This window comes from Geothrix sp. SG200 (assembly GCF_022808935.1).
Classification (GTDB): domain Bacteria; phylum Acidobacteriota; class Holophagae; order Holophagales; family Holophagaceae; genus Geothrix; species Geothrix alkalitolerans.
Window position 1 is genome coordinate 1 of the sequence record NZ_JAKZFR010000008.1, and the last position, 55281, is coordinate 55281.

General features: G+C 68.1%; 53 protein-coding genes and 2 tRNA genes (1 of these 55 only partly in view). 27 read left to right on the forward strand and 28 right to left on the reverse strand.

Going from position 1 to position 55281, the window contains the following annotated elements; genetic code table 11:
- Positions 1 to 269: 269 nt before the first annotated feature.
- Together ML539_RS14395 and ML539_RS14400 are read right to left on the reverse strand one after the other, a co-directional pair.
- Complete coding sequence (locus ML539_RS14395) at positions 270 to 1862, reverse strand: M28 family peptidase (RefSeq protein ID WP_243325008.1); 1593 nt, start codon at positions 1860 to 1862, stop codon at positions 270 to 272.
- Positions 1863 to 1887: 25 nt separating this feature from the next.
- Positions 1888 to 2631 carry an RsmE family RNA methyltransferase gene (locus ML539_RS14400; RefSeq protein ID WP_243325010.1) on the reverse strand — a complete coding sequence of 248 codons (744 nt, stop codon included), beginning with the start codon at positions 2629 to 2631 and terminating at the stop codon, positions 1888 to 1890.
- Positions 2632 to 2646: 15 nt separating this feature from the next.
- Between ML539_RS14400 and ML539_RS14405 the strand changes: the two genes are divergently transcribed.
- Positions 2647 to 3669, forward strand: a complete 1023-nt coding sequence (locus tag ML539_RS14405; protein ID WP_243325012.1) for a TerC family protein — start codon at positions 2647 to 2649, stop codon at positions 3667 to 3669.
- Positions 3666 to 4616: a bifunctional riboflavin kinase/FAD synthetase gene (locus tag ML539_RS14410; RefSeq protein WP_243325014.1), complete on the forward strand. Its 951-nt coding sequence runs from the start codon at positions 3666 to 3668 to the stop codon at positions 4614 to 4616. Before ML539_RS14405 ends, ML539_RS14410 begins: the two co-directional genes overlap by 4 nt.
- A gap of 1 nt (position 4617) precedes the next feature.
- Here the strand turns inward: ML539_RS14410 and ML539_RS14415 are convergent, their stop codons facing one another.
- The 3 genes from ML539_RS14415 to ML539_RS14425 form a co-directional block, all read right to left on the reverse strand.
- A complete protein-coding gene (locus ML539_RS14415) occupies positions 4618 to 4818 on the reverse strand; it encodes a hypothetical protein (protein ID WP_243288494.1) in 201 nt (66 codons plus the stop codon).
- Positions 4819 to 4978: 160 nt separating this feature from the next.
- On the reverse strand, positions 4979 to 5281 hold the full coding sequence (locus ML539_RS14420) for a hypothetical protein (protein ID WP_243325016.1): 303 nt from the start codon (positions 5279 to 5281) through the stop codon (positions 4979 to 4981).
- A gap of 165 nt (positions 5282 to 5446) precedes the next feature.
- The gene (locus tag ML539_RS14425; RefSeq protein ID WP_243325018.1) at positions 5447 to 6061 is read right to left on the reverse strand and encodes an acyltransferase; all 615 of its coding nucleotides are present in this window, start codon (positions 6059 to 6061) and stop codon (positions 5447 to 5449) included.
- 28 nt (positions 6062 to 6089) lie between these two features.
- Between ML539_RS14425 and ML539_RS14430 the strand changes: the two genes are divergently transcribed.
- Entirely contained in the window at positions 6090 to 6776 is a 687-nt protein-coding gene (locus ML539_RS14430; protein WP_243325020.1) for a MarC family protein, read from the forward strand.
- Here ML539_RS14430 and ML539_RS14435 read toward each other — a convergent pair whose 3' ends face one another.
- Positions 6777 to 7307: a glutathione peroxidase gene (locus tag ML539_RS14435; RefSeq protein ID WP_243325022.1), complete on the reverse strand. Its 531-nt coding sequence runs from the start codon at positions 7305 to 7307 to the stop codon at positions 6777 to 6779.
- Between the two features lie 126 nt (positions 7308 to 7433).
- Here ML539_RS14435 and ML539_RS15610 point away from each other — a divergent pair, with 126 nt between their 5' ends.
- Positions 7434 to 8861, forward strand: a complete 1428-nt coding sequence (locus ML539_RS15610; RefSeq protein WP_279341676.1) for a PAS domain-containing sensor histidine kinase — start codon at positions 7434 to 7436, stop codon at positions 8859 to 8861.
- Here ML539_RS15610 and ML539_RS14450 read toward each other — a convergent pair.
- The 4 genes from ML539_RS14450 to uppS are packed head-to-tail and all read right to left on the reverse strand — an operon-like array spanning position 8815 to position 12692.
- Positions 8815 to 9951 carry a M50 family metallopeptidase gene (locus tag ML539_RS14450; RefSeq protein WP_243325023.1) on the reverse strand — a complete coding sequence of 379 codons (1137 nt, stop codon included), beginning with the start codon at positions 9949 to 9951 and terminating at the stop codon, positions 8815 to 8817. The two genes, ML539_RS15610 and ML539_RS14450, sit on opposite strands and share 47 nt — an antisense overlap.
- Before the next feature lie 14 nt (positions 9952 to 9965).
- The gene (gene dxr / locus ML539_RS14455) at positions 9966 to 11120 is read right to left on the reverse strand and encodes a 1-deoxy-D-xylulose-5-phosphate reductoisomerase (RefSeq protein ID WP_243325026.1); all 1155 of its coding nucleotides are present in this window, start codon (positions 11118 to 11120) and stop codon (positions 9966 to 9968) included.
- A gap of 1 nt (position 11121) precedes the next feature.
- Entirely contained in the window at positions 11122 to 12006 is an 885-nt protein-coding gene (locus tag ML539_RS14460) for a phosphatidate cytidylyltransferase (protein WP_243325027.1), read from the reverse strand.
- Positions 12006 to 12692: a polyprenyl diphosphate synthase gene (gene uppS / locus ML539_RS14465; protein WP_243325029.1), complete on the reverse strand. Its 687-nt coding sequence runs from the start codon at positions 12690 to 12692 to the stop codon at positions 12006 to 12008. Before uppS ends, ML539_RS14460 begins: the two co-directional genes overlap by 1 nt.
- 339 nt (positions 12693 to 13031) lie before the next feature.
- On the opposite strand from uppS, the gene ML539_RS14470 reads away from it, so the two are divergent.
- Both ML539_RS14470 and ML539_RS14475 read left to right on the forward strand, forming a co-directional pair.
- Positions 13032 to 15425, forward strand: a complete 2394-nt coding sequence (locus ML539_RS14470) for a PAS domain S-box protein (protein WP_243325031.1) — start codon at positions 13032 to 13034, stop codon at positions 15423 to 15425.
- A gap of 57 nt (positions 15426 to 15482) precedes the next feature.
- Entirely contained in the window at positions 15483 to 16673 is a 1191-nt protein-coding gene (locus ML539_RS14475) for a hypothetical protein (RefSeq protein ID WP_243325298.1), read from the forward strand.
- A gap of 85 nt (positions 16674 to 16758) precedes the next feature.
- On the opposite strand, the gene ML539_RS14480 is transcribed toward ML539_RS14475, so the two are convergent.
- Together ML539_RS14480 and ML539_RS14485 are read right to left on the reverse strand one after the other, a co-directional pair.
- Positions 16759 to 17331 (reverse strand): outer membrane beta-barrel protein, encoded by a 573-nt coding sequence (locus ML539_RS14480; protein WP_243325033.1) that lies wholly within the window; start codon positions 17329 to 17331, stop codon positions 16759 to 16761.
- 103 nt (positions 17332 to 17434) lie between these two features.
- Positions 17435 to 18154, reverse strand: a complete 720-nt coding sequence (locus ML539_RS14485; protein ID WP_243325035.1) for a response regulator transcription factor — start codon at positions 18152 to 18154, stop codon at positions 17435 to 17437.
- Between the two features lie 52 nt (positions 18155 to 18206).
- Between ML539_RS14485 and ML539_RS14490 the strand changes: the two genes are divergently transcribed.
- Positions 18207 to 19157, forward strand: coding sequence for a glycosyltransferase (locus ML539_RS14490; protein ID WP_243325037.1), 951 nt, complete (start codon positions 18207 to 18209; stop codon positions 19155 to 19157).
- A gap of 3 nt (positions 19158 to 19160) precedes the next feature.
- Positions 19161 to 19937 (forward strand): methyltransferase domain-containing protein, encoded by a 777-nt coding sequence (locus ML539_RS14495; protein ID WP_243325039.1) that lies wholly within the window; start codon positions 19161 to 19163, stop codon positions 19935 to 19937.
- Here the strand turns inward: ML539_RS14495 and yacG are convergent.
- Complete coding sequence (gene yacG / locus ML539_RS14500) at positions 19934 to 20125, reverse strand: DNA gyrase inhibitor YacG (protein ID WP_243325041.1); 192 nt, start codon at positions 20123 to 20125, stop codon at positions 19934 to 19936. The two genes, ML539_RS14495 and yacG, sit on opposite strands and share 4 nt — an antisense overlap.
- Before the next feature lie 163 nt (positions 20126 to 20288).
- On the opposite strand from yacG, the gene dnaK reads away from it, so the two are divergent.
- The 7 genes from dnaK (at position 20289) to ML539_RS14535 (ending at position 29296) form a co-directional block, all read left to right on the forward strand.
- A complete protein-coding gene (dnaK, locus tag ML539_RS14505) occupies positions 20289 to 22190 on the forward strand; it encodes a molecular chaperone DnaK (RefSeq protein WP_243325043.1) in 1902 nt (633 codons plus the stop codon).
- A 78-nt stretch (positions 22191 to 22268) separates the two neighbouring features.
- Positions 22269 to 23348 (forward strand): J domain-containing protein, encoded by a 1080-nt coding sequence (locus ML539_RS14510; protein ID WP_243325045.1) that lies wholly within the window; start codon positions 22269 to 22271, stop codon positions 23346 to 23348.
- Complete coding sequence (locus tag ML539_RS15615; RefSeq protein WP_243295331.1) at positions 23341 to 23715, forward strand: helix-turn-helix transcriptional regulator; 375 nt, start codon at positions 23341 to 23343, stop codon at positions 23713 to 23715. Before ML539_RS14510 ends, ML539_RS15615 begins: the two co-directional genes overlap by 8 nt.
- 66 nt (positions 23716 to 23781) lie before the next feature.
- Entirely contained in the window at positions 23782 to 24648 is an 867-nt protein-coding gene (locus tag ML539_RS14520) for an RNA polymerase sigma factor RpoD/SigA (RefSeq protein ID WP_243318676.1), read from the forward strand.
- Between the two features lie 13 nt (positions 24649 to 24661).
- On the forward strand, positions 24662 to 25555 hold the full coding sequence (locus tag ML539_RS14525) for a hypothetical protein (RefSeq protein WP_243325046.1): 894 nt from the start codon (positions 24662 to 24664) through the stop codon (positions 25553 to 25555).
- Positions 25525 to 28116 (forward strand): MMPL family transporter, encoded by a 2592-nt coding sequence (locus tag ML539_RS14530; RefSeq protein WP_243325048.1) that lies wholly within the window; start codon positions 25525 to 25527, stop codon positions 28114 to 28116. The genes ML539_RS14525 and ML539_RS14530 overlap by 31 nt, the downstream gene beginning before the upstream one ends.
- 106 nt (positions 28117 to 28222) lie before the next feature.
- Positions 28223 to 29296 (forward strand): SAM-dependent methyltransferase, encoded by a 1074-nt coding sequence (locus tag ML539_RS14535; RefSeq protein WP_243325050.1) that lies wholly within the window; start codon positions 28223 to 28225, stop codon positions 29294 to 29296.
- A gap of 199 nt (positions 29297 to 29495) precedes the next feature.
- Here ML539_RS14535 and ML539_RS14540 read toward each other — a convergent pair whose 3' ends face one another.
- The 4 genes from ML539_RS14540 to ML539_RS14550 form a co-directional block, all read right to left on the reverse strand.
- Positions 29496 to 31292 (reverse strand): DUF2326 domain-containing protein, encoded by a 1797-nt coding sequence (locus ML539_RS14540; RefSeq protein WP_243325053.1) that lies wholly within the window; start codon positions 31290 to 31292, stop codon positions 29496 to 29498.
- Positions 31279 to 31527: an ABC-three component system middle component 8 gene (locus ML539_RS15735; protein WP_347710771.1), complete on the reverse strand. Its 249-nt coding sequence runs from the start codon at positions 31525 to 31527 to the stop codon at positions 31279 to 31281. The genes ML539_RS14540 and ML539_RS15735 overlap by 14 nt, the downstream gene beginning before the upstream one ends.
- On the reverse strand, positions 31514 to 32470 hold the full coding sequence (locus ML539_RS14545; protein ID WP_243325054.1) for an ABC-three component system protein: 957 nt from the start codon (positions 32468 to 32470) through the stop codon (positions 31514 to 31516). Before ML539_RS14545 ends, ML539_RS15735 begins: the two co-directional genes overlap by 14 nt.
- 272 nt (positions 32471 to 32742) lie before the next feature.
- Positions 32743 to 34569, reverse strand: coding sequence for a CocE/NonD family hydrolase (locus ML539_RS14550; protein ID WP_243325056.1), 1827 nt, complete (start codon positions 34567 to 34569; stop codon positions 32743 to 32745).
- 319 nt (positions 34570 to 34888) lie between these two features.
- Here ML539_RS14550 and ML539_RS14555 point away from each other — a divergent pair, with 319 nt between their 5' ends.
- Both ML539_RS14555 and aguB read left to right on the forward strand, forming a co-directional pair.
- Positions 34889 to 35914 (forward strand): agmatine deiminase family protein, encoded by a 1026-nt coding sequence (locus tag ML539_RS14555; protein ID WP_243325058.1) that lies wholly within the window; start codon positions 34889 to 34891, stop codon positions 35912 to 35914.
- Complete coding sequence (gene aguB, locus ML539_RS14560) at positions 35911 to 36780, forward strand: N-carbamoylputrescine amidase (RefSeq protein WP_243325060.1); 870 nt, start codon at positions 35911 to 35913, stop codon at positions 36778 to 36780. Before ML539_RS14555 ends, aguB begins: the two co-directional genes overlap by 4 nt.
- Before the next feature lie 6 nt (positions 36781 to 36786).
- On the opposite strand, the gene meaB is transcribed toward aguB, so the two are convergent.
- Positions 36787 to 37725, reverse strand: coding sequence for a methylmalonyl Co-A mutase-associated GTPase MeaB (gene meaB, locus ML539_RS14565; RefSeq protein ID WP_243325062.1), 939 nt, complete (start codon positions 37723 to 37725; stop codon positions 36787 to 36789).
- A 103-nt stretch (positions 37726 to 37828) separates the two neighbouring features.
- Here meaB and ML539_RS14570 point away from each other — a divergent pair, with 103 nt between their 5' ends.
- From ML539_RS14570 to ML539_RS14580, 3 genes are all read left to right on the forward strand, one after another.
- Entirely contained in the window at positions 37829 to 38239 is a 411-nt protein-coding gene (locus ML539_RS14570) for a hypothetical protein (RefSeq protein WP_243325064.1), read from the forward strand.
- A gap of 13 nt (positions 38240 to 38252) precedes the next feature.
- On the forward strand, positions 38253 to 39383 hold the full coding sequence (locus ML539_RS14575) for a hypothetical protein (RefSeq protein WP_243325068.1): 1131 nt from the start codon (positions 38253 to 38255) through the stop codon (positions 39381 to 39383).
- Positions 39384 to 39398: 15 nt separating this feature from the next.
- Positions 39399 to 39475: transfer RNA gene (locus tag ML539_RS14580), tRNA-Pro, on the forward strand.
- Between the two features lie 254 nt (positions 39476 to 39729).
- Here the strand turns inward: ML539_RS14580 and ML539_RS14585 are convergent.
- On the reverse strand, positions 39730 to 40302 hold the full coding sequence (locus tag ML539_RS14585) for an acyltransferase (RefSeq protein WP_243325069.1): 573 nt from the start codon (positions 40300 to 40302) through the stop codon (positions 39730 to 39732).
- Positions 40303 to 40556: 254 nt separating this feature from the next.
- On the opposite strand from ML539_RS14585, the gene ML539_RS14590 reads away from it, so the two are divergent.
- From ML539_RS14590 to ML539_RS14615, 6 genes are read left to right on the forward strand one after another with little or no spacing between them, the layout of a single operon-like run.
- Positions 40557 to 40826, forward strand: a complete 270-nt coding sequence (locus ML539_RS14590; protein ID WP_243295342.1) for an acyl carrier protein — start codon at positions 40557 to 40559, stop codon at positions 40824 to 40826.
- A gap of 10 nt (positions 40827 to 40836) precedes the next feature.
- Complete coding sequence (locus tag ML539_RS14595) at positions 40837 to 42342, forward strand: AMP-binding protein (RefSeq protein WP_243325071.1); 1506 nt, start codon at positions 40837 to 40839, stop codon at positions 42340 to 42342.
- 8 nt (positions 42343 to 42350) lie between these two features.
- The gene (asnB, locus tag ML539_RS14600; protein ID WP_243325073.1) at positions 42351 to 44339 is read left to right on the forward strand and encodes an asparagine synthase (glutamine-hydrolyzing); all 1989 of its coding nucleotides are present in this window, start codon (positions 42351 to 42353) and stop codon (positions 44337 to 44339) included.
- Between the two features lie 9 nt (positions 44340 to 44348).
- Entirely contained in the window at positions 44349 to 45347 is a 999-nt protein-coding gene (nadE, locus tag ML539_RS14605) for an NAD(+) synthase (protein WP_243325076.1), read from the forward strand.
- A 30-nt stretch (positions 45348 to 45377) separates the two neighbouring features.
- The gene (locus tag ML539_RS14610; protein ID WP_243325078.1) at positions 45378 to 46307 is read left to right on the forward strand and encodes a hypothetical protein; all 930 of its coding nucleotides are present in this window, start codon (positions 45378 to 45380) and stop codon (positions 46305 to 46307) included.
- A gap of 52 nt (positions 46308 to 46359) precedes the next feature.
- Positions 46360 to 47094 carry a HemK family protein methyltransferase gene (locus ML539_RS14615; protein ID WP_243325081.1) on the forward strand — a complete coding sequence of 245 codons (735 nt, stop codon included), beginning with the start codon at positions 46360 to 46362 and terminating at the stop codon, positions 47092 to 47094.
- A gap of 3 nt (positions 47095 to 47097) precedes the next feature.
- Here the strand turns inward: ML539_RS14615 and ML539_RS14620 are convergent, their stop codons facing one another.
- The 6 genes from ML539_RS14620 to ML539_RS14645 form a co-directional block, all read right to left on the reverse strand.
- A complete protein-coding gene (locus ML539_RS14620) occupies positions 47098 to 48081 on the reverse strand; it encodes a pyruvate dehydrogenase complex E1 component subunit beta (RefSeq protein ID WP_347710772.1) in 984 nt (327 codons plus the stop codon).
- A gap of 20 nt (positions 48082 to 48101) precedes the next feature.
- Complete coding sequence (locus ML539_RS14625) at positions 48102 to 49076, reverse strand: thiamine pyrophosphate-dependent dehydrogenase E1 component subunit alpha (protein ID WP_243325086.1); 975 nt, start codon at positions 49074 to 49076, stop codon at positions 48102 to 48104.
- Positions 49077 to 49107: 31 nt separating this feature from the next.
- Positions 49108 to 50088, reverse strand: a complete 981-nt coding sequence (locus ML539_RS14630; RefSeq protein ID WP_243325087.1) for a c-type cytochrome domain-containing protein — start codon at positions 50086 to 50088, stop codon at positions 49108 to 49110.
- A gap of 13 nt (positions 50089 to 50101) precedes the next feature.
- Positions 50102 to 50659, reverse strand: coding sequence for a hypothetical protein (locus ML539_RS14635; protein WP_243325088.1), 558 nt, complete (start codon positions 50657 to 50659; stop codon positions 50102 to 50104).
- A gap of 142 nt (positions 50660 to 50801) precedes the next feature.
- The gene (locus ML539_RS14640) at positions 50802 to 52148 is read right to left on the reverse strand and encodes a GAF domain-containing protein (RefSeq protein WP_243325089.1); all 1347 of its coding nucleotides are present in this window, start codon (positions 52146 to 52148) and stop codon (positions 50802 to 50804) included.
- Positions 52145 to 52669: a hypothetical protein gene (locus tag ML539_RS14645; protein ID WP_243325091.1), complete on the reverse strand. Its 525-nt coding sequence runs from the start codon at positions 52667 to 52669 to the stop codon at positions 52145 to 52147. Before ML539_RS14645 ends, ML539_RS14640 begins: the two co-directional genes overlap by 4 nt.
- A 105-nt stretch (positions 52670 to 52774) precedes the next feature.
- Here ML539_RS14645 and ML539_RS14650 point away from each other — a divergent pair, with 105 nt between their 5' ends.
- Positions 52775 to 53209 carry a hemerythrin family protein gene (locus ML539_RS14650; RefSeq protein ID WP_243325092.1) on the forward strand — a complete coding sequence of 145 codons (435 nt, stop codon included), beginning with the start codon at positions 52775 to 52777 and terminating at the stop codon, positions 53207 to 53209.
- 164 nt (positions 53210 to 53373) lie between these two features.
- Here the strand turns inward: ML539_RS14650 and ML539_RS14655 are convergent.
- The 3 genes from ML539_RS14655 to ML539_RS14665 all read right to left on the reverse strand — a co-directional run.
- Positions 53374 to 53450: transfer RNA gene (locus ML539_RS14655), tRNA-Arg, on the reverse strand.
- 21 nt (positions 53451 to 53471) lie between these two features.
- Positions 53472 to 54305, reverse strand: coding sequence for a hypothetical protein (locus ML539_RS14660; RefSeq protein WP_243325093.1), 834 nt, complete (start codon positions 54303 to 54305; stop codon positions 53472 to 53474).
- Positions 54306 to 54331: 26 nt separating this feature from the next.
- Positions 54332 to 55281 carry the 3' portion of an NCS2 family permease gene (locus ML539_RS14665; protein WP_243325094.1) on the reverse strand. Its footprint extends 469 nt past the window's final position, so the window shows 950 of its 1419 coding nt (coding positions 470-1419); its start codon lies off the right edge, out of view — the gene reads right to left on this strand; it ends in the stop codon at positions 54332 to 54334.

Consider the following 55281-nt stretch of genomic DNA (forward strand, 5'->3'; position numbering starts at 1 on the left):
GCGGACGAACGGAAAGCCAGGACCAGCGGGAAGTGACGGTGATTGAATAACCCACTTTAGCGCGACGGGACCTTGGTGAAGTCATACCAGAAGCAGATTTGGCCGAGCCCGCCCACGTCGGCCTAACTTTGAATTGGACGATGAGGGGGGATGGGGTTGAGGTTCGTCTAGTCCTGGGGGTGGGGGTGGTAAGTGTTGAAAATCCCGCGGGACTACAGAGGCAGGGTGACTGATTAGGCAGACTAAAAAAAGGCGGATGGGGGTGGGGGCTAGCGGGCGGCTTTGAAGGTGGGTTTGGTGGGGGCGTTGGCGACGGCTTGGCCGAGGTCGAAGGTGAACTGGGCCTGCTGGAGCATGCCGCGCAGGTCCCAGGTGGGGTCGTATTCGTCGGTGACCTGGTGGTAGCGCTTGCCATAGGCTGCGGCTTTGGCTTTGAGGGTGGCTGGGTCGGCGCCCAGGTAGTCGCGGCCGCCGCCCACGGAAAGCGCAGGCACGCCCGCCTGGACGAAGCTGAAGTGGTCGGAGCGGAAGTAGCCGCCGGCGGTGTCGGGTCGGCTGGAGGCGACGGCGAGGCCCGAGGCCTTGGCCACGGCGGCGCCCAGGTCGCCGAGGGTGCTGCGGTTGCCGAAGGGCAGGCCGATGTCCCGCGCGGGGGCCACGAAGTTGAGGCTGTCCAGGTTCAGGTCCGCGGCGGTCTTCGCCAGGGGCCAGAGGGGGCTGGCGGCGTAAGCCTTGGAACCCAGCAGCCCCTGCTCCTCCCCGCAGACGAAGAGGAACATCTGGCTGCGCCGGGCGGGGGTGTGGACGGCGGCCTGGGCCATGGCGAGCAGGGCCGCGCAGCCCGAGGCGTTGTCCACGGCGCCGTTGTAGATGCCGTCGCCCTCGTGGCCTGGGTGGCTGTCCGGGGCCGGGGCGGAGCCCTTGCCCAGGTGGTCCCAGTGGGCGGAATAGATGACGACCTCTTCCTTCAGGGCCGGGTCGGAGCCGGGGATCACGCCGGCCACGTTGAACTGGTCGAGGGTGCGCACCGCGCTGGCGAGGGTGCCCTTGAGGCGCAGGTCCAGGGGCACGGGACGGAAGTCGCGGCGCTGGGCGGCGACCCGGAGGGCGTCGAGGTCCCCTCCCCCCTGCTTCACCAGGGCCCGGGCCACGTCCTCGGTGACCCAGCCCTCGAGCGGCGCCCCCTCGGGGCCCTTGGCCAGCCGGAAGCGCTCCGCGTCCCAGCCGTTGCGCACCACGGGCCAGCCATAGCTGGCGGAGGGGGTGGTATGGACCAGCAGGATGCCGACGGCGCCCTGGCGGGCGGCCTCCTCGAACTTGTAGGTCCAGCGGCCGAAGTAGCTGAGGTCTGGGCCCTCGAACCGTCCCGGCTCCTCGGGGGTGGGGGCGGGTTCGTTCACGAGCACCAGCAGGACCTTGCCCTTCAGATCCATGCCCTTGAAGTCATCCCAGCGGTCCGCGGGCGAATGGATGCCGAAGCCGGCGAAGACCACGGGCGCATCGAAGGCCTGCTCGGCCCTGGCGACGCCGGAACCGTAGACGATGGCCGGGCCGAAGGCGGGCGTGGCGCAGGCCCCGCCGCCCATGAAGCTGAGGACGCTGCGCTCGGGGAGGGTGCGGAGCCCCAGCAGGGGGACGGCCTGCCGGTATGACGTTCCCTGGGCGGGCTTCAGGCCCAGGGCCTGCAGCTGGGTCTCCAGGTAGCGCACGGTCAGCTCGGCCCCCCGCTGCCCGGTGCCGCGGCCCTCCAGCAGGTCGTCCGCCAGGAAGGCCAGGTGGGCGCGAAGGGGCGCCTCCGGCACGGGGGGCGCCGCCTGGGCAAGAAGAGAAACCGTGGCCAGGAGGAACGGCAGCACGCGCATGAAGACTCCGGAGGGAGCCTTCAGCTTACCTCGCAAGATGGGGTTTGTCGGGGGACCTTCCCAGCTCGAACTGCACGGCCCCCAGCAGGGCCACGGGGGCGGTGACGGCGCGGAGGATGCTGCGGCCCAGGCTCACGGGGCACCAGCCGGCGGCGGACAGGGCCGCATACTCGGCCTCCGTGATGCCCCCTTCGGGCCCGCAGGTGAAGGCCAGGGCCTCCCGGCGCAGGTCCGGGTTGGCCTGGTCCGTGGCCAGCTCGTAGGCCACCCACTTCTGGGGCGCGTCCCAGGCCGGTAGCGCCGGGAAGGGGATGGTCGGGCGGAGCTCGGGCAGACGGCTGCGGTGGCTCTGCTCGCAGGCGGACTGGAGGATCCGCGCCCAGCGCTCGGCGCGGGCGGCGGTCTTGGCGGCATCGAACTCGCTGCGGGCGTAGGCCACGGGCTGGATGAGCGTGACGCCGAGCTCCACCAGCGGCGCCAGCCAGTCGTCGAAGAGGCTGAGCTGCGCGGGGATCGGCAGGCAGGCCTGAAGGGGGATGGGCGGCTCGCGGTCCTCGTGCAGGGGGGCCACCAGGCGGGCCACCGCCCGGCCCCGGTCCAGCTCGGCCAGGTCCGCCTTCCAGGGCTGATCCCCCAGGACCAGCTCCAGGGCATCGCCGGGCTGGAGGCGCAGGGCGCGCAGGTGACGCGCGGCCTCGGCGCCCAAGGGCAGGGTGAGGTTCTCGGCGGCGTCAGACGGGGGGGCGAGGAAGAGTCGGGGGAGGCTCACGGGCATCATCATCCCATGGGCATCCCCTGGGAGAGCGCCCCCTCTGACTGGGGGCTTCCGGCATTCGATAAGCTGGATGTCCTGGAGGACTCCTTGGTCGACGCCCTGCTGCAAGCCGCTCCCTGGTGGGCCTGGGGGGGCTTCCACGCCTTCGTGTTCCTGATGCTCACGTTGGATCTGGGCGTGTTCAACCGGAAGATCCACGCGCCCAGCATGCGGGAGGCCGGGATCTGGAGCGCGGTCTGGATCACGCTGGCCCTCATCTTCAACGCGGTGATCTTCCAGACGGAGGGCACCCAGAAGGGGCTGGAGTGGTTCACAGGCTACGTGCTGGAGAAGTCCCTCAGTGTCGACAACCTCTTCGTGTTCGTCCTGGTGTTCCAGAGCTTCCAGGTGGACCTGCGGCACCAGCACCGGGTGCTGTTCTGGGGTGTGCTGGGGGCCCTGCTCATGCGGGCCGCGATGATCCTCGCGGGCACGGCCCTGCTGAACCGCTTCGAGTGGATGATGTATGTCTTCGGGGGCTTCCTCCTCTACACCGGCGTGAAGATGCTGCTGGTGAAGGGCGAGGATCCCGATCCCACCCAGAATCCCATGGTGCGGGCCTTCCGCCGCTTCGTGCCCTACGACGAGCGGGGCGGCCACGAGCACTTCTGGTCGTACAGAGAAGGCCGTCGCTTCGCCACGCCCATGCTGCTGGTGCTCATCACCATCGAGGTGACGGACCTGGTCTTCGCGGTGGATTCCATCCCGGCGGTGCTGGCGGTGAGCCGCGATCCCTTCGTGGTCTACACCTCGAACATCTTCGCCATCCTGGGCCTGCGGAGCCTCTACTTCCTGCTGGCCAAGATGATGGACCGCTTCCACCGCCTGAAGACCGGGTTGGCCATGGTGCTGGCCTTCGTGGGCGTGAAGATGTGCGTCGCCAACTGGGTGCACATCCCCGTGCAGTACAGCCTGCTGATCATCGCCGCGATCCTGGCCGGCAGCGTGGTGGCCAGCCTGGCCTGGCCCGCGGAGCAGGACGGCGCCGAATGATGCAGGTCTGGCGCCACACCCTGGAGGCGGCCCCCGCCGCGGGGCCCTCCATCGTCACCCTGGGGACCTTCGATGGCGTCCACGCGGGCCACCGGGAGCTGCTGCGCATCGCCGCCAGCCGGGCGCGGTCCGCGGGCCTGCGCGCGGCCGTGGTCACCTTCGACCCGCACCCCGCGGTGGTGGTGGCGCCCCAGCGCAAGCCGAAGCTGCTGATGACCTTGGAGCAGCGCCTGGAGGCCTTCGAATCCGAAGGGATGGATCTGGCCTGGGTGATCCCCTTCAGCCGCGCCTTCTCGGAGCTGAGTCCCGCTGCCTTCCTGGGCGGCGTGCGCCGGGCCCTCTCGCCCGTGGAGCTGCACGTGGGGCGGGCCTTCTGCTTCGGGCGGGACCGCAGTGGCAATGTCGACACCCTGGAGGCCTGGGGCGCCGAGCACGGCTGCGCCGTGCACACCCTGGCCCTACGCGCCCCGGATGGCGGGCGCCTCTCCAGCACCCGCATCCGGGAGGCCCTGGATCGGGGCGAGGTGGAGGCCGCCACGGAGCTGCTCGGGCATCCCTACACCCTCACGGGCGTGGTGGTGGAGGGCGACCGCCGGGGCCGCCACCTGGGCTTCCCCACGGCGAACCTGGCCTGGGACCAGGAGCAGCTGCCGGCCTACGGCGTCTACGTGACCGAAGCCTTCCTGCCGCACCACCATCCTTCGTTGGGGGGGCCTCACCTGGGGCTCACCAACGTGGGCGAGAAGCCCACCTTCGAGGGCCGCCGTCTCACCGTGGAAACCCACCTGCCGGGCTTCGAGGGCGACCTCTACGGCGCCCGCCTCCACCTGCGCTTCCTCCACCGCCTCCGCGGTGAGGCCCGGTTCGCCTCCGTGGACGAGCTCCGGGCCCAGATCACGCAGGACGTGGCCGAAGGCACCGCCTGGTGGAAGGCCCGTCGGGCCTGAATCAGCTGGCGGCGGCCACCCGCCAGCGGGTGAGGGGGCGCTCGGAGAGGTCCCAGACCTGGAAGCCCAGGGGGAGGCGGCTCACGCCCAGGCGCTGGCGGATCTGGGCCTTGGCCGCCTCGAGGCTTTCGGCCTCGATGGGGCCGTACTCCATGAAGTAGCCGCTGAACTTGTAGCCGAAACTGCGAAAAGAGGTCCGCATGGGGGCTCCGTCAATCCCGTTTCCAAAATGTTCGTCTTTTATTCGCTTTCGTCAAGGCGGAATCACGAAAAAAGTTTGGAAGAGGGGGAGGAACCCTTCCAGCTTGGGCCCACCCATGGGACAAGGACTGTCGAATCCGCGGGCGGCTGGATCACCCGGCTCAGCGGAACCAGAGCTCCACACGGGCCTGGAAGGGGGCGGCCAGGGGGCGAGGCAGAGGCCGGGGCAGCGGCCGGAGGACCACGCGGCCCTCATCGCAGTCCTCGTCGCGATAGGGCCGGACGTAGGTTTCGGGGCAGTCGCCCCGGCGTTCCCAACGGTCGTCGTCCCAGCGGCGGTAGGAATCCCGGCAGGCATCCCGTTCCACGATCACCACGCGGCGGGAGGGGCGGCGCCAGGGGCTGTGGGCCGAGAGGGGGAAGGCGGCGAGGGTGGCGAGGGCGAGCAGGGCCAGACGGCGCATGGGACCTCCTTGCGGGGACGGGGCGGGTTGCCCGCGACGAAGGAGGTTCACGACCCGTGCCAGATGGGGAAGTGGAGCGATCAGGGTGGTTGGCGGCCTGCAGTTGCCGGGGCGCAGCGCGAAATGCAACATCGGAACCCACGGGCGTGGCAGGGGACGACGCAATCAGCGCTGGCGGCGATCCCCCACCACCACCGCGGGCACCCCGGCGACGATGGCCCATTCGGGCACGTCCTTCGTGACCACGGCCCCCATGGCCACCACGGCGTGGTCGCCGATGGTGACGCCATCCGTGACGCCGGCGTTGGCGCCGATCCAGACATCGCGACCGAGGCGGATGCCGCGGGAGCGCACGGGCTGGTCCTTGAGGTCGCGGTCCGGCTTCATCCCGTGATCGAAGGCGTAGATCGCCGCCCCGCTGGCGATGCGCGTGCCATCGCCGATGGTGATGCCCTTGCGGCCGCCGTCCAGCCGCGCCCCGGCGTTCACGCTGACATCGGTTCCCAGGGTGAGGGGGCCGTGCAGGAAGGCCTGGGCGGCGATGGCGCAGCGGTCGCCCATCACGATGCCGCGCCCGGGCTCGCCGAAGATGGCGGCATCGGGCGCGATGAAGCAGCCCGCGCCGAGGGTCACGGTCTCCTGGGCCACGAGGCGCGCCTGCACGTCGGCCTGCCAGGCCTCGGCCCAGGCCCGGTGCCGGGGCTTGAGGGCGAAGTACAGCCAGGGCATCCAGGCCAGGCGGCGCTGGTGCTGCTCCCGCAGGGCCTCGAGGTCGCGCATGGGGTCATGGTAGCGGGTACAGTGGGCCATGCCCCACCTCGGCCCCCTGCCCACCTTGTCCTTCGCCCTCGGCGTGGCCACGTCGCTGTTCTCGGTGCTGAACCCCATCAGCGCCGCGGCCATCTTCGCCAGCGCCACCACGGGCATGGAGCAGCCGGCCCTGCGCCGCAGCGCGAAGAAGGCCGCCCTCACGGCGGGCGCGGCCATGCTGGCCTTCGCCCTGGTGGGCCAGTTCATCTTCAGCCTCTTCGGCTTCACGGCCCTGGCCATGCGCTTCGTGGGCGGGGTGCTGGTGCTCTACCGCGCCATCGCCATGCTCTACGGCGAGGATCCCCGCGAGCGCAGCACCGAGGACGAGAAGGCCGAGGCCAGCCGCAAGCTGCCGGAGGACTTCGCCATCATCCCCTTCGGCATCCCGCTGGTGGCGGGCCCCGGCACGCTGTCCACCGTGATGGGCATGATCGCGGGCATCGGCTGGCTGGAGTACGGCGTGGTGCTGCTGGCCATCCTGCTGAACACCTGGATCGTCTACCTCTTCCTGCGCAAGGCGCCGGCCGTCTTCGCCCGCCTGGGCGCCATCGGCACCAAGGTGGTGAACAAGCTCATGGGCCTCATCCTGGCCGCCGTGGCCATGCAGTTCCTCATCAACGGCGTGAAGGCCCTCTACGTCGAGATGCGCGAGACGCCGCCGGCGGCCGTCATCTCGACGAAGTAGCTACTTCAGGGCCGCCTCGATGGCGGCGCGAAGGTCGGGGCTGTCGGGGGCGACCTTGCTGGGGAAGGCCTGGAGCACCTGGCCATCCTTGCCCACGAGGTACTTGTGGAAGTTCCAGGCGGGCTCGCCGTGCTTGGCCGTGAGGAACTGGTACACGGGGGCCTGGTGCGCGCCCTTCACGTCCAGCTTCTCGAAGAGGGGGAAGGTCACGCCGTAGTTCTTCTGGCAGAAGCTCTCGATCTGGGCCGCGGTGCCGGGCTCCTGGGCGCCGAACTGGTTGCAGGGGAAGCCGAGCACCACCAGGCCGCGGTCCTTGTAGTCCGCGTAGAGCTTCTGCAGCCCCGCGTACTGGGGCGTGAACCCGCACTCGCTGGCCACGTTCACGGCCAGCACGACCTTGTCTTGGTAGGCGGCCAGGGACTGGGGCTTTCCGTCCAGGGTGCGGAGGGTGATCTCGTGCAGGGACATGGGGACCTTCCTTTCGGCGGCGGGCAGGGTCAGGGCGAGGAAGAGGGCGAGGGCGGCGCGCAAGGAACCTCCGGGGACACCGGTTGGATGCCCCCGCGGGAGACGCCGTGCCGGGCTGGGGAAAAAGATTGAAGAGCCACGGTCTCCGGCGAGGATCTGCGTTAGCCTTTGAACCGACTGGACCTTCCCATGCCCGAATCCAGCCCGTTCCGCCCGACACCACCGGAGGCCGCCGTCACCGGCGCAGCCCGGATTGCGCTGACCTACGCGATCCTCTCGGCCGCCTGGATCCTGTTCTCGGACCGCCTGGTGCAGGCCCTCACGGCGGATCCGGCCTGGATGACCGTCCTGAGCATCCTCAAGGGCTGGGCCTTCGTGGCCGTCACCGCCACGATGCTGTTCCTCATGGTGCGGCGCCTGGTGGCCCGCGTGGCCCACCGGGAGGCCCAGTTCCGCACGCTGATCCACGCCATTCCCGACATGGTGTGGCTGAAGGATCCGCAAGGCGTCTACCTCGCCTGCAACCCGGCCTTCGAGCGGTTCTTCGGGGTCCCGGAGGCCGCCATCCAGGGGAGGACCGACCATGACTTCCTCCCCAAGGAGGAGGCGGACTTCTTCCGGCAGAAGGACCGGGAGGCCATGGACGCGGGGGGCCCCCGGGCCAACGAGGAGTGGGTCACCCTGGCGGACGGCGGCGGCCGCATCCTGCTCGAGACCCTGAAGACGCCCATGCGGGACCGCTCCGGCGCCCTCATCGGCGTGCTGGGCATCGCGCGGGACATCACGGAGCAGGACAGCCACACCCGGGAGCGGGCGAAGCTCCAGGCCCAGCTCTTCGAGGCGCAGAAGCTGGAATCCATCGGGCGCTTCGCGGGGGGCGTGGCCCACGACTACAACAACATGCTGGGGGTGATCCTCGCGAACGCCGACCTGGCCCTGGACCGGATGGGGACGGACCGGCCCGAGCGGAGGTACCTGGAGGAGATCATCAAGGCGGCCCGCCACTCGGCGGACCTCACCTCCCGGATGCTGGGCTTCGCCCGGCGGCGGGCGCTGGAGGCGAAGGAGGTGGATCTCAACCGGGCCGTGGCGGAGCTCCTGCCCGTCCTGGGCCGGCTGGCGGGCGAGCGCATCCGGATCGACTGGGAGCCGGCCGCGAACCTGTGGCCCGCGCTGGCGGACTCCACCCAGCTCGAGCAGGTGCTGACGAACCTGGTGGCCAACGCCCGGGATGCCATCGAGGGGACGGGCCGGATCCGGCTCGAGACCGCCAACTGGACGCTGGTGGATGGGGATTGCGCGGCCTGGATCGAGGCGGAGCCGGGCGAGTACGTGGGCATCCACGTGGCGGACACCGGCGCCGGCATGGCGCCCGGCCTGGTACCCGACATCTTCGAGCCCTTCTTCACCACCAAGGCTTCGGGCCACGGCACCGGCCTGGGCCTGGCCATGGTCCACAACATCGTCCGGCAGCACCGGGGAACCCTGCAGGTGGACACGGCCCCCGGGCGGGGCACCACCTTCCGCGTGCTGCTGCCGCGGGCCGGGGGCGCGCGGGGCGAGGCTTCCGCTACTTCCGCAGCTTCATCAGGTCCAGGAAGATCACCAGCGCCATGAGGGAGGCCAGGAGGATGAAGCCGCCCGTGAGGATCTTCTCCTTCAGCTCGATGGTGAGATCCTTGCGCCGCGCCCGCTCGAAGGCCAGCAGGGCCATGTGGCCGCCGTCCAGGGCCGGGATGGGCAGGGCGTTGAGGATGGCGAGCTGGAGGCTGATGGCCCCGCACATGAAGAGGAAGGTCTCCCAGCCATGCTGGGCGGCCTTGCTGCCCTGCTTGATGATGCCGATGGGACCGGCAACCTCGGCGCTCTTGGCCTGGAAGGTGACCAGGCGCTTGAGGAAGCCGAAGACCTGGCCCGTGAGGCGCCATGAGGTCTCCACGGCATAGCGGCTGCCGGTCCACAGGTCGCCCGCCTGGAAGGGGCGGAATTCCAGGGGGGTGGCCACGGGCAGGGGCATGAAGCCCAGGCGGCCCTTGCCGCCCTCGGCCCTGGGCGTGAGCGGGAATTCCATGGGCTTGCCGTCCCGGGTGAGGCGGAAGGGCACGGGCTGGTCCGGGTGGGCCTGGATGTAGGCCACGGCCGCCTCCCACTGGGCGCCGGGGAAGCTCAGGTCGCCGATGCCGCGCAGCTCGTCGCCCACCTTGAGGCCGCCCTGCTCCGCGGCGCTGCCGGGCACCACCTCCACCACGGTCCAGGTCTCCTGCACCTTGGTGACGCGGGCCTGGTGGACGCCCACGAGGCCGAAGAGCACCAGCGTGGTGGCCAGGTTGGCCAGGATGCCCCCGCTGTAGAAGAGCATGCGCTTGCCGAAGGGCTGCTGGAGGAAGCCGTAGGGGTCCTCGGCGCCAGGTTCCTCGGGGTTGAAGCCGGCCAGCTTCACGTAGCCCCCCAGGGGCAGCAGGGAGAGGCGCACATCGGTCTCCCGCCACTTGAAGCCGATCAGGCGGGGGCCGAAGCCCAGGGAGAAGACTTCGACCGGCATGCCCATCCACTTGGCCGCCAGGAAGTGGCCGCCCTCGTGGAGGAAGATGAGGCCGCCCAGCATGAGCACGGGGCCCCAGAACCCGGCTCCGGGCAGCTTGAAGGCGAAGAGGAAGGCGGCAACGAAAGCGAAGCTGAACGACAAGGGCAGGCGGAAACGGTTCATGGACGTCCGAAAGGTCAGGCCCGGGCTTGGACCCATCCTTCAGCATGACGCCTCGCGGCCCGATCCGCATCCAGCACCTGGCCCAGGGAGGCCAGGGGCGCGGCGGGAATCCGGGCCAGGGTGTCCCGGTTGCAGGCCTGGATGTCCCAGAACCCCAGCTGACCTTGGAGGAAAGCGGCCACGGCCACCTCGTTGGCGGCATTCAGCAGGGCCGGGGCCGTGCCGCCCTCCCGCAGGGCCTCGAAGGCCAGGCCCAGGCAGGGGAAGCGCGCAAGATCCGGGGCCTCGAAGGTCCAGGCGCGGGCTTCTTCCCAAGGGTACGGGGCCACGGGACCGGGCTGCTTCTCCGGGTAGAGCAGGCAGTACTGGATGGGCAGCTTCATGTCGTTGGCGCAGACCTGGAGCTGGTAGCTGCCGTCGTGGAAGCCCACCATGGCGTGGACCTGGCTCTGGGGATGCACAGTGACGGCCACCTGGTCCGCCGTGAGGCCGAACAGCACCGAGGCCTCGATGACTTCCAGGCCCTTGTTCATGAGCGTGGCGCTGTCGATGGTGATCTTGGGGCCCATCTTCCAGGTGGGATGGTTGAGGGCCTCCTGGATGGTGGCGGCCTGAATGCGGGCCAGGGGCCAATCGCGGAAGGGCCCGCCGCTGGCGGTGATGCGCACCTCGCGGATGGAGGCCCGGTCGCGGCCGTCGAGCAGCTGGTGCAGGGCCGCGTGCTCGCTGTCCACAGGCAGCAGCTCGCCGCCGCCGGCGCGCGCCGCCTCGTGCATGAGGGCACCGCCCACCACCAGGGACTCCTTGTTGGCCACGCAGACCCGGCGGCCCGCGCGCAGGGCGGCCTCGGTGCTGGCCAGCCCGGCGCTGCCCACGATGGCGGCCACCACCGTGTCGGCGTCGGCATGGAGGGCGCAGGCCAGGAGGCCGTCGTCCCCCCAGTGGACCTCGGGCCGGTAGGCCAGGTTCGCCCGCAGCCACTCCGCATCCTCCCGCGAGCCCACGGACACGCACCGGGGCCGGAAGGTGTCGCACTGCTCCTTCAGCAGCTCCCGGTTCCGTCCCCCGGCCAAGGCCACCACGGACAGCCGCTCCGGGTGGGCTCGCACCACATCGAGCGTGGAGGTGCCGATGCTCCCCGTGGAGCCGAGGAGGGCGAGGTGTCTCACGTCAGTTGAACCCATGGACGAAGTGGACATAAGCGAACAGCACCGGGGCCGCGAACACCAGGCTGTCCACGCGGTCCAGCACGCCGCCGTGGCCGGGGATGCTCACGCCCACGCAGGAGTCCTTCACGCCAGCGCTGCGCTTCCAGGTGCTCTCCACCAGGTCGCCCAGCTGCCCGACGAGGCCCAGCAGGAGGCCCAGGGCCACGGCGTCCACCACGGACCATTCGGAGCAGACCGTGGCCTTCATGAGGAAGGCGCCGAGCAGGTTGCCGCCCAGGTTGCCGAGGGCTCCCTCCCAGCTCTTCTTGGGGCTCACCCGGGGGGCGAGCTTGTGCTTGCCGAGGAAGGTGCCCACGAAGTAGGCGGCGCTGTCGCCGAACCAGGTGATGATGAACAGGGCGAGGATGAGGCGGCTGCCGGTCCTGGGCAGGGTGCCCTCCAGCATGAACAGCTTCTGCTGGAAGCCCAGGCCGAAGCCCATGTAGAGCGCCCCGAGCCAGGTGATGGCCTGGCTGGGCAGGGCCTCCTCCAGCTTCCGGTCGAAGAACAGGGCGCCGAAGTGGATCACCAGGCCCCCGATCGTGAGGACCAGCCAGAGCGGCAGGGGATCCTGGCCCCCCGTGGCCAGGAAGAAATGGGCGAGAATGCCCCAGCCCAGCAGGGTTCCCGCGGCCAGGGAGGGGTTGAAGCCCCGCACCCGGGCCATGAGGGTCATCTCGCGGACGCCCCCGAGGATGGCGAGGGCCATGAGGGCCAGGTAGGTCCAGGGGGCCCAGGGCTGGTCGCCGAACCAGAGGAGGCTGAAGAAGAAGACTCCGAAGACCAGGGCCGTGGTGATGCGCACGGTCATGTTCTTCCTGTCGACCTTGGGCGTGGTCCGTTCCATCAGATCCCCCCGAAGCGCCGTTCGCGTTGGGCGTAGTCCTCAAGCGCTTCCTTCAGCTCCGCGGGGCCGAAGTCCGGCCACAGGAGGTCGGTCATGTAGAGTTCTGCATAGGCGGACTGCCAGAGCAGGAAGTTCGAGATGCGATGCTCGCCGCTGGTGCGGATGAGCAGGTCCACGTCCGGCACGCCGGCGGTCCAGAGGCGGGCGTCCAGGGCGGTCTCGTCCACCTGGTCGGGCCGGAGGCCGTCCTCCACGCAGCGCCGGGCGGCCTGGGCCAGTTCCAGGCGGGACCCGTAGTTCACGGCCAGGTGGAAGGTCATGCCCGGATTCCCGGCGGTGGCCTTCTCCAGGGACCGCATGTCCGCCTGGATGCCGTCGGGCATTCCCTCGAGGGCGCCCAGGTGATGGAAGCGGATGCCCTTGCGGGCCAGCTGGTGGACGAACATGCGGAGGTACATGCGCAGGAGGGCCATGAGGGCGGCCACCTCCTGGGGGGGGCGCTTCCAGTTCTCCGTGGAGAAGGCATAGAGGCTCAGGTGCCGGATGCCCGCGTCCGAGGCGGCCTCCAGGATCCGCTCCACCGCCTGCACCCCGGCCTTGTGGCCCTTGATGCGGGGCCAGCCCCGCTGCGCCGCCCAACGGCCGTTGCCGTCCATGATGATCGCCACATGGGTCGGGACGGTCATCGTGGGCCCCCGGTTGGGTGGAGGCCCGCCCCTTCCGCGTGGCCGGCCTCGCGTATGCCCAAAGGGCATACCGAGAAGATGATCGCCACATGGGTCGGGACGGTCATCGTGGGCCCCCGGTTGGGTGGAAGCCCGCCCCTTCCGCCTGGCCGGCCTCGCGCATCCCCAGCGGGGATGCCGGGATGATCACGGCGACATAGGTCGGGACGGTCATCGCGCCGGAAACCTCGGAAAGGTGAAAAAGGTCATGCTATCACGGGGCCTGCCGTAAAGCTGGGGAGCGGCTTGTCTTCCGAAGGCCCGTGTTAGGCTTGACTCCACTTTTTCCCTGGCGAACCCATGGTTCAGTTCAATACCCGCGCCAATGAGATCCTGCTCAAGCTGGTCTATTACGGGCCGGGCCTCTCGGGCAAGACGACCAACCTGCAGTCCCTGCACGCCATGTGTTCGGACCGCCAGCGCGGCGAGCTCTTTTCCGTCAACACGCAGGAAGACCGCACCCTCTTCTTCGACCTGCTGCCCATCAACCTGGGCTATGTCTACGGCAACTCCATCCACCTGCAGATCTACACCGTGCCGGGCCAGGTGCAGTACGACGCCAGCCGGCGGGTGGTGCTGGGCGGCGCGGACGGCGTGGTCTTCGTGGCGGATTCCAGCGAAGCCAAGATGCAGGACAACGTGGACTCGCTGTCGAACCTGTACCACAACCTCAATGCCAACCGCTTGAACATCAAGCAGATCCCCTTTGTGCTCCAGTACAACAAGCGGGACCTGCCGGATGCCATGGCCGTGGGCGTCATGAACCGCCGCCTGAACTTCCGCAACGTCCCCTACTTCGAATCCGTGGCCAACCGCGGCCCCGGGGTGCTGGACACCTTCCTGGCCATCACCCGGGAGACGGTGGATTACACCTTCCGCAAGTACCACCTGGACAAGAAGATCAAGGACTTCGACGGGATGCTCGCCCTCATCGAATCCAACGTGCGCTCGACCCTGCGGGAGCTCCCGCCCCCGCCGGAACCGGCCGGGACGGAATCCGCGCCGATGGCGGATGTGACGGTCCTGAAGCAGGGCAACGTGACCGTGGCCGACCTCCAGCCCGGCCGGGCGGCGGATCCCCAGGAGCTGCTGGAGAGCGCCCTCCAGTCGAACATGGAGACCGCCCGGCTCTATTCCGAGCTGAAGCAGGCCAAGGAGTCCCTGGAGAAGAAGAACGAGGAGATGACCCAGCTCTATGCCCAGCTGGAGCGGGTGAACCAGGACAACCAGAAGACCCGGAAGTACCTGGAAGGCCTCATCCAGAACATGGGCGAGGCCCTGGTGTCCTTCTCCGCCGAGGGGAAGATCCTCACCTGGAACGCCGCCGCCGAGCGCATCTTCGGCTATTCCCGGCCGGAAATCGTGGGCCACAGCATCTGCAAATTGACCCCCGGGGGCGAGCGGGGCGACCTGGACCAGGTCATCCAGCAGGTGAGCCGGGGTCAGGTGGTTCGCGACATCGACACGGTGCGGGTCCGGAAGGCGGGGGAGACCTTCCCCGCCAGCGTCACCTACGCCCCGGTGCGGGGCGCCGATGACCGCGTCCTGGCGATATCGGCGCTGGTGCGGGACACGAGCGAGACCCAGGCCCTGGAGACGCAGCTGGTCCGTTCCCAGAAGCACGAGGCCCTGGGGCGGCTGGTCCCGGCCCTCTTCCACGAGGCCTCGAACCGCCTCACCCCCGTGCTGCTGGAGGCCCGGCTCATCTCCGAATCCGCCCTGGATCCTCATCAGGCGGAGCAGGCCGCGCGGCTGGTGAAGGCCGTGGACTCGGTGCAGAGCCTGCTGGATCCCCTCCAGACGGTGCTGAACCCGCCCTCCCCCACCCGGGTGCGGACCCAGCTCAACCAGGTCATCCAGGAGGCGGTGGACCTCGTGGAACTGAAGGCCCGGCGCATGGAGGTCGACCTGGACCTGAGCCTGGACCCCGCCCTGCCCGAGGCGCCTTTGGATCCGGTCCTCATGCGCCAGGCCCTGACGAACCTGATGCTGAACGGCCTCCAGGCCCTGGCCGCCAGCCCGGTCAGGCGCCTGCGCGTGGCCACCCGCGCGGTGGACGGCCACATCCAGGTGGTGGTCCAGGATTCAGGCACCCCGCTGCCAGAGGCCGAACTTCCGGCCTTGTTCGATCCCGCCTCCGCCTCGACCCCGGAGGCCCTGGGCCTGCCGGTGGCCCACCTCATCGCCCGCCAGCACGGCGGGCAGCTCACGGTGCGGAGCCAGGCCGGCCTGGGGAACGCCTTCCTGTTGGAGCTGCCCCTCGCGGGGATGGCGGAGGCGGCAGGGACCCCCGCGGCCGGGATCACGGGGCTCCAGGGGCGACGCGCCCTGGTGGTGGACGACGAAGCCTTCCTGCTGGAGTGCCTGGTGGACGCCCTCCAGGTCTGGGGATTGGAGGTCACCCCGGCCGCGCGGGGCGATGAGGCGGTCGAGCGCCTCAAGGCCGCGACCTTCGATCTGATCGTTTCCGACATCCGCATGCCGGGGCTGTCGGGCGTGGACCTCTTCGAGTGGCTGCGGACCCAGCAGCCGGCCCTGACCCGCCGCATCCTCTACACCACGGGCGATTCCTTCGACGCGAAGACCCGGGACTTCCTGGAAACCAACCAGGTGCCCCACCTGGGTAAGCCTTTCGATCTAAAACAATTGAAACGAAGCCTGGAGCAATTGCTAGAGACTCCAATCGAGGCGTGAGCCCCCCTGCTGCGGCATAATGGGGACTCTCATCGCACCCTCAACGAGGAGCCTCCTATGCAGCGCCGCTGGGTCTTGGCAGTCATCGTGGGTTCGGGCCTCCTGGCCCAGACGCCCCAACCCGTCCCCCCTCCTGCGCCCGCCCCTGCACCGGCCCCCGCGCCGGCGCCAGCCCCTGCGCCCGCTCCCGCGCCGGCACCGACCCAGGCGCCCGAGCCCAAGCCCGAACCCAGGCCCACCGAGGTGAAGGCCGAGGCCCCGGCCGCGCCCCAAGCCGAAGCGAAGCCTGAGGCGAAGCCCGAACCCAAGGCCTTCGACCAGCTCCGCCCCAGCCAGCGGAAGCTGGCCTACACCCTGCAGCGCGCCGCCCTGTCCGCCCACGAGCTGGGCTACTACCGGAGCCACCCCAAGGCCGTCGAGGTCCGCGACGCCCTAGGCGCCCTCCTGGCCGTGAAGGCCATCCTCCCGGAGAAGGCCTCGGCCGCCCTCCCCGCCGTGGAGACGTACCTGGCCAAGGTGCGCGCCCAGCACGGGCTCTATGACGCCGACGGGAAGAAGCTCCTCCTCGAGACCACCTGGAAGAACCTGCAGGTCGCCGCCCGGGCCGCCGCGAAGGCCGATGCCAAGGGGCTGGAGCCGCGCCTCGCCAAGCTGCGGGGCCTCCTGCTCGATCCCAAGGTGGACGCCGCCGCTCCCACCTGGACCGCGCCCGAGCCGCCGGCCAAGGGCAAGAAGGCCAAAGCCGCCAAGGGCCCCAAGGCACCCGAGGGCTTCGCCAACCAGAAGGCCATCACGGCCCTGTGGGTGAAGCGGGCCCAGGCCTGGATCGACAACACCCGCCAGGAGGTGGACGTCAAGGGCGAGAAGAAGATGCGCAGCGTGCCCGATCCCGCGCAGACCAAGGCCCTGAACGCGCTGATGATCTGGCTGGAGAACGAGGACCTGGACCTGCTGCGCGATCCCGGGTTCGGCTGGCTGGACCTGCGCCGCCTGGGTGCCACGCCCGGCGCCGCCCTGCTGGCCCACGCCAACGACATCGCCACCTCCAAGGCCCCCGAAGGGCCGGCGGGCGAGCTGACCCTGCTGCCGACCCTCGAGCCCATGATGGCCGAGAGCAAGTTCAGCAAGGGCGACGAGAAGCGCCTGGTGCTGTCCGACGTGAAGCAGGGCGCCCCCGCCGCGGACCTCGCCGCGCAGATGACGGCCTTCGAGAAGCAGGGCCGCAGCCGGGAGTTCGACGTCAAGTAGGCCCAAAGCTGGCCGCAGAAAGGGAGGGGGCGCCTCGGCGCCCCCTCCCTTTCTGCATGAACCGGGATCGCGAACGCCGGACCCCTCAGAATCGGAACGTCATCCCGATCTGGATGGCGTTGGCCTTCGGGTCCCAGGCCGTCTGGTTCGCGTAGCTGCTCCCGACGTACCGCAGTTCGGCTCCCAGGGTGGCATTGAAGGTGTACCCAAGCCCGGCCGAGTATCCGAAGCGGGTCGAGGTCTGGGACGCCGACGTTGCCGGGAAGGAACCGATGGCGGGGATCGTGGTGTCCACGCTCCAGCGATGGAGGCCGAGCCCGGCAGTCAGGTAAAGGCCATCCGGCATCCCGCCCGGGAAGTACAGGTAGTCCGCGCCGAGGCTGAGATCGTTCGCCTTGGTCTTGAATCCGTCGACCGTGCCTTCGGGATAGAACACCGCATCAAACCTCGGCCTGATCACGTGGCCCGCGCCCAGGTCGAAGGTGACGTGGGCGCCGAGCCCGGCACCGGGCTTGTTGTCGACCGCGGTCTTCAGGTCGCCGGTCGGAACGTTCGCGTGGAGCTGAAGGCCGAAGCGCGGCCCCTCGGCCCGGGCCTGGGCCGCCCCGAAGGCGAGGGCCACGGCCAGCGCGATGGACAAACGAGGACAAACGGGCATGAAGCCTCCGGATGGCATCCATTGAGGATGAGTGGGTAAAAGACACCCATTGAATGAAGCCATCCCGCCCGAAGTTTCAGGCGATCGAATCAGCTGGGCCGATTCACTCCTCGCCCTTCCGCTGCTTCCCTTCCGGATCGAACTGGTAGCCCACGCTGCGGATGGTGTGGACCCAGCGGGGATGGTGGGCATCCAGCTCCATCACGCGGCGGATGCGGACGATGAAGTTGTCCACGGTGCGGCTGGTGGGGTAGGCGTCCTCGCCCCAGACCTTGTCCAGGATGTCCGTGCGGCTCACCACCTGGCCGGGCCGCTCCATGAGCAGGCGGAGGATCATGCACTCCTTCATGCCCAGCTGGAAGGGGCCGTTGGGCCCCTCGCCGCAGTAGTTGTCGAAGTCCACCCAGTGGGCGCCGAAGGCCTGCCGGCTGCTCATCTCGCGGTTCTTGTACCAGGCCTCCCGCCGCAGGATGGCCCGCACCCGCAGCAGCAGCTCCTTCACCTGGAAGGGCTTGCCCAGGTAGTCGTCGGCGCCGGTCTCGAAGCCGTGCACGCGGTCGTCGTCCGTGTTCTTGGCCGTGAGGAAGAGGATGGGCGTGAAGTTCTTCGCCTCGCGCACCTTCTGGCAGATGGTGAAGCCGTCCATGCCCGGCAGCATCACGTCGAGGATCACCAGATCGTAAGCCTCCGCCAGGATCTGCTTCAGGGCCTGGTCGCCGCGGGGAATCCAGGTGCAGGCGAGGCCCTCCAGCTCGAGGTTGAGCTTGATGCCCTCGGCGAGGCTGAGTTCGTCTTCCACCAGCAGGATCTTGGGCTCGGGCATGGCAAACTCCGGCAACTCGTTGATCCTACTAGAATAGGGGCCTGGAGCGCCCATGGACCCGTATCTCAGCATCGTCATCCCCATCTACAACGAGGAGGAGAACATCCCCACGTTGTGGGCGCGCCTGTCCAAGGTGATGGCGGAGTCCTTCACGGACCCCTCGAAACCCTGGGAGGTCATCTTCACGGATGACGGCAGCCGCGACCGCAGCCTGGTCCTGCTGGTGGCCATCGCCAGGGAGGAACCCCGCGTGAAGGTCGTGGAGTTCAACCGGAACTATGGCCAGCACAGCGCCATCTTCGGCGCCTTCGCCGAGGTGCAAGGCCAGGTCGTCGTCACCCTGGACGCGGACCTCCAGAACCCGCCCGAGGAGATCCCCAAGCTCGTGGCCAAAGTGGAGGAGGGCTACGACGTGGTGGGCGGCTGGCGCCAGGGCCGCCAGGCCAACGACAGCTTCTTCCGCACCATGCCCAGCAAGATCGTCAACGCCGTCACCCGCAAGACCACGGGCGTGAAGCTCCACGACTACGGCTGCATGCTGCGGGCCTACAGCCGCGAGGTGGTGGACGCCATGCTGCTCTGCAAGGAGCGCTCGAGCTTCATCCCCGCCCTGGCCAACAGCTTCGCCAAGCGCATCACCGAGGTGCCCGTGGCCCATGCCGAGCGCGCCGCCGGCGAGAGCAAGTACGGCCTCTGGAAGCTCATCAACCTCCAGTTCGACCTGCTCACCAGCTTCAGCCTCATCCCCCTCCAGGCCCTCAGCGTCTTCGGCGTCGTCACGGCCGGCTTCGGCTTCATCCTCTTCCTGGGCCTGGTGGTCTACCGCTTCCTGCACCCCGAGGGCACGGCCCAGGGCGTGTTCACCCTGTTCGCCATCCTCTTCTTCTTCGTGGGCTGCCAGTTCATCGCGTTCGGCCTGCTGGGCGAGTACATCGGCCGCATCTACCAGGAAGTGCGCGACCGGCCCCGCTACATGGTGAAGAAGGTCCACCAGGCCAAGTAGGCCATGCCCTGGGACCCGGCCCAGTACCTCAGCTTCGGCTCCGAGCGCCTGCGTCCGGCCCTGGACCTGCTGGCGCAGGTGCCCCTGGAGGCTCCCCGCCTCGTGGTGGACCTGGGCTGCGGCCCCGGCCACGTCACGCGGATCCTCCAGGCCCGCTGGCCTTCGGCCCGGGTGCTCGGGGTGGACCGGTCGCCGGACATGCTGTCCCGCGCTTCGACCGATGTCCCTGGGCCGGCCTGGCGGCAGGCGGACCTGGCCACGTGGGCGCCGGAAGCGCCGGTGGACCTGCTCTTTGCCAACGCCTCCCTGCATTGGCTGGAAGACCATGCGGCCCTCTTCCCTCGCCTGATGGGCTTTCTGAGCCCCGGTGGCTGTCTGGCGGTGCAGATGCCCCGCAACCATGACCGACCCTCCCACCAGGCGGCCTTCGCGGTGGCCGAGGAGGGCCCCTGGCGGGAGCGCCTCGTGCCGCGCCTCCGTCGCCAACCCGTGTCAGAACCCGAGACCTACCTGGAATGGCTCGCCCCGCGGGCCGCCACCCTCGACATCTGGGAGACCGACTACGTCCACCGCCTGGAGGGGCCCGAGCCTGTGGTCGCCTGGACGCGGGGCAGCCTGCTCGTGCCCCTGCTGGAGGCCCTGGAACCGGACGAGCGCGAGGCCTTTCTCGCGGCGTACCGGGACCGGCTGAGAAGGGCCTACCCGCCGGACGCCTCGGGTCGGACCACCTTCCGGTTCCGCCGGCTCTTCATCGTGGCCCGGCCTTCGGCTCTGGCCTAAACGCCCTCTTCCCCTTCGCCGCTCCAGCCTTCGCCGTCCTCCTCCTGGGGCTTCTCCGGGACGCGGTAGCTCTCGCTGGCCCAGGCACCCAGATCGCGGAGCCGGCAGCGCTCGGAGCAGAAGGGCTTGAAGGGGTTGCCCTCCCAGGCGGTGGGGGTGCGGCAGATGGGGCAGGGGCGAAGCGTCATGATGTCAGCATATCTCTTTGGAGTTCTCGATCAAACGCGAAGAAAATATGAGTGAAATTTTGAAGATCATGTTGACAAGAAACGTCCATCTCCTATCCTCATAGGGTCAGGGTGGGCGCAACCCAGTCTGACCCCCAAGAGCAGACCCCCCAGGAGGCACGACATGGGCAAGATCATCGGCATCGACCTCGGCACCACCAACAGCTGCGTGGCCGTCATGGAAGGCGGGCAGCCCAAGGTGATCCCGAACCCCGAGGGCGCGGACACCACGCCGTCCGTGGTGGGCTTCAACCCCAAGACCAGCGAGCGGCTCGTGGGCGCCCCGGCCAAGCGCCAGGCCGTGGCCCAGCCCAAGAGCACCATCTACTCCATCAAGCGCTTCATGGGCCTGCCCTACGCCGACTCCGACAAGGAGCAGAAGCTCGTCCCCTACACGGTGGAGCGGGCCGACAAGGGCGGCTGCGCCGTGGTGGTGAACGACAAGCACCTCAGCCCCGAGGAGATCAGCGCCGCCGTGCTGACCAAGATGAAGGAGGCCGCCGAGGCCTACCTGGGCGAGAAGGTCACGGAAGCCGTCATCACCGTGCCGGCCTACTTCAACGACGCGCAGCGCCAGGCCACCAAGGACGCCGGCGCCATCGCGGGTCTGGACGTGAAGCGCATCGTCAACGAGCCCACGGCCGCCGCGCTGGCCTACGGCCTCGACAAGAAGAAGGACGGCACCATCGCCGTCTTCGACTTCGGCGGTGGCACCTTCGACATCTCGATCCTCGAGGTATCCGAGGGCGTGGTCGAGGTGAAGTCCACCAACGGCGACACTCACCTGGGCGGCGACAACATCGACCAGGCCGTCATCGACTGGCTGGCCGACGAGTTCCAGAAGGCCGAGGGCATCGACCTCCGCAAGCAGGCCGACGCCATGCAGCGCCTGAAGGAAGCCGCCGAGAAGGCCAAGATCGAGCTCTCCAGCACGACCCAGACCGACATCAGCCTGCCCTACATCACCGCGGACGCCAGCGGCCCCAAGCACGTGAACCAGACGCTCTCGCGCGCCAAGTTCGAGCTGATGATCGAGCCCATCCTGCAGAAGCTGAAGGGCCCCTGCGAGAACGCGGTGCGGGACGCCAAGCTGGCCCACCACGAGATCGACGAAGTGGTGATGGTGGGCGGCTCCACCCGCATCCCCAAGGTGCTGGAGATGGTGAAGTCCATCTTCGGCAAGGAGCCCAACCACAGCGTGAACCCCGACGAGGTCGTGGCCCTGGGCGCCGCCGTGCAGGCCGGCGTGCTGGCGGGCGACGTGAAGGGCGTGCTGCTCCTCGACGTGACGCCGCTCAGCCTCGGCATCAACGCCAACGGCGGGCAGATGAGCGTCATCATCCCGCGGAACACCACCATCCCGACCAAGCGCTCGGAGATCTACACCACCGCCGTGGACAACCAGCCAGGCGTGGACATCGAGGTCTTCCAGGGTGAGCGGCCCGTGGTGGAAGGCAACAAGCTCCTGGGCCAGTTCCACCTGGGCAACATCGCGCCCGCGCCCCGCGGCATGCCGCAGATCGAGGTCACCTTCGACATCGACGCCAACGGCATCGTGCATGTGACCGCCAAGGACAAGGGCACGGGCAAGGACGCCAGCATCACGCTGACGGGCAGCACGGGCCTCTCCAAGGAGGAGATCGACGCCAAGGTGAAGGACGCCGAGGCCCACAAGGCCGACGACGAGGCCCGCAAGGCCCTGCTGGAGGAGAAGAACCACCTCGACCAGATGGTCTACCAGGTGGAGAAGCTCCTGAAGGACAGCGGCGACAAGCTGCCCGAGGCCGACAAGAAGGAGGCCGAGGAGGCCATCACCGAGGCCAAGGCCGCCCTGGCCAGCCTGGACAAGGACCGCATCAAGAAGGCCCTGGAGACCCTCACGGCCAAGAGCCACAAGCTGGCCGAGACCCTCTACAAGCAGGAGCCTCCCGCGGATGGCGGTCAGGCTCCCGGGGCGCCTGGCGCACCTGGAGGCGAGAAGAAGGGCGGCGATGACAATGTGATCGACGCCGAAGTCGTGAGTTAGTCCGCCGTACAACATGGGGGGAGCTGCGGCTCCCCCTTTTTGTGGCTAGAAAAAATCTTAGTGACATACACTAAAGCCATGTCCCACCCCGACTACTACCAGATCCTGGGCGTGCCCCGGACGGCCTCCGACGAGGAGATCAAGCGGGCGTACCGGAAGCTGGCCCGCAAGCACCACCCGGACCTGAACCCGGGCGATGCCAAGGCGGAAGCCGAGTTCAAGAAGCTCTCCGAAGCCAACGAGGTGCTGTCGGACCCCGAGAAGCGGAAGAACTACGACACCTACGGCGATCCCAGCGGCCCCGGGGCCCAGGTGCCGCCGGGCTTCGAGCAGGGCGGGAGCTTTTCCTTCGAGGACATCTTCGGGGGCTTCGCGGGGGGCGGCTTCGGCGGGCGGCCCATGCGCCATGGCCCCGAGCGGGGCGAGGACCTGGTCCATACCGTGCGCCTGGGCTTCCGCGAGGCCTTCGAGGGCACGCGCCTGAGCCTGCGCGTGAACCGCTCCGAGCCCTGCCTGGCCTGCCGCGGCACCGGCGAGAGCTCCCGGAAGCAGGAGGTCTGCCGCACCTGCAACGGCAAGGGCAAGCTGGGCGGCGGCGGCGGCTTCCTTTCCTTCGGCCGCACCTGCCCCGACTGCCAGGGCCGCGGCACGCGGGCCCCGGCCTGTCCCGAGTGCGGGGGCGCGGGCCGGCATCCCCGCCAGGAGACCGTCACCATCGCCATCCCGGCCGGCGTGGAGGACGGTGCGAAGCTGCGCGTGGCGGGCAAAGGCGAGGCGGGCCGCCGCGGCGGCGGACCCGGCGACCTCTACCTGCAGATCAGCATGGAAGCGGACGCCCGCTTCGAGCGCAAGGGGCCCAACCTCTACGTGAAGCTGCCCGTCAGTTTCTCCGAGGCCGCCCTGGGGGCCAAGGTGGAGGTCCCTACGCCGGAGGGCCACCAGACCATCAAGGTGCCCCCGGGCACCCAGACCGGCGCCAGGCTGCGGCTCAAGGGCCAGGGCATGCCCATCCCGCGAGGCACCCAGCGGGGCGACCTCATCGCGGAGGTGGCCGTGGTGACGCCCCAGATCCAGGATGAGCGCAGCAAGGAGCTCCTCCGCGAGCTGGCGGAGCTGAACGACGCGGACGTGCGCAAGCAGCGAGGACATCATGGCTAAAGATCCGCGCCTCGGCGCCTACATGATCGGCGTGGTGTCCATGCGGTACGGCGTGCATCCCCAGACCCTGCGCCTCTACGAGCGGGAGGGCCTGCTCACGCCCAGCCGCACCGAAGGCAAGACCCGCCTCTACAGCGACGAGGACCTCGAGCGCCTGGAGTTCATCCTCAACCTCACGCGGGACCTGGGTGTCAACCTGGCCGGCGTGGAAGTGGTGCTCACCCTGCGGGACCGCCTCAATCGCATGCAGGAGGACCTGGAGCGCCTGGCCCAGGCCCTGGAGGCCGCGGGCGTGAAGGACGTGCCCCGGCCGGCGAGCGGCACGGGCCTGGTGAAGCTCACGCCCCACGGGCTGCGCAAGCGCTGAAGCCGATCGCAGTTGCCCTGGGGGCGCGGATCGCTTGCTATGCTGGTTCCTCCCCCAAGGTGTTCCGTGCCCCTCCGGCATCTCGAAGAGCGTTCGCTCGACAAGTACTTCGACTCCATCCGCCACCTGCCCCTGCTGACGGCGGAGGAGGAGCGGATCAACGGGCGCCTGTGGCAGAACGACCGCAACCCGGAGGGCCTCCGCAAGCTCGTCGAGGGCAACCTCCGCTTCGTGGTGAAGGAGGCGCGGAAGTTCGAGGGCATGGGACTGGACCTGCTGGACCTCATCAGCGAGGGCAACCTGGGCCTCATCGAGGCCGCCAAGCGCTTCGATCCCGAGCGGCAGAACAAGTTCCTCACCTACGCCTCCTGGTGGGTGCGGCAGGCCATCTTCCACGCGCTGGCCGAGCACGGGAACAAGATCCGCCTGCCCCAGAAGGTGGCGGGCCACCTGGTGCACCTGAACCGCGTCACCCAGCGGCTGAGCCAGTCCCTGGGCCGGGTGCCCATGCTCCAGGAGATCGCGGACGCCGCCAACCTCACGGTGGAAGAGGTGGAGCGCCTCCAGCTCCTCCAGCAGACCACGTCCACGGTCTCCACCGAGCAGGGCCTGGGCGACTCCGACCTCACCGTGGGCGACAGCCTGGAGCAGGAGGTGGAGCCCTCCGCCATGCACACGCTGGACCAGGAGGCCTTCCTGGAGCAGATCGAGGCCAGCCTCCAGACCCTCAGCGAGAAGGAGCGCAAGATCATCTCCCTGCACTTCGGGCTGGGGGGCCAGGAGCCCCTGACCCTCGAGCAGATCGGCAAGCAGTTCAACCCGCCCATCTCCCGGGAGCGGGTGCGGCAGCTGGAGGAGCGGGCCTTCTCCCGCATCCGCGAGCGGCGCCGCGAGGTCCTGGGAGGCTTCCTGCGCGGCGGGGACGGGCCATGACGGGGAGCCGGACATGGTGAAGGGCCGCCCCGACTGCCCCCACTGCCAGGGGCAGGGCCTCATCTTCGATCCGGATCCCCAGAAGCCGGTGCGGGTCTGCGGCTGCACGGCCGACCTGGCGCCGGACGCGGAGACCCTGGGCCTTCCCGCCCGCTACCGCGAGGCGGATTTCACCCGCTTCTGGAAGTGGTGGAACAACGCCCAGGCCAGCGGGGCCCGGTCCATGCTGGAGCGCGTGCCGGACCTGGAGGAGTGGCTGGCCCGGCCCGAGGAGGAGGTGGGGCCCATCCCCTTCCGGGACGACTTGGCCCGGCTCCTCGCGGCCCTCCGCAAGCGCCCCGAGCACGGCATCCGCCCCGCGGGCGCCGAGGCCCTGTCCCAGTGGGCCACCACCGGCAAGCACAAGTTCCGCCACGGCTGGGAGCTGTGGTGGATCCATGGGTCCGCCCAGAGCGGCCGAAGCACCCTGGCCGCCGCCGCCCTGAGGGCCTGGACCGAGCGCACGGGCCGGGGCGGGCGCTTCGTCTCCGTGCGGACCCTCAGCCAGAGCATCAAGGACGCCTACTACGACATCCGCAGCTTCCAGAACCAGGCCTTCCAGAGCGTGCGCGACCTCATCGAGCCCCTCCAGGACCCGCCCCTCCTGGTGCTGGACGACTGGGACCGCATGGACTCGGACCTCCGCGTGGCCGCGGCCCTGGCGCAGCTGCTCGACCACCGCTACAGCGAAGAGCTGCCCACCGTCCTCACGGCGGCCGGCCCGCCTGAGGCCCTGGACCGCCGGGAGAACCACCCCCTGGCCCGGCTGGAGGATGGCAGCCTGATGGAGCGGCTGCGGGGCGCCGAGCGCGTGGAGATGGTGCCGGCCCTGAAGCCATGGATCGATCGCGCGGGCGCGGACAGGTGATGAAGACCCTGCTGCGCGGCCTGCTCCGCCTGCACCTGTCCCGGTCCCGGGGACTCTGGATCCTCACGGCGGGCCTGACGCTGGCCCTGGGCTGGGGCACCCTGCGCGTGGAGCGGGCCCTCGACCTGATGAGCCTGCTGCCCTCGGAGCATCCCGCCGTGCGGGCCAACCTGGAGGCCGGTGTCGGCCAGCAGGAGCTGATCTGGCTGGTGGCCGAGGGGAACTCGGCCGACCTGGAGGCCCGGCGCGCCTGGGCCGAGGGCCTGGTGGACCGCCTGCTCACCAAGGGCGACCTGCCCCTCAACGGGCTGGCCGCCGAGGGCCGCCTGTCCGATCCCATCCCCGTGCCCGGGCCGGGCGGCGTGAGCCCCTGGCCCGCGCTCCTGGCCGTGGGGGCCATCACCGAAGGTGATGCGGCCGTGAGCCGGCTCACCACGGAAACCCTCTATTCCCTGGCCCCGGCCTGGCTGGGCGACCGCCTGGAGCCCCTCCGGGATCCGGCGGAAGTGAAGCGCCGCCTGGAAGCCACCGCCCGGGCCCTGGGCTCGCCGGAGCCGCTCGCGGCGGCCCTGGCGCGGCTGGATCCGCTGGGCCTGCGGACCCTCGCCCCCCAGAACGGCGAGGGCATGGCCAAGGCCGTGCAGCTGGGCCGCGCCTTCACCCTGCGCATGCGGACCGGCTACCTGGAGACGAAGGATGGCCGCTTCGTCCTGGTGCCCCTGGTGGCGAGCTTTCCCGCCTCGGACGTGAAGGCCACCACCCGGGTCCTGGCCTGGCTGGGACGGGGCGCCGAGGGGCCCCTGCCTCCGGCCGCGGCCCTGAAGGCGGTGGAGGCGGCCCTGACCCCCCGGGCCGACCGGCCCTTCGCCCTCCAGGTGACGGGCGCCCATGCCATCACCGCCTGGGAGTCCCACCGGCTCACGGGCGAGGTGCTCCTCAGCCTGGCCCTCAGCTTCGTCCTCATCGGCCTCGTGTACTGGCTGGGCTTCCGCACCCTTGCCGGCTACGGCTTCGTCATGGGGCCCCTGCTCGTGGGCATGGTGTGGGCCCTGGGTCTCACGGGCTGGATCCTGGGGCGCGTCAACCTCATGGCCGCGGGCTTCGGCGCGGTGCTGCTGGGCGTGGGCGACGACGTGGGCATCATGCTCTTCAGCCGCTACCGCGAGGAGCGCCGGGCGGGACGGGCCAAGGCGCGGGCCCTGCGGGCCGCGATGCTGGGCACGGGCCCCGGCGTGGTGGCCGGCGCCCTGGCGACGGCCCTGGCCTTCCTAGCCCTGGCCTTCGCGCCCTTCCCAGGCATCCGGGACCTGGGGCTCACCACGGGCCTCGGCCTGCTGGCCTGCCTGGCCGCCACCTTCCTGGTGATGCCCCCCATGCTGATGGGGCTGGACCGGGGCCGGGGCACCTTCGCCCCGGGGCCGCCCCCGCCCCGGCCCCGCCGCCGAGTCTGGGCCCCCTGGGCCGCCCTGGCCCTGCTGGTCCTGGCGCTGGCGGGCGCGCCCCGTACCCGCTGGGAGGAGGACCTCCGGCGCTTCCGGGCCCAGGGGAACCCGGCCCTCACCCTCCAGGCGCGGCTGACGAAGACCCTCGGCGCCAGCCTCCAGCCCCTGGCCCTCCAGATTCCGCTGGATGACCCGGACCGGCTCCCGGCCCGGTGGAACCGGCTGAGCCCCATCCTCCGCGAGGCGGGCCTGCCCGTGCCCGACTGGCAGAGCCTCGACCCGGAGCTGCAGCACGCCCTGGGTTCGGAGACCTGGCGGCACCAGGTGCTGGAGGCCGCCGCCAAGGCGGGACTGGACCCGGCGGGGCTGGAGGGGCCCCTGTCGGCCCTGGCCGTTGCCGCGGTGGATCCTTCCCAGCCCGTGCGGGCGCTCCAGGTCCTGCTGCCCCGGTCCACGCCCACCCCGGAGGGCCACCATCCCTGGACCCTCTGGGACCACCTGCGCCAGGGATCGGCGCCCGCTCCCCTGGCCCCGGCCCTGACGGTCCCCATCCGGCTGGATGAGGCCTCCCTGCTCCGGCTCACGCCGGAGGTCGAAGCGGCCGGCGGGCGCTTCGTGGGCACCCAGCCCCTCTTCCGCGTGGTGAAGGGCATCGCCCGCGATACCGTGCGGGAGGCCGTGTTTCTGGCCCTGGCGGGGATTTTCGCCGTCATCGCCTTCTTCGGCCGCAGCCTGCGCTTCGCCCTGCTGGCTCTGGTGCCCCTGGCGGCCAGCCAGGCGGGGGCCCTGGGCGCCCTGGGCTGGACCGGGGAGCCCCTGACCTTCCTGTCGCTCATGGCCATCCCCATCGCCCTGGGCGTGAGCGTGGACACGGCCTTCAACCTCCTGCACCGGGCCCGGGGCGAAGCCGACGCCCCGGAGCGCGTGGCCCGCGTGAACGCCGTCTGCGCCGGCACCACCCTGGCGGGCTTCGGCGGCATGGTCTTCAGCGGCTACCGCGGCCTTCGGGGCCTGGGCCTGGCCTGCCTGGGCGGCGTGGCCCTGGCCCTGGTCCTCACCCAGTGGCTGCTGCCGGTGCTGCTGGAGAAGTGGCCCCTGGGGGCTGGGGGAAGGAAATGAAGAAACTGAACACCGGAGATGGACGGAGATGAACGGAGATCAGGCGGATCTTTTTATCTCTGTTCATCTCCGTTCATCCCTGGCTTTTTTCTCGTCGAGGTAATCCTTGGCTGACCTGAATCCCCTGCAGGATCTCCTCCAAAGCCGCCTCGCCCTAGGCCCCGTGCCCGCCTCGGAGGTCATGGCCCTGGGCCTCTACCATCCGGAGCATGGCTACTACCGCCGCCCGACGGGCCCCTGGGGCTTCGAGGGCAAGGACTACTACACGGCCCTGGACCTTGGGCCCCTGCTGGGCCAGACGATTGCCCTGAGGCTGGAGGCTGCCTGGGAACGGCTGGGCCGCCCGGCGCGCTTCACGGCCCTGGAGCCCGGCGCCGGCCGCGGCTGGCTGGGCCGGGATGTCCTGAGCGCCGTCGCCGGGCCTTTCGCCGAGGCCCTGGTCTACGTCCACCGCGACGACAACCCCGCCGCGAAAAAGGCTGCCGAGGAAGCCCTTTCGCCGTTCCTTGCGGCCAACCGCGCGCGGTTCGCCGCAGAACATGAACCTTTGGAACCGTTCACCGGCGCGGTGTTCAGCAATGAGCTCTTCGACGCCCTGCCCGCCCAACCCTGGCGCTGGGACGGCGGGCGCTGGACGCGCGAGGTGCTGACGGCGGCCGGCCCCGAATGGCAGGCGGCGGATCCCGGCGAGGCCGGCGCCTGGTTCGCCGAGCAGACCGACGGCCTGGAGCCCCGAGACGGCAGCATCTGGTGCGAGGCCCTGCCGGGCCTGGTGCACGACCTGGCGGCGCCCCTGGAGGCGGGCCTCTTCCTGGCCGTGGACTACGGCGAGTCCGCGGACCGGCTGCTGGCCAAGGGCGCGGACCTGCGTCGCTTCAAGGCCCACACCGTCGACGGCAACTGGCACGAGGACCTGGGCGAGGCGGACCTGACCGCCGATGTCGACTTCACGCGCCTGACGCGCCTGCTGGAGGGCGAGGACTTCACGGGCCTGGGCCACATGGAGCTCAGCAAGTGGATCCGCACCCACGCCCCCCTGGAGCAGTGGGCCCCCGGCTGGATGGCCCTGCCCCCGGCCGAGCGCGTCAAGCGCACCGAGAACCTCCTCCAGCTCACCCTGCCGGACCGCATGGGCAGCCGCTTCCGGGTGCTGGAGGGATGGAAGGAAAAGCCTCTTTAACCACCGATGAACACCGATAAAAGCTGATGAACACCGAAAAATGAATTTCATGGCTCGAGCTTCGACCGTACCGGTTCCAAAGGTTTGACTGAAAGTCAGATCAAAATGGGGCGTTTGAATTTCCTGTTCATTCAATTAGGACAAGGAATTTATAAGTTGCAAAGTACGAACGCGCACGACAGTTTCTCTACAGTCGAAATTACCAGGCCCGCATTCTGAATAACCGACCACTCTCATCCTCGTCGTGAAGTCGGAGGATTACTTCCGAGTCCTGGAAGAATGGCGCTTCACCCTCAAGGCTCGCGGGTAGGTCAGAATCAATCAGCGTGATTAAGTGCTGAATGCCCAGGCTTGAGTAGGACCGAATGACCTCCATGAGGTTCTGTTTTTTTCGGTCGTCCAATGACTCGAATACACCGTCGTGATACAGGAACCTCGGGTACCGACCATCGACATGGACCCTAGCTAGCGCAAGGTCAAAAGCGACGCACAAGAGTTTTCTGTAGGTAAACCCCAGATCCGCGCTGGTGCTATTCCCAGAGTCATCAAGAATCTCGGCCTTGAACTCGAGGTGCCCCTGTTGGTTTGGGGCAACACTTAGCAAAGCTTTTCGATTGATCACTTCTTCGACGATCTCGCTGAAGAACACTCGGATCGTCGAAAATTGACTTGTTTTCTCGGCATTCTGTTGTTCCACGTCCGCTTCAATCCGCATTTGTAGATGGCTCTTCTCTTCTGCAAGTGCTCGGATCGAAGCGCGCAGATCTTGAAGGCGCCGCAAAAACTCACGCTGACGTTCAAGGGAGGTAATGTCCGCTCGAAGGGCGACAAGCTCGTTTGATACCTGCTTGTATTTCGCAAAGTGATCCGACTCGCCGAGGAAGGACAGTGTTTCCATTCGGCGTTTGTTGAGCTCTAAAATTTCAGCATTTATTCGCTTCAACTCTCCTTCGACTTCAGCCAGTTCTTCCTTTAAATAGCCTCGCCGCTCCTCAGTAATCGCACGATTAAAATCGAGGAGCTGCTCGAATTCTCTTTTAATCTGACCGGCAAAAAGAATCCCAGCTTCAGCAAAAAGCTCAGCGGCGCTTTTTGGGTCGAAAAGTATTTCATCGTCCTCAATCGAGACTGTAATTTTTTTCTTATTTTGTAGAAGTGAGTACCGTTCCGAGTTGAGTCGGGCGATCTTCGTATCAAGCTCATCTACGACGACCTTTGTTTTCTGTTTGTCGGATTGGCGAAAATCAAACGCATCGAGCAAACGTTGTTTTTTTTCAGCTTCCGTTTGTTTGAGATGCAACATTCCTTCAATCTTGCTTACATCGACGACGGACCCGCCAAGTTCACGCTTGATTACGTCCTCCTCCCCCTTTTTCCTCGAAAGCTCATCTTCCTTGTCGTAGTGCAGGGAAATTATCGAAGAATTGAATCCCAGGAGATGTGCAAGGAACGGCTTCCAGTCGGAATGGCCAGAGGCAAATTTTTTCAGGTGGAAGACCTCACGAAAATCGTCCTGTGAGCGCACCAAGTAACCAACCACTTTTCGGTATGTCCATGGTTTTAAATCTCGGAGATCGAGTAAACCATCAAGTAGGTCTCTAGCTTTTTCAAATGCAAGAGATGTGTGATCCCAGGAAGTTTCAGGCAGATCTGTGAAATCTCTCTCGCCTTGAGTGTGCCTCTTAAAACTAATCTTCGTTGCCTCTTCGACGGATCGACGGATGGTGACGTATGAACCATCCAGAAGTTTTATCTCAAGAAAGAAGACAAAGGCTTTGAAAAGGTCTTCGTGCTTGAACAGGAAGAAATCTGGATCACGCCCTGCGAGCAGGCAAAAATCTATGACCCGCCCAAGGGTCGTCTTTCCTAAATTATGGGTGTCCTTGCTTCTGTTCTCGGGCAGCCGAATTTCCGCAAGCACGACATTGAGCCCTTCTGCAAAGGAAATAGGCGCAAACCTCTTCGGCTTGTTGGTGTAGAGCTTAGATAGTTTCATTGGAACCCAGATATTCAAAGGCGTCAGTCTTCGGGCGGTATTCGACCAACCCAAGAAGGAAAAGTAGGTTCAAGGCCGGAAGCAGGAGAACATCGCCACCCGAGACATTTTTCTTCACCAACCTTTTAAGTGCTCCATAGTCCTCGAGCCGTCGATTTTTCAAGCGCGAAAGGAGGATCGCCGCAACGTTGATGACCGTGCGATCTGGGTGGGAATGCTTGCTAGGACTCAACATCATGATTCAGCCCCACGTCACAGTTCCAATACATATAGAAGATCATCGTTCGTGTGAGCCGTTTTTGGGCCCGAAGAATCGGGTCTCGATCCAGAAGAAGCGTGATCAAGTAGTTTATAACCTCCTCGAAGGGCTGATGACTTTTCCGTTTTGCTAATATAGTCAGCTGAAATTCATCCACTACTGATTCATAGAGGTCAAGAAGGCGTAGGTTCTCCGGCGAAGCTAGGAACGTCTTGATCTGTTGCGTGTCCTTCAGGTATCGACGCCGCAAGGCGATCGCATATTCTTTACCCATATTGTTTAACTCATTCTTCTTCTCGTAAGAAACTCTCTCAGTTGGGGGATAAGGTACCGCCGAGCCAGCGTTCTTTAGATGCATGGCGAGGTGCTCAACAATCTCAGCAAGATCATCAGGGCTTACAATGAGTGGAGAATCGATAGGATCGATGTCTGCCATACGAGCTGCATCTGGAAACCTCTTGAGCCAGAGCTCAAGCTGCTCGACCCCACAGAGGAAGATGGAGACTTCTGGAAGACCACATTCCTTTGAAATGACCCCTCGGAGCTTCGATTCCGCGTTACCCGTCAATCTCCGGTTTGAAAAGAGCATGTAATGATCTAATTCCTTCGATCCCCGGAGCCCTTTGATGCGTGGCAATTCCTCGCCAAGCACAGTTTCATCGCTGGTATCGCTATAAAAATTTGAATCTGAAAATGTTGTGTTGTAACCATTGGTGTGTTTTGCCTGAACGATAACAGTTCCCTTCCACGGAGCCGCCTTACTTGGATGCAACTCCGCCGTCCCAATAAATTTGGCGTCTCTACCACCATCAGGCCCCGTGGCAAAACTTTGAACCCCGGCACCAAGCACGAATTGACAGATAGAGACAACGAGATCCTCGAACTGACCTGGGCTCAGATCTTCGTACGCGAATTTCATCTCTAGATCTCCAGGGCCCGCTGCTTGTCTCGAGAGTGTACTGATGCCAAGCAGAAAAGCGTTAGGGTTGTGGCGCCGTTATGTCACTCCCCTTGCTCTGGCTGTAGGCATCTCATCGCAAGTTCATTCACTATTAAATAAACATGACTGTTTCCAGGCGAATGAGCAAGCTAGGTTGCGATAGGACGGTTAACCATTAACCCACCAGCCACGATGCCCCATTTGGCGGAGGACTCACCTGTCTTCGCCCTCATCCGCTATTTATCGGTGCTTCATCTTGGCTTTTCCGACCACACGCCAACGCCCAGTGAACTCGGCCGCGCGGCGTCGTGGAAGACCGTGTGGGTGGCCTTCTGATAGTCCCCCGGCTTCGCGTCGTTGATGTTCATGAACACCTGCGGGTTGCGGTCCATGAGGGGGAACCAGGTGCTCTGGATCTGGATCATCACCCGGTGGCCCTGCTTGAAGGTGTGGAAGATGTCGTTCATGGACCAGGCCACGCGGGTGGGCTGGCCGGGGACGAAGGGCGCCGGCGCCGAGAGGCTTTCCCGGAACTTGCCGCGCATGACCTCGCCCCGCACCAGCTGCTGGTAGCCGCCCATGGGGTTGGGCGTGCGGTCCCAGGGGGAGCCGCCCTCCTTGAAATCCGGGTTCCTGAAGTCGTCGGGATAGACGTCGATGAGCTTCACCACCCAGTCGGCGTCCGTGCCCGTGGTGGCCACGAAGAGCTCGGGTCGGAGGGGACCGGCCAGGGTCAGGTCCTCGGCGAGGGGCCCGGTCTGGAACACCAGCACGTCCGGGCGCCGGCCGGCGAAGCGCTGGTCCGCGGTCATGTAGTCCTTGGGCATGCCGATGGCGACCTTCTCGATGAAGGGTACGGGTTTCGACGGGTCGGAGAGGAAGGTGTCAGCGCCGCCGTTTGGCGGCGGCGCCGTCAAGGAAAGGCCGCCGTTGGGCTGGAGGTAGAGCTTCGCGTCCCGGGCCTGCGCCGGCGGCCAGGCGTCCAGCCGCCGCCAGCGGTTGGCGCCGGTCTCGAAGACCGTGGCCTTGGGCAGGGCGGGCTCCTTCGCGCCCTTCAGGTGCTGCATGAAGAAGGGGAAAAGGACTTCGGTCTGGAACCAGGTGGCGGTGTCGGCCTCGAACTGCACGGGGCCCAGGTGGTCGCCCTTGCTGCGCTCCCAGCCTCCGTGGAACCAGGGGCCCATGACCAGGTGGCTGTCGGTGGCGGGGCTCTGGCGGCCCAGAGCCTTGAACACCTGCAGGGTGCCGAAGAGGTTCTCCGCGTCGAACCACCCGCCCACGGTGAGCACCGCGGGCTTCACGTCCTTGATGTGGGGGCGCAGGTTGCGGGCCTGCCAGAATGCGTCGTAGTTCGGGTGGTCCAGCATCTCGTTCCAGAAGGCCACCTCCTTCGTGTACTGTCGGGTGGCGCCCGTGGATCCCAGCCGCAGGAACCATTCGTAGCCGTCCGAGGTGGTGCGGCGGAACGGCGTGCCCCACTCCGAGGTCGGCTTGGGCCGGGGCTTGCCGAAGTTCACCATGAAATTGAAGGCATGGGGCAGCCACAGGGCGCCGTTGCGGTGGAAATCATCGCCCTGGAACCAGTCCACGATGGGTGCCTGGGGGGAGACGGCCTTGAGGGCCGGGTGACCCGACAGCATGCCCGTCGCCGTGTAGAAGGCGGGATAGCTGATGCCCCACTGGCCCACCTTCCCGTTGTTGCGGTCCACGTGCTTCACCAGCCAGTCGATGGTGTCGTAGGTGTCCGTGCTCTCGTCCACGGCCGCGCCGCTGGCGGCGCGCTGGGGCCGCATGTTCACGAAGTCGCCCTCGGACATCTTCTGCCCGCGTACGTCCTGGTAGACGAAGATGAAGCCCTCCTTCTGGAAGGGGGCCGAGGGTCCCAGGCGGGACGGATAGGCATTGGGGCCGTAGGGATAGACGCTGTAGGGGGTGCGCTGAAGGAGGATGGGGTAGGTCCGGCCGGTGGCCCTGGGCGTGTAGATGGCCGTGAACAGCTTCACCCCGTCGCGCATGGGAATGAGCACCTCACGCTTGTCGTACTGGTCGCGGACCGAGGCGGCGGCCGCCGATTCCACCGCCGGCCCCTCCGCCCACGTAGCTCCCGACGCTGCTCCTGGTGATGCTCCTGGCGCTGCCCCCGGCGCGGCAGCGGGCGCGCCCGGGGCGCCGAGAAGAAGGACCGGGAGGAGCGCGGCGCGAAGGGCGCGGATCAGGGACATGGAGGCTCCGGGGCGAGGCCTCATGATATGCGGCATGAAGCGCACTCGGGGGATTCCTGTCCTTGCATCAATTAGGACCTGCCTTCCCGCAATAAACCTCGACGGAAGAAGGCCCTTTTGATGAACTGGAGGGTGCTCCCGTCCGGGGCCGCATCCAATCCAGAGGTTCCGCACCATGTCCCATCCGACCTGCCGCCAACCCGCCGAGTGGGAACTCCATAGCGCCTGCTGGCTGGCTTGGCCCGGCCACGGCCACCTCTGGCGGGAGAACCTGGCCCCGGCCCAGGCGGAGTGGACGGCCCTCTGCCTCGCCATCGCCGGGGAGGGCGGCGAGGCCCTGGACATCCTGGTGGGGGACGAAGGCTCTGAAGCGGCGGCCCGGCACGCCCTGGCCCCGGTGGCGGACCGGGTGCGCTTCCACCGGGTGCCCGTGGGCGACATCTGGCTGCGGGACACGGCGCCCATCTTCGTTCGGGATGGCGCGGGCGCCCTGCAGGCCGCCTGCTTCGGGTTCAACGGCTGGGGCGGGAAGTACGTCCTGCCCGGCGATGACCGGGTGGCGGGCCGCGTGGCGGCCCTCAGCGGCGCGCCCCGCCGCGACCACGCCTTCATCCTCGAGGGGGGATCCGTGGAGGTGGACGGCGAGGGCACGGTGCTCACCACGCGCCAGTGCCTGCTGAACCCCAACCGCAACCCGGGCCTGGACCAGGCGGAGCTGGAAGCGGCCCTGGCCGACGGCCTCGGCGCCGAGAAGGTGCTGTGGCTGGACGAGGGCCTCCTGAACGACCATACGGACGGCCACATCGACACCCTGGCCCGCTTCGTGGCGCCGGGCGTGGTGGTCTGCATGGAAGCCCGGGACCCGGCCGATCCCAACGCCGCGACCCTGGACCGTCTTGCTGCCGACCTCGCCGCCATGACCGACGCCCGGGGGCGGAAGCTCCGGGTCGAGCGCATCCCCTCGCCCGGTGTGATGCGGGACGAGGAGGGCGAGCTGATGCCCGCCAGTTTCGTGAACTTCTACATCGGGAACCGCAGCGTGGTGGTGCCCACCTACGGCACGCCCTACGATGAAGAGGCCGTGGCCGCCCTGGCGCGGCTCTTCCCGAACCATCGCGTGGTGGGCCGCTCCGCCCGCGCCATCCTCAGCGGCGGCGGCGCCTTCCACTGCATCACCCAGCAGCAGCCGGAGGTCCGATGAGCGCCGAGTCCCGCCCCGAGTCCCGCGTCATCCGAGTCGCCGCCACCCAGTGCGCCTTCACGGGAAGCCTCGACGAGAACGTGGCCCGGGTGGAGGGCCTCGTCCGCGAGGCCGCCGCCACGGGGGCCCAGGTGATCCTGCCCTCCGAGCTCTTCGAGGGCCCCTACTTCTGCCGCGAGGAGAAGGACGCCTTCTTCGACTGGGCCCGGCCCGCGGAGGGCCATCCCACCATCGCGCGGTTCCAGGCCTTGGCAAGGGAACTGGGCGTGGTGATTCCGGTCTCCTTCTTCGAGAAGGACGGGCCCCACCACTACAACAGCCTGGCCATGGTGGACGCCGACGGCTCCGTGCTCGGCATCTACCGCAAGAGCCACATCCCCGACGGCCCCGGCTACGAGGAGAAGTTCTACTTCCGCCCCGGCAACACGGGCTTCAAGGTCTGGGAGACCCGCTTCGGGAAGCTGGGCGTGGGGATCTGCTGGGACCAGTGGTACCCCGAGTGCGCCCGGGCCATGATGCTCATGGGCGCGGAGGTCCTGTTCTACCCGACCGCCATCGGCACCGAGCCGGAGAACCCCGAGCTGGACACCAAGGATCTGTGGCAGCGGGCCATGATCGGCCACGCCGTGTCCAACGTGGTGCCGGTGGTGGCCGCGAACCGGGTGGGAGCCGAGGGCGGCCAGACCTTCTACGGCCACTCCTTCATCGCCAACCACCGCGGCGACAAGGTGGCCGAGCTGGGCCGCACGGACACCGGCGTCATCACCGCCGACGTCGACCTCGAAGAGATCCGCCGGAATCGAGCATCCTTCGGATTCTTCCGGGACCGCCGGCCGGAGCTCTACGGGATCCTCTCCAGGGCCTGAGAATCTCTAGCCTTCGCCGAGGATGTCCGCCACGGCGGTGTAGGGGTCCTGGGCGTGATCGGCGATGGCCTGGATGGCGGCCTCCAGGCGGTCGGGGCCAGCATGCTCCCGCACGCGGCGCAGGGCGGCCTCGGCCAGCAGCGACTCGAAGCGCAGGCGGGCCCGCTCCCGGGCCTTGCGGGCCAGTCCGCCGTGGGCCCGCAGCCAGGCACCATGCTGCCGGACCTGCGCCAGCAGCTCCGGCACGCCTTCGCCCCGCTGGGCCACGGTGCGGAGCACCGGCGGATCCCAGGGCCGCGCGGCCGCCATGGACTTCATGGCCACCAGCTCCTGCTCCACCTGGTCGGCGCCGTCGCGGTCGGCCTTGTTGATCACGAAGAGGTCCGCCACCTCCATGATGCCGGCCTTGATGGCCTGGATCTCGTCGCCCATGCCCGGCACGAGCACCACGCAGCAGGTCTGGACGCAGCTCACGACATCCACCTCGTCCTGCCCCACGCCCACGGTCTCCACGATCACCGTGTCGAAGCCCGCGGCGTCCAGCAGGTCGATGGCGTCCTGGGTGGCCCGGGCCAGGCCGCCCAGGGCCCCGCGCGTGGCCATGCTGCGGATGAAGATGCCGGGATCGGCGGCGATGCGCTGCATGCGGATGCGGTCGCCCAGGATGGCCCCGCCGCTGAAGGGCGAGGTGGGGTCCACGGCCAGGATGCCGACCCGCTGACCTTCCGCGCGCAGGGCGCGGGCGAGTTGGTCCGTGAGGGTGCTCTTGCCGGCACCGGGGGATCCCGTGATGCCGATCACGACTGCCCCGCCCAGGTGGGGCCAGAGGCGGGCCATGAGGGCCCGGGCCCCGGGGTGGCCATTTTCCATCCAGGAGATGGCCCGGCCCAGCGCCCGCGGCTCCCCGCGGCGCAGGGGCTCCAGGAGATCGGCGGCAGAAGGCATGGGCCCAGGATGCCATCACCCCGCCGGGACCGGAACTCGCCCCGGAAAACCCGATGGGGTACCCTAAACCTTCCGGCCCGCGCCGCAGTAGGACCATACAACGATGATCAAAGGGCTGAAACCCTCGATAGACCCCGCCTCCGGGGACGCGGCGCCGGAGGCGACGCGCGGGCCTGGCCAGGCCCCGGTGCGGCTGACCAAGCGGGCGCCCGTGGCGCCTCCGGACCCCAAGTCGCCTCGGGAGAAGATCTGCGCCGAGTGTGGCATGCGCTTCAAGGTGGAGACCGGCCAGAAGTTCTACCTCTGCCCGGACTGCTACCGCCGCTCCTTCACTTACAAGCGGAAAGGGGGGAAGGAGGCCACCCGGGTGCTCACGCACATCACTTGCGCCACCTGCGGGGCCCAGGAGTACCTGCCCTTCGTGCCCGAGGATCCCGCCAAGGCCCTCTGCCGGGCCTGCTATGCCAAGGACCGGCCGGAACCCAAGGCCGCTCCCCGGCACTCCCGTTCATGAGTCAGGAGATCTGATGCGCTACACCGTTCTGCCTCTGCTGCTCACCGCGTCGCTGCTGCCCGCCCAGGGCCCGGCCCCGGCAAAGCCTGCTCCCAAACCCACCCTGAAGACCACCCCGAAGGCAGAACCCACTTCCGAAGCCGCCCGCCGGGCGTTCCTCCAGGTGCTCGACGCCGTGGATGCCGGGTGGTTCGGCCAGCCCTACCAGGGCATCACCTCCGTGGAGATGCAGGGCACCCTCGGCGTGGCCCTCAGCGGCGCCGCCGTGAACCAGAAGGTGGACAGCCTCAGCCAGGGCCAGGTGAAGGGCAACAGCCAGGGCGGCCAGGCCAACCTCCGCCTCAGGGGTACCTACTTCGCCAACGGGGACTTCCGCACGGACCTGGCCGGGGACTTCGGCAACCTGCTCTACACCCGCCGCGGCACCCGGGGCTTCCTGTACAGCAAGGAACAGAACGCCTACACCACCCGGGTGGAGCCGCCCCCGTCCGACGCGCCGCGAACCTACATGTCCTGGTTCCGGCAGACCCTGAATGACATCAAGGCCGTCTACATCGACGCCCCCACCTTCAAGGCCAGCCTGGCCGGCGAGGAGACCAGTGGCGGCCGGACCCTCCAGCACCTTGTCTTCAACGCCCCCACCAAGCCCTGGGATGCCAAGCGCCGCGAGCAGAGCATGGCCCAGAGCCTGGGCTTCTGGAAGCGGGGCCGTCTGGAGGTGACCGTGGACAAGGCCACCCAGATGCCCCAGCGCCTGGAGTTCCGGAACGACGAGCAGGGCATCCACACCCGCATGGACTTCGCCTACGGGGCCGGGAACAAGCTCCAGGCCGTGAACCTCGCCAACAGCAGCCGCGGCTTCGAGGGCCCGGGCTGGCTCCGCCTCGGCTACGGCGGGGACGGCCTCATGTCCCACATCGCCGGCGAGCTGGCCAGCCAGGACAAGAAGATCTCCTTCGCCATGGACCTGGCGTGGTCCAAGACCCGCACCCCCAACGACCTCATCGCCATCCCCCCCGCCGGCGCCACCAAGCGCGGCCGGGAGGACATGGAGATCCAGCTCATGGTGGGCCTCGCCTCCAAGATCTTCGACCTCCAGCGCGCCGGTCTCAACCTCCGCAGCGTCGCCATCGGCGGAAAGTAAGTAGACTGGATCCATCGGAGCGTGGCGCAGCCTGGTAGCGCATCTGCTTTGGGAGCAGAGGGTCGCGAGTTCGAATCTCGCCGCTCCGACCAATGGGTTCAACAATCGCCTGTCGGCGAGATTCGAACTCGCCCTGGCCACGCAGGCGTGGCCAGGATCCAGCGTCGAGTGGACTTTCGGAGGCAGGACTAGATGTCCTGCCGGAGAAGGGCCGGCGGCTGGCAAAGCCAGGCGCAGTTCGAATCAGCCAGTGTGGGTCGCCGAGACCGTCGGAGCCTGCCGGCGGGTTCGAATGGCATTGTGGCGTCGGGGCCTCTGTCGCGCCGGAGCAAGACCAAGCCACCCTTCAGGCCGATTCGGATTCCCCGGAAGGCGCCTCTGATCCGGCCCCGGGCGCCCGGGACGACCCCCGTATCGGGGACTTCAGCAGGAAGGCCTTCTTGTCCCGCTGGTACTCCGCCGGGTCGTAGTCCGGCGTCGCGGCCAGGCACCACTCCGCGTATTGATGGATGGACATGACGGGCTTGGCGGGGTTCCCGCTGGCCAGGACATTCGGGGGGATGTTCCGCGTCACGACGGATCCCGCAGCGATCACGGAGTTGGGGCCGATGGTCACGCCGGGAAGGATGATGGCCCGCTGACCGATCACGCAGTTGTCCAGCACCGTGATCCGGCCGTACTTGATGACCTTCTTGTAGCGCTCCTGGTCGCGGAAGACATGGGTGCCGCCGTCATGCGTGAGAAAGCAGACTTCCGCGGCCATGGCCACATGGTGCCCGATGGTGACCAGGTAGGGTTCTGAGCCGAAGTCAGGAAGTCCCCCCAGCTTGCAATCGCCCGGAAGGGTCAGGCCGGCCCTCCGGAGCTGCCAGAGCCGGAGGCGATTGTAGAATTTCCGCACGGAACTGACGATGAGCATGGATCCCCCTGGGGGCGCCCAGGATCGCGAAGAAGGTCCGATCGGGGCGGGGCTTGCAGTTTGGCAACTCCTCCAGAATCTGGAGGGAAAAGAACTGGCACATTCACGTGGATGATAAATAGTGGAACCGTTTTTTCAATAGTCAAATCTATTGAATAACTGTAAAACAAGCATACATTCTGTGAATGCTGATGCCAGGAACGAATTGCCCCGAGCATCCCAATCCAAGGACACCGAAGGCAAGGAGAAAGACCATGGTCGCGGACCCCAATGCTGTCGCCCCTGAGCTCCGCGAGTTCATCTCGCGGAACTTCCTGTTCAGCGACCAGGGCTTCAAGTACGGAGATGACGCCTCCTTCCTGCGGGAAGGCATCATCGATTCGCTGGGGGTCATGGAACTGGTGACCTTCGTGGAGAAGCAGTACGGCATCGCGGTGGCCGACCATGAGCTCCTGCCGAGCAACTTCGATTCCGTGAGCCGGCTGAGCTCGTTCATCACCAGCAAGCTGGCGGGCCATTCATGAGGGGTTCCGGGTGCTTGTCCACGAATTCCTGACCCGCTCGGCCGCCAGCTTCCCACAGAAGGTCGCCCTGGTGTGTGATGGCCGGCGGCTGACCTACGCGGAGCTGGACGACATGACGGACCGGCTCGGGAACGCCCTCGTCCGGGGGGGCGTGGGCCGTGGCGACCGGGTCGCCCTCCACCTGCCCAACTCGGTGGAGGCGGTGGTCGGGATCTTCGCCGCGCTGAAGGCGGGCGGGACCTTCGTGTGCATCAACGCCTCCACCAAGGCGGAGAAGCTGGCCTACATCCTGAACGATTGCCGTGCCAAGGCGCTGTTGATGCAGGAGCGAACCGGAGGCTGGGAGGCCGTCCCCTCGCTCTCCCTCGGCATCCTCTGCGGCGCGCAGGAGACGCCTGCGGATCCGCGCCTGCGGCGCTTCGAGGAGATCCTGGCGGAAGCGCCGGCGACTCCCCTGCCCCTGTGCAACATCGACCTGGACCTGGCCTGCCTGGTCTACACCTCGGGAAGCACCGGCGAACCCAAGGGCGTGATGTGCGATCACAGCAACGTGGATTTCGCCAGCACCGCCATCATGACCTACCTGGAGAACCGGGCGGAGGACGTCATCCTCAGCGCCCTGCCCCTGTCCTTCGACTACGGCCTGTACCAGCTCCTGATGGCGTTCAAGATGGGCGGGACGCTGGTGCTGGAGCGGTCCTTCATGTACCCGACCGTGATCCTCCAGCAGATCCAGGAGGAGCGCCCCACCGGATTTCCCGGGGTTCCGACCATCTTCGCCATGCTGGTCCAGAAGGACCTTCGCGCCTACGACACCTCCAGCCTCCGCTACCTCACCAACACGGCGGCCTCCCTGCCGCCCAACCGGATCCTCGAGCTGCAGGCCGCCTTCCCGGGCGTGGCGCTCTATTCGATGTACGGCCTCACCGAGACCAAGCGCACCCTCTACCTGCCCCCGGACCAGCTCGCCCTCCGGCCCGGCTCCGTCGGCATCCCCATTCCCGGCACCGAGGCCTGGATCGAGGACGAATCGGGGCGGCGCCTGGGACCGGGCGAGACGGGGGAGCTGGTGGTGCGCGGCCGGCATGTGATGCGCGGCTACTGGGAGGCCCCGGAGGCGACGGCCCAGCGGTTCCGTCCGGGCCCCATCCCGGGCGAGCGGCTCTGCTACTCCGGAGACCTGTTCCGCCAGGACGCCGAAGGGTACTTCTACTTCCTCAGCCGGAAGGACGACATCATCAAGAGCCGCGGGGAGAAGGTGGCTCCCAAGGAAGTGGAGAACGTCCTTCACATGCTCCCCGGCGTCACCGCCGTGGTGGTGGGCGTTCCCGACCCGACGGCCGGAGAGGTCGTGAAGGCCTTCGTCGTGGCCAACGGGACGCCGCTGACGGAAGCCCAGGTGATCGCCCATTGCCGGGCGCACCTGGAGGATTTCATGGTTCCGAAATACGTCGAATTCAGGACCGATCTGCCCATGACCTCCTCCGGGAAGGTCAGCCGGCTCGGACTTCAGTAGGAGCGTCCATGTGCGGCATCGTGGGCATCTGCGCGCTCAACGGGGAACCCCCGGCCGAGGCCTCGATCCTGCGTCGCATGCTGGGGATGATCCGCCACCGGGGGCCGGACCAGTTCGGGATCTACGTGGACGACCACGCGGCCCTCGGCAGCGCGCGGCTCAGCATCATCGACCTGAGCACCGGCCAGCAGCCCATCTCCAACGAGGACGGCAGCCTCTGGATCGTGTTCAACGGGGAGATCTTCAACCACCCGGAGCTCCGCCAGGAGCTGGAGCGGCGGGGGCACCGGTTCGCCACCGCCTGCGATACGGAAACGGTCCTTCACGCCTACGAAGAGTACGGTCCGGGATGCCTGGCGAAGTTCAACGGCCAGTTCGCCATCGCCATCTGGGATACGCGGAACCGCGCCTTGTTCCTGGCCCGGGACCGGCTGGGCGTACGGCCCCTGTTCTACACCGTTGCCGACGGCCGCCTGGTGTTCGGCTCCGAGATCAAGGCGCTCCTGGCCGCCCCCGGCGTGGTGGCCGCCGCGGATCCCCTGGCGCTGGACCAGATCTTCACGTTCTGGAGCCCCCTCTCGCCGCGCTCCTTCTTCCAGGGGATCGAGGAGGTCCCGCCGGGCCATTACCTGCGGCTGCGGGAGGGCCGAGTGGCCCTGGAACCCTACTGGCAGCTGACCTTCCCGGAAGGCCGGCCGGAGCCCGCACGTTCCAAGGACGAGTACGCCGCGGAACTGCGGGAGCTCCTCATCGATGCCACGCGCATCCGGCTGCGGGCGGACGTGCCCGTGGGCGCCTACCTGAGCGGGGGGCTGGATTCCTCCACCATCACCGCGATCATCCGCCACCACACGGCGAGCCCGCTGGAGACCTTCTCAATCTCCTTCTCGGACGCGGACTACGACGAAAGCGGGTTTCAGACCCGGATGGCCCGGCATCTGGGCACCGATCACCACGTGGTTCACGCCTCCGATGCCGACATCGGGAGGGTGTTCCCGGAGGTGGTCTGGCACGCGGAGACCCCGCTTCTCAGGACCTCTCCGGCGCCGATGTTCCTCCTGTCCGGGTTGGTCCGGGAGAAGGGGTTCAAGGTGGTCCTCACGGGCGAGGGGGCCGATGAGTTCCTGGCGGGCTACGACCTGTTCAAGGAAGCCAAGATCCGCCGGTTCTGGGCGGCCCAGCCCGACTCCAAGCTCCGTCCGGCCCTGTTCAGCCGGATCTACCCCTGGATCTCCGGGCTGACCCAGGGCGGGTCGGCCTATGCGACGGCCTTCTTCGGCCTGGGACTGGAGGAAACCGCCTCCTCCAGCTATTCCCACAGCCTCCGCTGGCGCACCACCAGCCGGGCCAAGCGCTTCTTCAGCGACGACCTGGCGGATCGAATCCGCGCCGCCGGCTCCGGCGACCATCTGGATCCCGCCCTCCCCGCCGGCTTCGACGGCTGGGATCCCCTTCACCGGGCCCAGTACCTGGAGATCTCCATCTTCTTGTCCCAGTACCTGCTGTCCTCCCAGAGCGACCGGGTGGCCATGGGGCATTCGGTGGAGGGACGGTTCCCTTTCCTGGATCATCGGGTGGTTGATTTCTGCAACCGGCTCCCCCCGGACCTGAAGCTTCGTGGCCTCAAGGAGAAGTACCTGCTGAAGGAGGTCAGCCGCGAGTGGCTGCCCGCCGAGATCACCGACCGGCCCAAGCAGCCCTACCGCGCCCCGATCCATCGGGCCTTCTTCAACGACTCGCCTCCGGACTACCTCGAGGAGCTGCTCTCGCCCTCCGCCATCCGCGCCTCGGGCTTCTTCAATCCCGCGGCCGTGGACCATCTAGTCGCCAAGGCCCGGCGGGGCCAGGGCCTGGGCGAGACCGACGACATGGCCCTGGCCGGCATCATCTCCACCCAGCTCGTGGACGCGCAGTTCCTGTCCGGATTCGTACCGGCCCACCCCCTGGACGATGGCGACGACGTGAAGGTCGTGATCGGTCGGGGCGTCTGTTCCTGAGGAATGCCCATGCCCATGAACCCGCGAGTCCTGGATATCGATGCTGCCGCCGAGACGGATCGGATCGTGCAGTGGCTGAGGGAGAACATGCGGGGTCTCCACCGCATGGGCGCCGTGCTCGGCATCAGCGGGGGGATCGATTCCTCCGTGTGCCTGGCGCTCTGCGTCAAGGCCTTCGGGCCCGAGCGGGTGGTGCCCCTCCTGCTGCCGGAGAAGGACTCGGATCCAGCCTCGGAGGATCTTGCCCGGATGCTGGCGGCCCACTTCGGCGTCACCCCCGTGCTGGAGGTCATCACGCCGGCGCTGGATGGGTATGCCTGCTACCAGCGGCGGGACGAGGCCATCGCACGGGTCTTCCCCGAGTACGACGCCAGCGCCGGCTACAAGGCCAAGATCGTCCTGCCCCCGGGGCTCCTGGACCAGGGCACGCTGAACGTCTTCTCCCTGACGATCATCACCCCCGAAGGCGAGGAGAGGAGCGCGCGGCTGCGCCCCGCGGAGCTGGCCCAGATCGTGGCTGCGTCCAATTTCAAGCAGCGAACCCGCACGGCGATGCTCTACTACCACGCCGAACTGAGGAACTACGCGGTCATCGGGACGCCCAACAAGAACGAGCACGACCAGGGGTTCTTCGTGAAATACGGCGATGGCGGCGTGGACCTGATGCCCATCGTCCACCTCTACAAGACGCAGGTGTACCAGCTCGCCCGCCACTTGGATGTCCCCGAGGTCATCCAGAAACGCACCCCGACCTCGGATACGTACAGCGCCCCCTCGACCCAGGAGGAGTTCTTCTTCCGCATCCCGTTCAGGATCATGGACCTGCTCTGGTACGCCCTGGAGAACCAGGTTTCCGTGGAGGAGACGGCCGCGGCCCTGGACATGACGTCCGACCAGGTGCAGCGCGCCTTCGACGACTTCACCCAGAAGAAGCGGTCGACGTACTACCTGCGGACCCCTCCCCTCGACATGACCTCCCTTGGAACGCCGGCCTTCGCGGGCCGCTGATTCGGCTACCGCCTCCTTGGAGGGCTCCCCATGACCGCGATGCCCGGACTCCCGCCCCCGCAACCCATCCTGGTGTGGATCAGGAGGAGCTTCCTTCCCGTGGTGGCGGCCCTCCTCCTGACCTGCTCCCCCGGGGCGGGGACCTCCGGAGCCGCCCAACCCAAGGAGCGCGCCGTGCCGCACGAACCTGCCTCAAGGATCCTCTTCCTGCACCACAGCACCGGCGAGGCCATCTGGGATGCGGGTCTGCCCCAGTTCTTCCAGACCTGGAACGCGACCCACGGCACCCGTTACGCCATCACCAAGATGACGTATCCGATGGCCAACGGCGGGCACACCCGGCTGGACCGGATGCTCCCCACCCGGGTGTTCCGGCTCCTGGTGCACGACCGCTATCCCTGGGAGAACAACCCCTACGACTACTGGAACCTTTGGGTGGCCCACGCCGGGGCCGCGAGGGACCGGCAGGAGCCGAACCTGGACGACCTCGTCGCGTCCCACGACGTCATCGTCTTCAAGCACTGCTTCCCCATCAGCCGGGTCCTGCCCGAGGACGGAGCCCCCAACGTGGCTTCTCCGAAGAAGACCCTCGCCAACTACCGCCTGCAGTACGAGGCCCTCAAGACCCGCATGCACCAGTTCCCCCGCACGACCTTCATCGTGTGGACGGGGCCGGCGCTGACGGAGGCCTCCACCACCCCGGAAGAGGCCGAGCGCGCCCGGCAGTTCGCCACCTGGGTGAAGGAGACCTGGGACGAGAAGGGCGACAACATCTTCGTGTGGGACTTCCGCGACCTGGAGACCGAGGGAGGCTTGTACCTGAAGCCGGCCCATGCCGACGGGCCCACCAATGCCCATCCCTCCCGGACCTTCGCCGTGAAGGCCGCTCCGCTCCTGGGGCGGCGCATCGTGGACGTCCTCGAGGGGCGGGGAGACCAGTCCAGCCTGACCGGAGGCTGAGGCCCGCCACCCGCGACGACACAAAGCTTCTGGCATGGCCAGGGAGGAAGCGATGAAAGACGACAAGACGGGTGAAAGCGCCAGCTCCGCGAACCCCGCAGGGGACCAGACCCCCGCCGCCCTGCTTGCGGCCGGCCATCACCGCTTTCTGGGAGTCGACCTGCTGGTGGGCGAGGATGTCCTGGTCCCGCGAGAGGAGACGGAGATCCTGGGACGGGAAGTCCTGGCCCTCCTCCGCGCTCGGTCGGCCGAGGCACCGGAGCGGGAGCTGCGGATGATCGACATGGGGTGCGGGGCGGGGAATCTGGCCTGCATTGCGGCGCTGGGGGTGCCCTCCGTGAGGGCGTGGGCCGCGGACATATCGGACGCCTGTGTCCGCCTGACTCGGGCGAACGTGGCTCGACTCGGCCTGGAAGATCGGGTCATGGTCGCCCAGGGGGATCTCTTCGCGGCCCTCGCGGGCGAAGGCCTGGAAGGCACCATGGACCTGGTGGTGATGAACCCGCCCTACATTCCTTCCCATGTGCTGGAGGCCACCCTGGCCGGCCTCCTTGAGCATGAACCGAGGGCGGCCTTCGACGGCGGCCCGTACGGGATCACGATCTTCACGCGGCTCCTGCAGGAGGCGCCGGCCTTCCTGAAACCAGGGGGGCACCTCCTGTTCGAGTTCGGGTTGGGACAGGCCAAGATGGTGCAGGCGCTGGCGGAGCGAAACCATCGCCACTCCACCATCCGGTTCGTCGCGGATGCCCAGGACCATCCGCGGGTGGCCGTCCTCGGGCTGTAGCCCTCACCAGATGGGCGCCGCCTCCAAGGTTCGTGCCACCAGCTGCCGGGCCGCCGCGGCGATGGCGTCGGCCTGCGGCGCGAAGGCCTGCTCCAGGGGGTAGCTGGAGGGGGCCGGGGCGTCCGGGCCCGTGAGGCGGACGATGGGAGCCTTGAGGGCCTCGAAGGCCTGCTCGGCGATCAGAGCCGCCACCTCGGCACCCACACCGCAGAGACGGCTGGCCTCGTGGACGAGGACGGCGCGGCCCGTCTTCCGCACCGAGGCGAGGATGGTGGCCTCGTCCAGGGGCTTGAGGGTGCGCAGGTCCACCACCTCGGCGGAGACACCCTCGGCCGCCAGGGCCTCGGCGGCGGCCAGGCAGGTGTGGACGGTCTTGGCGTAGGAGATGAGGGTGACGTCCGAGCCCTCGCGGCGGATGGCGGCCTTCCCGAGGGGGACGACCTCGTCGGCCTCCGGCACTTCGCCCGGCGCGAAGGCCAGGCCGATGTCCATGAAGAAGAGCACGGGGTTCTCGTCGCGGATGGCGGCCTTCATGAGGCCCTTGGCGTCCGCGGGCGTGGCGGGCATCACCACCTGGAGGCCTGGAGCGTGGACGAACCAGGCCTCCAGGTTGTGGTTGTGCTGGGCGCCCACGCTCCAGCCCCCGCCGGTCATGGCCAGCGCCACCATGGGGAAGGAGAACTGGCCGCCGGACATGTAGCGCAGCTTGCCCGCGCTGTTCACCAGCTCGTCCATGGCGAAGCAGAGGAAGGGCGCGAAGAGCAGGTCCACCACCGGGCGCAGGCCCGTGGCGGCGGCCCCGGCGGCGGTGCCGGCGATGATGCCCTCGGCCAGGGGCGTGTTGCGCACGCGCTGGGGCCCGAAGGCCTTGAGCAGGCCCTTGCGCTTGGTGGCGGTGCCCTCGCCGAACATGAGCACGCGGGAGTCGCGGGCCATCTCCTCGTGGAGGGCGGCTTCGACGGCGTCGTGGAAGGTCATCTGAATCATCTGGGTCATGGGTCGGCTCCTCAGGCGTAGACGCCGGTGGCGAGGTCGGCGGGATCGGGATAGGGGGAGGCGGCGGCGAAGGCGGCGGCCTCCTCGATGGCCTGGCGGGCCTGGGCATGGAGGGCCTCCAGGCCGTCCGTTGTGAGCTCGCCGGCCTCCAGCAGGCGGGCCTCCAGGCGGGCGATGGGATCCTTGGCCATCCAGGCCTCGAGCTCCGCGGGATCCACGTAGGACTGGTCGTGGGGCTCCATGTGGCCGCGCTGACGGTAGGTCCAGGCCTCCAGCAGGAAGGGCCGGCGCGTCTCGCGCACCTGGGCGGCGGCGTGCAGGGCGGCCTTGCGCACGGCCTCCACGTCGTTGCCGTCCACGGTGAGGCTGTCGATGCCGTAGGGGGCGGCCCACGGGGCCACGTGGTCGCCCACCATGGTCTCCTTGCGGTGGACGAAGGCCTGCCACTGGTTGTTCTCGCAGACATACAGCACGGGCAGGTTCCAGACCGAGGCCAGGTTCAGCGACTCGTGGAAGATGCCCTCGCAGGCGGCCCCGTCGCCAAAGAAGCAGACGACGATGCCTTCGCCGCCGAGCATGGCCCGCGACAGGGCGACGCCCGGGGCCAGGGACAGCTCGCCGCCCACGATGGTGGAGGTGAGCACCACGCCCAGCTCCTTCACGGAGATGTGCAAGGTGCCGCTACGGCCCTGGCAGTAGCCGGTGCTGCGGCCCATGACCTCGGCCAGCATGCGGCCGGGTTCAGCCCCGCGGGCCAGCAGGTGGCCCGCGCTGCGGTGGTTGGTGAGGATCTGGTCCTCGGCGCGCAGGGCGGAGACCACGCCCACGGCGGCGGCCTCCTGGCCCACAGAGGTGCAGACATTGGGGAAGGGGCCCGCGGCGTGGAAGGCCACGATCTTCTCTTCGTAGGCCCGGATGCGCAGCATGGCCGCGAGCAGGTCCAGGCGGTTGGGCGCAGGAAGAGGTACAGGTGTGGAAGGGGTCATGGGACCTCGCGTCGGAAAGGGGTTCTGGGGGTCAGTGGGACGAGGCGAAGGGGGCGTCGGCGATCCAGCGGTGGAGGTGGTCCACGGCGGCCTGGTCCACGCGCACGGTGCCGAGGGGCGGCATCTGGGCGATGGGATCCCGGCTGCCCATGCGGTGCAGAAGGGCGCTGCGCTCCGGGTGGCCGGGGCTGAGGATGCGGCTCTCGGGCTGGCCGGGCACGGGGAAGCTGCCAGTGCCGGCCGTCGTGCGGAGGGCGTGGGCGGGGCGCAGATCCAGCTCCAGGCCCGGGATGGGCCGGTCCGCCCGGTGGCAGGTGGCGCAGTTGGCCTGGAGGTAGCCCAGGGCCGACCGCGTGGGGGGATCGCCCGCGATGCGGGGCGGGCGGGCCAGGAGGTCCGGCCGGGCGCCCCGGAGCAGACCCCGGGCCACCAGGTCCTTCAGGGTGATCAGGCCGGGCCGGAGGGGCTCGGCGTGGAGGGCGCCGGGATCGCGGTCCGGCGAGAGCTGGAGGGCCGTGAAGCCAAGGACCTCCACCTGCTCCTGGCCGTGGCAGTCGCGGCAGTCCGAGCGGGAGGGGATGGCGTGGCGCAGGCCCGGGGCCACCTCGGCGGCATCCGGCAGGCCGCCCTCGGGCACGAGGATGGCGTCGGTCTGGGCCTCGTTCCAGGCGTAGCTGGCGAAGACCCAGGTGGCGGGCCCGGTCTTCCAGAGCAGGCGCGTCTCCACCTTCCGTCCCCCGAAGGAGAATTCCTTCCAGGCCTTGGTGCCCACGGGAAACACCCAGCCCGCCTCGTCGCGGCCGTCGATGGCCGCCGGCAGGTGGATCCACCGGGCCTTGGCCGCACCGTCCGTCCACAGCGGGTACTGGGGCGCGTAGGCCAGGTTCCGGGCCGCCACCACGCCCGGCGCGGCGTAGAGGCCGGTCTGGGAGAGCAGGCGGGGCGGGGCGGGCGGCTTCGCGAGCCCCGGCGTCAAGCCGAGGCCCACGAGGGCGGCGAGGAGGGCGCGCATGGCGGGCTCCGGTTCAGTGCATGGGGATGGGCGTGGGCGCGGGCGCTTCGGGCGCGGGCACCTTGTTCTTCACGGCCGGGATGGACTGCAGGTAGGCGAAGATCGCCTTCAGGTCAGCCTCGTTGACCTTCTGGAGGTTCTGGATGGGCATGGGGGGCAGGATGGCGCGGCCCTGGCCCAGGTGGCGGGCCGAGCGCACCATCCGGAGGAACTGGGCCTCGGTCCAGCTGCCCAGGCCCGTCTCCTTGTCCGGCGTCAGGTTGGCGGCGTAGCTCACGCCCCAGGGGCCGCTGAAGGCCGTCATGGTTAGGGAGCCCGCCCAGCCCCAGGGGGCCTCGGTCAGCTTCGGGGCCGGGGGCATCTTCAGGCCCTCGGGGTGGCCGGAGAGCATGCGCGTCATGTCCGGCTCGGGGCCCTTGGGGCCCATCTTCAGGGGCGTGTGGCAGTCGTGGCAGCCCGCGATGGTGACCAGGTAGCCCCCATGCTGGATCTGCTTGGTCTGGGAGGGTGTGCCGGCCTGAGCCAGGGCTAGGCCCAGAAGGGCATAGGGGAGAGCGCGAAACAGGGTCATGGATCACCTCAACAGGGAAGGGGTCGGGTCGAATCCCGATGAGGTGTTTATCGCACTTTCGAACGAAGGTTTATATGTTTTTTCCACCTTTAAGAAAGAATTAGCAAGGCTTTAAGAAGGTTTTAAGAAAGGCAGGTCTGGGTCAGGCGCCGGTGTCCATGTCCTCCAGCTCCAGGGGCCGGGCCACCAGCAGCCGGAAGCGTCCGCGGCCCGTCTTCTCCAGCCGCACACAGGCCTCCCGCTCCGCCAGGCGGCGGTGCAGGAGCACCAGCCGGGCCTCCAGGTTGTCGCTCTGGTCCGGCAGGCGCACCCGGGGGTCGGCCCGCAGCTCCCGGTTGCTGAAGTGGGTGCGGCCCAGGGCCTGGTGGTCCTGGAGGAGGGTCCAGAGGATGTTGCCCGCCACGCCCTTGATGAGGTAGTCGTCGCCCAGGAAGACGCTGTCATTGGCGGCGTAGTGCCGCACCCGAAGGGGCGGCCCCTGGGGTCGGGGCTCCCGGGCGACGCCGGGCTGGGCCTCGTCGCCCAGCTCCAGCTCCGCCAGGAAGAGCCGGAAGAGGCCGCCCACTTGCGTGGCCAGGGCCACCAGGGCGTCCTCCTCCGCATGGGTGAAGCGCATCTCCGTGGGGCTCTCCACGAAGAGCACGCCCAGGGGTTCGTGGGCCCCGGGGATGGGCACGGCCAGCTGGCTGCCGGGCGAGACCAGGCCCGGGAAGGGGATCTCGGTCTCCAGCAGGTCGCCCATGCCCTGCCGCTCGGCCCCCTCGCGCATGGCCAGGCCGTAGGCGTACTCGGAGGTGACATGCGAGATGCGGATGGGCGTGCGCTCCCGGGCGGCCACGCCGATGACGCCCTCGCCCACATGGATCTCCGAGCCCACGCCCGAAGTGGCGTACCCGCGGCTGGCCACGGTGTAGAGCCGGTCCCGGCGGGGATCCAGCATCATCACCAGGGCGTGCTCGATGGCGAAGTGGGTCTGGAGTCCGTCCAGCAGCGCATCCAGGAGGGACTCCGCATCGGGGCTGGTGGGCAGCCGCGCCATGCAGGTGCGCAGGGCCAGAAGCGGATCCACCAGGGGGGACGGGGCGGGCAGCGTGCTTCCCGGCACCACCTCCACCCGCTCGATGCGGTAGATGTCGGAGCCCAGCAGCCGGAACACGCCGCTCATCCCAGTGTGGGACGCGATGCCCGCAAGCTTGGCCTTCATGGACTCGAAGACGGGACCCCGGGTCTCCGTGCGCTCGTAGACGAGGTGGAGCCGGTACTGCTGGGCGGTCTTGGGGTGGATGAGGCCCAGGGTGACCCGCGGATTCGCGAGCAGGTTCTGGTGGGTGCGGTTGAAGAACTGGTAGGAGAGGGCCAGGTGCCCATCGTCCAGGTACTGGCCCTGGGACATGTAGGCCACATTGGGGGTGCCGTCCGCGGCGCAGGTGGAGACCACGCCGGGGATGACGCCATCCAGGCAGTCGCGGAGGGCGCGGACGGGGATCATGGGCCCCCCGGAGCCCGAGGCGGGGGCGGGGCCGAGGTCAGCGGCGTCCCGGCCTGAGCCCCCGGCGTCGAGTTGAAGAGCGCCGAGGGCGTGAAGCTCAGGCCCACCAGCGCCTCGTCGGGGCAGTCGAGCAGGGTCCGGACCATGCCTTCGGTGAAACCGAGGAAGACCAGGCATTGGGCGAAGGCCGCCCGGTACGCCGTGACGCAGGCGAGGTCTCCGTCGGTAAGCGCCTCGAGGCGGGCGTCCTCTCCTTTGATCTGGATGGTGCGGTGCGTGGGGGGCTCGCTGAAGACCACGGCCAGGGCCCCGCTCCGCGTTGCGTCCCGGACGAGGTCCACGGCCTGGGGCGCGGCGAAGAACAGCTTGAGGCGGCCTGCGTCGGGGGCCACACGGCAGCCGAAGGCGCGGCAGAGACTGGGGACGCCCGCGGCACTCGCCGAACCCGCATTGATGGAGAGGCCTCCCGTGAGGAAGCGAGTCAGCTCCGGATCGAGGAGGAGGGAGGGAGCGGTCGGCATGGGCGGATGATTTTATCCAATCTCCTTCGGCCGGTGGGGCCGACCAGCCGAGGCTGGATTCGCACCCTGGCACGGAGCTTCCCGATGCTCTGGTATTCTTTGCCCGTGCACCCCGCCCCTGCCACCCGGACCGCGCCCCCCATTGCGCGCTGGCGCCCGCAGCTCGAAACCGAGCTGGAGGCCATCGACCAGCAGCACCGGGAGCTCTTGCAGGACCTGGCCCGACTGGCTGTCGCCCTCGGGGCCGGATCGCCGGGCGACCTCCCGGACGAGCCCCTGGCCACCCTGGCCCGGCACCTCATCAAGCACTGCCAGACGGAGGAGAGCCTCATGAAGGAGGCGGGGTTCCCTGAACGCGTCGCCCACGCGAACCAGCACCAGGAGGTGGTCCTCCGGGTGCGCGACCTCCAGTACCGGCGGATGAAGGGCCAGCCCGTCGGCCGGGAGGCGCTGGCCGAGCTGGGAGCCTGGCTCGAGCAGCACATCAGCCAAGCGGATCGGGCCATGGCGGGATACCTGAAGGCGCTGCAGACGGTTTGAGCCCAGCTGGGCCCACAGGCGGGCGCCGACCCACTTCACGCTGGACTCGAACTGCCATCGGCTGGCCCCGGCCATGACGGCTTCAGGCCGACATCAAGTCGGCCCTTCGCCTATGGCCTACCGGGCCGCCGATGTTTCTCGCTGGTCCGAGTCCAGCTAGGCGCTGGTGCGCCTAGCTGGACTCGAACCAGCGACCTGCGGCTTAGAAGGCCGCTGCTCTATCCACCTGAGCTATAGGCGCGCTGGGATAGTCTAGCGGGTCTCAGAAGTGGATCTGCAGCTGGGCCATGGGCGCGGTGACGCGCTTGTTGGTGGCGGGGGCGGGGCCGTCGTTGTTCGGGCCGCCGAACTTGTTGTTCCAGTACTCGAAGCCGGGGCCCACGTAGACCTTCTTCTTGGTGCCGAAGAGGGGGCTGATGTCGAAGAGGAGGGAGAGGTTCGCCAGGGTCTCGGGCTTGGTCTCCACGCCGAAGCCGTCCTTGCCCTTGGCGCCCTCGTAGTTGGCGTAGCCCTTGAATTCGGCGCCCACCTGGCCCATCTGGAAGGGGATGCCCCAGGCGGCGGTGACGTAGTACGTGGTCTTGAAGTCCACGGACCGGCCCACGATGCCGTTGTAGTTCTGCTCGTGGCAGGCCAGGAGGCCCAGGTCGAAGAAGCCGTCCGTCACCTTGAAGTTGAAGGTGGCCCCGGCGACGAGGAAGCGCTTCTTGGAGGCGAAGGCGTTGTCCTTGGCATTGAAGTCAAAGCCGGCGGTGAGGGAGATGTCGCGCACGGGGCCGAAGCTAAGGTCGGTCTTGGTAAGCTTGCCCAGGCTCAGGGAGCCGCGGTAGAGGGCGTAGACCTCGTTGGCCCCGCTGTTCCCGCTGGCGGTGGGGTCGTTCCGGTCGGACATGAGCATGTCCACGTTGAAGAAGTTCGTGCCGTAGGCCCAGCCGCTGACGTGGCCCAGCTGGAGGATGTTCTTCTTCACGGTGCCGTCGATGCCGGGCTCGCGGAACTGGGTGCCGGTGCGGTAGCCGATGAAGGTGTCGCTCCAGTCGGCGGCGCCGAGAGGCAGGGCGGCCGCCACGAGGAGGGCGAGGGCGAGCTTGGTCATGGAGTCTCCGGGGTGGGGCTGGGGTCCTAGGCGGACAGGAAGAGGAGCTTGAGGAGGAAGATGACCGAGAGCACGAGGATGATCGGGTTGATCTCCTTGAAGCGCCCGGTGGCGGCCTTCAGCACGGTGTAGGCGATCATGCCGAGGGCGATGCCGTTGACGATGGAGAAGGTGAAGGGCATGACCACCACGGCCAGGTAGGCGGGGATGGCGTCGGTGACATCGTCGAAGCGGATCTCCTTGATCTCCGACAGCATGAAGAAGCCGATCATCATGAGCGCCGGGGCCGTGGCCTGGAGCGGCACCATGAGGAAGAGGGGCGAGAGGAAGAGGGCGAGCGCCAGCCAGCCCGCCACCACCAGGGCCGTGAGGCCCGTCTTGCCGCCCTCGGCCACGCCCGACGCGCTCTCGATGTAGGCCGTAATGGCCGTGGTGCCGAACATGGAGGCGAAGGTGGTGCCCACGGCGTCGGCCATGAAGGCCTTGGACGCGCCCGGGAACTTGCCCTCCTTGTCCAGCAGCTTGCCCTGGGCGCCGATGCCCATGAGGGTGCCGATGGTGTCGAACATGTCCACGAAGAGCAGGGTGAACAGGATGATGAAGATGTTGATCATGCCGCCCAGGGACTTGGTCCAGCTCCAGTCGTACTGGAACATCTTCGGCCAGCTGGGGATCTGGAAGAGGGTGCCCTTGGGCAGGTGGGTGAAGCCGCCGCCGAAGGATACGGGCAGGAGGCCCGCCAGGGTGATGGCGAGGATGCCCAGGAGGATGGCGCCCTTCACGCGCTTGGCTACCAGCACGGCGATGAGGAAGAGACCCACCACGGACCAGAAGGCCGGGGTGAGGTGGCCGTGGTCCCAGAACTTCGCGATGAAGAGGTTGTTCACGTCGTGCAGGCCGAAGAGGGCCGAGGGATCGTTCTTCAGCACCGGGAAGATCGTGTCGGGCTCGAACTTCAGGCCCACCTGGGTGACGC

Bases quoted from the DNA above. Each gene is read 5' to 3' on its own strand.
- ML539_RS14395 (WP_243325008.1), bottom strand. From the start codon at position 1,862: ATGCGCGTGCTGCCGTTCCTCCTGGCCACGGTTTCTCTTCTTGCCCAG.
- ML539_RS14405 (WP_243325012.1), top strand. From the start codon at position 2,647: ATGGGCATCCCCTGGGAGAGCGCCCCCTCTGACTGGGGGCTTCCGGCA.
- ML539_RS14410 (WP_243325014.1), top strand. From the start codon at position 3,666: ATGATGCAGGTCTGGCGCCACACCCTGGAGGCGGCCCCCGCCGCGGGG.
- ML539_RS14415 (WP_243288494.1), bottom strand. From the start codon at position 4,818: ATGCGGACCTCTTTTCGCAGTTTCGGCTACAAGTTCAGCGGCTACTTC.
- ML539_RS14420 (WP_243325016.1), bottom strand. From the start codon at position 5,281: ATGCGCCGTCTGGCCCTGCTCGCCCTCGCCACCCTCGCCGCCTTCCCC.
- ML539_RS14425 (WP_243325018.1), bottom strand. From the start codon at position 6,061: ATGCGCGACCTCGAGGCCCTGCGGGAGCAGCACCAGCGCCGCCTGGCC.
- ML539_RS14430 (WP_243325020.1), top strand. From the start codon at position 6,090: ATGCCCCACCTCGGCCCCCTGCCCACCTTGTCCTTCGCCCTCGGCGTG.
- ML539_RS15610 (WP_279341676.1), top strand. From the start codon at position 7,434: ATGCCCGAATCCAGCCCGTTCCGCCCGACACCACCGGAGGCCGCCGTC.
- ML539_RS14450 (WP_243325023.1), bottom strand. From the start codon at position 9,951: ATGAACCGTTTCCGCCTGCCCTTGTCGTTCAGCTTCGCTTTCGTTGCC.
- ML539_RS14460 (WP_243325027.1), bottom strand. From the start codon at position 12,006: ATGGAACGGACCACGCCCAAGGTCGACAGGAAGAACATGACCGTGCGC.
- uppS (WP_243325029.1), bottom strand. From the start codon at position 12,692: ATGACCGTCCCGACCCATGTGGCGATCATCATGGACGGCAACGGCCGT.
- ML539_RS14470 (WP_243325031.1), top strand. From the start codon at position 13,032: ATGGTTCAGTTCAATACCCGCGCCAATGAGATCCTGCTCAAGCTGGTC.
- ML539_RS14475 (WP_243325298.1), top strand. From the start codon at position 15,483: ATGCAGCGCCGCTGGGTCTTGGCAGTCATCGTGGGTTCGGGCCTCCTG.
- ML539_RS14480 (WP_243325033.1), bottom strand. From the start codon at position 17,331: ATGCCCGTTTGTCCTCGTTTGTCCATCGCGCTGGCCGTGGCCCTCGCC.
- ML539_RS14485 (WP_243325035.1), bottom strand. From the start codon at position 18,154: ATGCCCGAGCCCAAGATCCTGCTGGTGGAAGACGAACTCAGCCTCGCC.
- ML539_RS14490 (WP_243325037.1), top strand. From the start codon at position 18,207: ATGGACCCGTATCTCAGCATCGTCATCCCCATCTACAACGAGGAGGAG.
- ML539_RS14495 (WP_243325039.1), top strand. From the start codon at position 19,161: ATGCCCTGGGACCCGGCCCAGTACCTCAGCTTCGGCTCCGAGCGCCTG.
- yacG (WP_243325041.1), bottom strand. From the start codon at position 20,125: ATGACGCTTCGCCCCTGCCCCATCTGCCGCACCCCCACCGCCTGGGAG.
- dnaK (WP_243325043.1), top strand. From the start codon at position 20,289: ATGGGCAAGATCATCGGCATCGACCTCGGCACCACCAACAGCTGCGTG.
- ML539_RS14510 (WP_243325045.1), top strand. From the start codon at position 22,269: ATGTCCCACCCCGACTACTACCAGATCCTGGGCGTGCCCCGGACGGCC.
- ML539_RS15615 (WP_243295331.1), top strand. From the start codon at position 23,341: ATGGCTAAAGATCCGCGCCTCGGCGCCTACATGATCGGCGTGGTGTCC.
- ML539_RS14525 (WP_243325046.1), top strand. From the start codon at position 24,662: ATGGTGAAGGGCCGCCCCGACTGCCCCCACTGCCAGGGGCAGGGCCTC.
- ML539_RS14530 (WP_243325048.1), top strand. From the start codon at position 25,525: ATGGATCGATCGCGCGGGCGCGGACAGGTGATGAAGACCCTGCTGCGC.
- ML539_RS14540 (WP_243325053.1), bottom strand. From the start codon at position 31,292: ATGAAACTATCTAAGCTCTACACCAACAAGCCGAAGAGGTTTGCGCCT.
- ML539_RS15735 (WP_347710771.1), bottom strand. From the start codon at position 31,527: ATGTTGAGTCCTAGCAAGCATTCCCACCCAGATCGCACGGTCATCAAC.
- ML539_RS14545 (WP_243325054.1), bottom strand. From the start codon at position 32,470: ATGAAATTCGCGTACGAAGATCTGAGCCCAGGTCAGTTCGAGGATCTC.
- ML539_RS14555 (WP_243325058.1), top strand. From the start codon at position 34,889: ATGTCCCATCCGACCTGCCGCCAACCCGCCGAGTGGGAACTCCATAGC.
- aguB (WP_243325060.1), top strand. From the start codon at position 35,911: ATGAGCGCCGAGTCCCGCCCCGAGTCCCGCGTCATCCGAGTCGCCGCC.
- meaB (WP_243325062.1), bottom strand. From the start codon at position 37,725: ATGCCTTCTGCCGCCGATCTCCTGGAGCCCCTGCGCCGCGGGGAGCCG.
- ML539_RS14570 (WP_243325064.1), top strand. From the start codon at position 37,829: ATGATCAAAGGGCTGAAACCCTCGATAGACCCCGCCTCCGGGGACGCG.
- ML539_RS14575 (WP_243325068.1), top strand. From the start codon at position 38,253: ATGCGCTACACCGTTCTGCCTCTGCTGCTCACCGCGTCGCTGCTGCCC.
- ML539_RS14585 (WP_243325069.1), bottom strand. From the start codon at position 40,302: ATGCTCATCGTCAGTTCCGTGCGGAAATTCTACAATCGCCTCCGGCTC.
- ML539_RS14590 (WP_243295342.1), top strand. From the start codon at position 40,557: ATGGTCGCGGACCCCAATGCTGTCGCCCCTGAGCTCCGCGAGTTCATC.
- asnB (WP_243325073.1), top strand. From the start codon at position 42,351: ATGTGCGGCATCGTGGGCATCTGCGCGCTCAACGGGGAACCCCCGGCC.
- nadE (WP_243325076.1), top strand. From the start codon at position 44,349: ATGCCCATGAACCCGCGAGTCCTGGATATCGATGCTGCCGCCGAGACG.
- ML539_RS14610 (WP_243325078.1), top strand. From the start codon at position 45,378: ATGACCGCGATGCCCGGACTCCCGCCCCCGCAACCCATCCTGGTGTGG.
- ML539_RS14615 (WP_243325081.1), top strand. From the start codon at position 46,360: ATGAAAGACGACAAGACGGGTGAAAGCGCCAGCTCCGCGAACCCCGCA.
- ML539_RS14620 (WP_347710772.1), bottom strand. From the start codon at position 48,081: ATGATTCAGATGACCTTCCACGACGCCGTCGAAGCCGCCCTCCACGAG.
- ML539_RS14625 (WP_243325086.1), bottom strand. From the start codon at position 49,076: ATGACCCCTTCCACACCTGTACCTCTTCCTGCGCCCAACCGCCTGGAC.
- ML539_RS14630 (WP_243325087.1), bottom strand. From the start codon at position 50,088: ATGCGCGCCCTCCTCGCCGCCCTCGTGGGCCTCGGCTTGACGCCGGGG.
- ML539_RS14635 (WP_243325088.1), bottom strand. From the start codon at position 50,659: ATGACCCTGTTTCGCGCTCTCCCCTATGCCCTTCTGGGCCTAGCCCTG.
- ML539_RS14640 (WP_243325089.1), bottom strand. From the start codon at position 52,148: ATGATCCCCGTCCGCGCCCTCCGCGACTGCCTGGATGGCGTCATCCCC.
- ML539_RS14645 (WP_243325091.1), bottom strand. From the start codon at position 52,669: ATGCCGACCGCTCCCTCCCTCCTCCTCGATCCGGAGCTGACTCGCTTC.
- ML539_RS14660 (WP_243325093.1), bottom strand. From the start codon at position 54,305: ATGACCAAGCTCGCCCTCGCCCTCCTCGTGGCGGCCGCCCTGCCTCTC.